Source organism: Streptomyces sp. NPDC032126 (assembly GCF_055580085.1).
In genome coordinates this window covers 112,095-168,437 of the sequence record NZ_JBVIMA010000005.1, presented here as the reverse complement: position 1 = coordinate 168,437, position 56,343 = coordinate 112,095, and the positions used below count along the sequence as shown (strand labels likewise).

The 56,343-nt window shown below is 73.2% G+C and carries 50 protein-coding genes and 1 pseudogene (2 of these 51 running past the window's edge); 27 read left to right on the top strand and 24 right to left on the bottom strand.

Annotated features, from left to right (window positions below; genetic code table 11):
• On the top strand, positions 1–176 hold the final stretch of the coding sequence (locus ACZ5NW_RS20260) for a carbohydrate ABC transporter permease (protein WP_468745237.1). The gene continues 703 nt to the left of window position 1, outside the view; only the last 176 of its 879 coding nucleotides appear in the window; the start codon falls outside the window, past its left edge; the stop codon is at positions 174–176.
• Positions 177–182: 6 nt separating this feature from the next.
• Complete coding sequence (locus ACZ5NW_RS20255) at positions 183–2,012, top strand: hypothetical protein (protein WP_468745236.1); 1,830 nt, start codon at positions 183–185, stop codon at positions 2,010–2,012.
• Positions 2,013–2,055: 43 nt separating this feature from the next.
• On the opposite strand, the gene ACZ5NW_RS20250 is transcribed toward ACZ5NW_RS20255, so the two are convergent.
• Positions 2,056–2,688: a nucleoside/nucleotide kinase family protein gene (locus tag ACZ5NW_RS20250; RefSeq protein WP_468745235.1), complete on the bottom strand. Its 633-nt coding sequence runs from the start codon at positions 2,686–2,688 to the stop codon at positions 2,056–2,058.
• 62 nt (positions 2,689–2,750) lie between these two features.
• On the opposite strand from ACZ5NW_RS20250, the gene ACZ5NW_RS20245 reads away from it, so the two are divergent.
• The 4 genes from ACZ5NW_RS20245 to prcB all read left to right on the top strand — a co-directional run bounded on the left by ACZ5NW_RS20245 (position 2,751) and on the right by prcB (position 5,953).
• Positions 2,751–3,146 (top strand): YybH family protein, encoded by a 396-nt coding sequence (locus tag ACZ5NW_RS20245; RefSeq protein ID WP_468745234.1) that lies wholly within the window; start codon positions 2,751–2,753, stop codon positions 3,144–3,146.
• 3 nt (positions 3,147–3,149) lie between these two features.
• Positions 3,150–3,890: a beta-phosphoglucomutase family hydrolase gene (locus ACZ5NW_RS20240; protein ID WP_468745233.1), complete on the top strand. Its 741-nt coding sequence runs from the start codon at positions 3,150–3,152 to the stop codon at positions 3,888–3,890.
• Between the two features lie 185 nt (positions 3,891–4,075).
• Positions 4,076–5,020 carry a lysylphosphatidylglycerol synthase domain-containing protein gene (locus ACZ5NW_RS20235; RefSeq protein ID WP_468745232.1) on the top strand — a complete coding sequence of 315 codons (945 nt, stop codon included), beginning with the start codon at positions 4,076–4,078 and terminating at the stop codon, positions 5,018–5,020.
• A 75-nt stretch (positions 5,021–5,095) separates the two neighbouring features.
• Positions 5,096–5,953 (top strand): proteasome subunit beta, encoded by an 858-nt coding sequence (gene prcB / locus ACZ5NW_RS20230; RefSeq protein ID WP_468745231.1) that lies wholly within the window; start codon positions 5,096–5,098, stop codon positions 5,951–5,953.
• 75 nt (positions 5,954–6,028) lie between these two features.
• Here the strand turns inward: prcB and ACZ5NW_RS20225 are convergent, their stop codons facing one another.
• Positions 6,029–6,988: a hypothetical protein gene (locus ACZ5NW_RS20225; RefSeq protein ID WP_468745230.1), complete on the bottom strand. Its 960-nt coding sequence runs from the start codon at positions 6,986–6,988 to the stop codon at positions 6,029–6,031.
• Between the two features lie 11 nt (positions 6,989–6,999).
• Entirely contained in the window at positions 7,000–8,472 is a 1,473-nt protein-coding gene (locus tag ACZ5NW_RS20220; RefSeq protein WP_468745229.1) for an APC family permease, read from the bottom strand.
• Between the two features lie 333 nt (positions 8,473–8,805).
• On the opposite strand from ACZ5NW_RS20220, the gene ACZ5NW_RS20215 reads away from it, so the two are divergent.
• Positions 8,806–9,267 (top strand): DUF5709 domain-containing protein, encoded by a 462-nt coding sequence (locus ACZ5NW_RS20215; RefSeq protein ID WP_468745228.1) that lies wholly within the window; start codon positions 8,806–8,808, stop codon positions 9,265–9,267.
• Positions 9,268–9,303: 36 nt separating this feature from the next.
• Here ACZ5NW_RS20215 and sthA read toward each other — a convergent pair whose 3' ends face one another.
• Positions 9,304–10,707 (bottom strand): Si-specific NAD(P)(+) transhydrogenase, encoded by a 1,404-nt coding sequence (gene sthA / locus ACZ5NW_RS20210; RefSeq protein WP_468745227.1) that lies wholly within the window; start codon positions 10,705–10,707, stop codon positions 9,304–9,306.
• A 135-nt stretch (positions 10,708–10,842) separates the two neighbouring features.
• Positions 10,843–11,031: a hypothetical protein gene (locus ACZ5NW_RS20205; protein WP_468745226.1), complete on the bottom strand. Its 189-nt coding sequence runs from the start codon at positions 11,029–11,031 to the stop codon at positions 10,843–10,845.
• 199 nt (positions 11,032–11,230) lie between these two features.
• On the opposite strand from ACZ5NW_RS20205, the gene ACZ5NW_RS20200 reads away from it, so the two are divergent.
• Entirely contained in the window at positions 11,231–13,501 is a 2,271-nt protein-coding gene (locus ACZ5NW_RS20200; RefSeq protein WP_468745225.1) for an MMPL family transporter, read from the top strand.
• On the opposite strand, the gene ACZ5NW_RS20195 is transcribed toward ACZ5NW_RS20200, so the two are convergent.
• On the bottom strand, positions 13,455–14,582 hold the full coding sequence (locus tag ACZ5NW_RS20195; RefSeq protein WP_468745224.1) for a PP2C family protein-serine/threonine phosphatase: 1,128 nt from the start codon (positions 14,580–14,582) through the stop codon (positions 13,455–13,457). The genes ACZ5NW_RS20200 and ACZ5NW_RS20195 overlap by 47 nt on opposite strands.
• A 194-nt stretch (positions 14,583–14,776) precedes the next feature.
• Between ACZ5NW_RS20195 and ACZ5NW_RS20190 the strand changes: the two genes are divergently transcribed.
• Both ACZ5NW_RS20190 and ACZ5NW_RS20185 read left to right on the top strand, forming a co-directional pair.
• Positions 14,777–15,445 (top strand): hypothetical protein, encoded by a 669-nt coding sequence (locus tag ACZ5NW_RS20190; protein ID WP_468745223.1) that lies wholly within the window; start codon positions 14,777–14,779, stop codon positions 15,443–15,445.
• Between the two features lie 45 nt (positions 15,446–15,490).
• A complete protein-coding gene (locus ACZ5NW_RS20185; protein ID WP_468745222.1) occupies positions 15,491–15,823 on the top strand; it encodes a hypothetical protein in 333 nt (110 codons plus the stop codon).
• A 57-nt stretch (positions 15,824–15,880) separates the two neighbouring features.
• Here the strand turns inward: ACZ5NW_RS20185 and ACZ5NW_RS20180 are convergent, their stop codons facing one another.
• The 4 genes from ACZ5NW_RS20180 to ACZ5NW_RS20165 all read right to left on the bottom strand — a co-directional run bounded on the left by ACZ5NW_RS20180 (position 15,881) and on the right by ACZ5NW_RS20165 (position 18,718).
• Entirely contained in the window at positions 15,881–16,765 is an 885-nt protein-coding gene (locus ACZ5NW_RS20180) for a Gfo/Idh/MocA family protein (RefSeq protein WP_468745221.1), read from the bottom strand.
• A gap of 223 nt (positions 16,766–16,988) precedes the next feature.
• Positions 16,989–17,987: an ATP-grasp ribosomal peptide maturase gene (gene tgmB, locus ACZ5NW_RS20175; RefSeq protein WP_468745220.1), complete on the bottom strand. Its 999-nt coding sequence runs from the start codon at positions 17,985–17,987 to the stop codon at positions 16,989–16,991.
• Between the two features lie 16 nt (positions 17,988–18,003).
• Positions 18,004–18,195 (bottom strand): putative ATP-grasp-modified RiPP, encoded by a 192-nt coding sequence (gene tgmA / locus ACZ5NW_RS20170; RefSeq protein ID WP_468745219.1) that lies wholly within the window; start codon positions 18,193–18,195, stop codon positions 18,004–18,006.
• 196 nt (positions 18,196–18,391) lie between these two features.
• A complete protein-coding gene (locus tag ACZ5NW_RS20165) occupies positions 18,392–18,718 on the bottom strand; it encodes a YkvA family protein (RefSeq protein ID WP_468745218.1) in 327 nt (108 codons plus the stop codon).
• Between the two features lie 260 nt (positions 18,719–18,978).
• Between ACZ5NW_RS20165 and ACZ5NW_RS20160 the strand changes: the two genes are divergently transcribed.
• Positions 18,979–19,983, top strand: coding sequence for a hypothetical protein (locus tag ACZ5NW_RS20160; protein ID WP_468745217.1), 1,005 nt, complete (start codon positions 18,979–18,981; stop codon positions 19,981–19,983).
• 116 nt (positions 19,984–20,099) lie between these two features.
• On the opposite strand, the gene ACZ5NW_RS20155 is transcribed toward ACZ5NW_RS20160, so the two are convergent.
• Entirely contained in the window at positions 20,100–21,257 is a 1,158-nt protein-coding gene (locus tag ACZ5NW_RS20155) for a hypothetical protein (protein ID WP_468745216.1), read from the bottom strand.
• Between the two features lie 301 nt (positions 21,258–21,558).
• Positions 21,559–22,026: a hypothetical protein gene (locus tag ACZ5NW_RS20150; protein ID WP_468745215.1), complete on the bottom strand. Its 468-nt coding sequence runs from the start codon at positions 22,024–22,026 to the stop codon at positions 21,559–21,561.
• Between the two features lie 301 nt (positions 22,027–22,327).
• On the opposite strand from ACZ5NW_RS20150, the gene ACZ5NW_RS20145 reads away from it, so the two are divergent.
• Positions 22,328–23,959 carry a serine/threonine-protein kinase gene (locus ACZ5NW_RS20145; RefSeq protein ID WP_468745214.1) on the top strand — a complete coding sequence of 544 codons (1,632 nt, stop codon included), beginning with the start codon at positions 22,328–22,330 and terminating at the stop codon, positions 23,957–23,959.
• 72 nt (positions 23,960–24,031) lie between these two features.
• Here ACZ5NW_RS20145 and ACZ5NW_RS20140 read toward each other — a convergent pair whose 3' ends face one another.
• The 5 genes from ACZ5NW_RS20140 to ACZ5NW_RS20120 all read right to left on the bottom strand — a co-directional run bounded on the left by ACZ5NW_RS20140 (position 24,032) and on the right by ACZ5NW_RS20120 (position 32,406).
• Positions 24,032–25,396, bottom strand: a complete 1,365-nt coding sequence (locus ACZ5NW_RS20140) for an FAD-dependent oxidoreductase (RefSeq protein ID WP_468745213.1) — start codon at positions 25,394–25,396, stop codon at positions 24,032–24,034.
• Positions 25,397–25,519: 123 nt separating this feature from the next.
• The gene (locus tag ACZ5NW_RS20135) at positions 25,520–28,312 is read right to left on the bottom strand and encodes a SpoIIE family protein phosphatase (protein WP_468745212.1); all 2,793 of its coding nucleotides are present in this window, start codon (positions 28,310–28,312) and stop codon (positions 25,520–25,522) included.
• A gap of 68 nt (positions 28,313–28,380) precedes the next feature.
• A complete protein-coding gene (locus ACZ5NW_RS20130) occupies positions 28,381–30,930 on the bottom strand; it encodes a SpoIIE family protein phosphatase (protein WP_468745211.1) in 2,550 nt (849 codons plus the stop codon).
• Between the two features lie 304 nt (positions 30,931–31,234).
• Positions 31,235–31,936: a lipoprotein gene (locus tag ACZ5NW_RS20125; RefSeq protein WP_468745210.1), complete on the bottom strand. Its 702-nt coding sequence runs from the start codon at positions 31,934–31,936 to the stop codon at positions 31,235–31,237.
• Positions 31,937–32,013: 77 nt separating this feature from the next.
• Positions 32,014–32,406: a cupin domain-containing protein gene (locus ACZ5NW_RS20120; RefSeq protein ID WP_468745209.1), complete on the bottom strand. Its 393-nt coding sequence runs from the start codon at positions 32,404–32,406 to the stop codon at positions 32,014–32,016.
• Positions 32,407–32,725: 319 nt separating this feature from the next.
• Here ACZ5NW_RS20120 and ACZ5NW_RS20115 point away from each other — a divergent pair, with 319 nt between their 5' ends.
• The gene (locus tag ACZ5NW_RS20115) at positions 32,726–33,898 is read left to right on the top strand and encodes a hypothetical protein (protein ID WP_468745208.1); all 1,173 of its coding nucleotides are present in this window, start codon (positions 32,726–32,728) and stop codon (positions 33,896–33,898) included.
• A 94-nt stretch (positions 33,899–33,992) separates the two neighbouring features.
• Here the strand turns inward: ACZ5NW_RS20115 and ACZ5NW_RS20110 are convergent, their stop codons facing one another.
• Positions 33,993–34,478, bottom strand: coding sequence for a hypothetical protein (locus ACZ5NW_RS20110; RefSeq protein WP_468745207.1), 486 nt, complete (start codon positions 34,476–34,478; stop codon positions 33,993–33,995).
• 273 nt (positions 34,479–34,751) lie between these two features.
• Between ACZ5NW_RS20110 and ACZ5NW_RS20105 the strand changes: the two genes are divergently transcribed.
• From ACZ5NW_RS20105 to ACZ5NW_RS20085, 5 genes are all read left to right on the top strand, one after another.
• A complete protein-coding gene (locus tag ACZ5NW_RS20105) occupies positions 34,752–36,827 on the top strand; it encodes a DUF1996 domain-containing protein (protein WP_468745206.1) in 2,076 nt (691 codons plus the stop codon).
• Between the two features lie 82 nt (positions 36,828–36,909).
• Positions 36,910–38,619: a hypothetical protein gene (locus ACZ5NW_RS20100; protein ID WP_468745205.1), complete on the top strand. Its 1,710-nt coding sequence runs from the start codon at positions 36,910–36,912 to the stop codon at positions 38,617–38,619.
• A gap of 66 nt (positions 38,620–38,685) precedes the next feature.
• Positions 38,686–40,056 (top strand): diacylglycerol/lipid kinase family protein, encoded by a 1,371-nt coding sequence (locus tag ACZ5NW_RS20095; protein WP_468745629.1) that lies wholly within the window; start codon positions 38,686–38,688, stop codon positions 40,054–40,056.
• Positions 40,057–40,223: 167 nt separating this feature from the next.
• Positions 40,224–40,832, top strand: coding sequence for a phosphatase PAP2 family protein (locus ACZ5NW_RS20090; protein ID WP_468745204.1), 609 nt, complete (start codon positions 40,224–40,226; stop codon positions 40,830–40,832).
• Positions 40,833–40,976: 144 nt separating this feature from the next.
• Complete coding sequence (locus tag ACZ5NW_RS20085; protein ID WP_468745203.1) at positions 40,977–41,150, top strand: hypothetical protein; 174 nt, start codon at positions 40,977–40,979, stop codon at positions 41,148–41,150.
• A 36-nt stretch (positions 41,151–41,186) separates the two neighbouring features.
• On the opposite strand, the gene ACZ5NW_RS20080 is transcribed toward ACZ5NW_RS20085, so the two are convergent.
• Entirely contained in the window at positions 41,187–42,014 is an 828-nt protein-coding gene (locus ACZ5NW_RS20080) for a C40 family peptidase (RefSeq protein WP_468745202.1), read from the bottom strand.
• A 1,131-nt stretch (positions 42,015–43,145) separates the two neighbouring features.
• Positions 43,146–43,487, bottom strand: coding sequence for a helix-turn-helix transcriptional regulator (locus tag ACZ5NW_RS20075; RefSeq protein WP_468745201.1), 342 nt, complete (start codon positions 43,485–43,487; stop codon positions 43,146–43,148).
• Between the two features lie 133 nt (positions 43,488–43,620).
• Here ACZ5NW_RS20075 and ACZ5NW_RS20070 point away from each other — a divergent pair, with 133 nt between their 5' ends.
• The 9 genes and pseudogenes from ACZ5NW_RS20070 (at position 43,621) to ACZ5NW_RS20030 (ending at position 54,217) form a co-directional block, all read left to right on the top strand.
• Positions 43,621–44,331 (top strand): anti-sigma factor antagonist, encoded by a 711-nt coding sequence (locus ACZ5NW_RS20070; RefSeq protein ID WP_468745200.1) that lies wholly within the window; start codon positions 43,621–43,623, stop codon positions 44,329–44,331.
• A 191-nt stretch (positions 44,332–44,522) separates the two neighbouring features.
• Positions 44,523–45,872, top strand: coding sequence for a transaminase (locus tag ACZ5NW_RS20065; RefSeq protein ID WP_468745199.1), 1,350 nt, complete (start codon positions 44,523–44,525; stop codon positions 45,870–45,872).
• A 46-nt stretch (positions 45,873–45,918) separates the two neighbouring features.
• Entirely contained in the window at positions 45,919–46,359 is a 441-nt protein-coding gene (locus ACZ5NW_RS20060) for an Lrp/AsnC family transcriptional regulator (RefSeq protein ID WP_468745198.1), read from the top strand.
• Between the two features lie 62 nt (positions 46,360–46,421).
• Positions 46,422–46,787, top strand: a complete 366-nt coding sequence (locus tag ACZ5NW_RS20055) for a hypothetical protein (protein ID WP_468745197.1) — start codon at positions 46,422–46,424, stop codon at positions 46,785–46,787.
• A gap of 238 nt (positions 46,788–47,025) precedes the next feature.
• Positions 47,026–47,487, top strand: a pseudogene (locus ACZ5NW_RS20050) (hypothetical protein); the annotation flags it as partial.
• The gene (locus ACZ5NW_RS20045; RefSeq protein WP_468745628.1) at positions 47,461–48,921 is read left to right on the top strand and encodes a serine/threonine-protein kinase; all 1,461 of its coding nucleotides are present in this window, start codon (positions 47,461–47,463) and stop codon (positions 48,919–48,921) included. The pseudogene ACZ5NW_RS20050 and the gene ACZ5NW_RS20045, both read left to right, overlap by 27 nt.
• Positions 48,918–50,300 (top strand): VWA domain-containing protein, encoded by a 1,383-nt coding sequence (locus ACZ5NW_RS20040; RefSeq protein WP_468745196.1) that lies wholly within the window; start codon positions 48,918–48,920, stop codon positions 50,298–50,300. Before ACZ5NW_RS20045 ends, ACZ5NW_RS20040 begins: the two co-directional genes overlap by 4 nt.
• Positions 50,301–50,321: 21 nt before the next feature.
• Positions 50,322–51,434, top strand: coding sequence for an ATP-binding protein (locus ACZ5NW_RS20035; protein WP_468745195.1), 1,113 nt, complete (start codon positions 50,322–50,324; stop codon positions 51,432–51,434).
• Positions 51,431–54,217, top strand: a complete 2,787-nt coding sequence (locus tag ACZ5NW_RS20030; protein WP_468745194.1) for a DUF5682 family protein — start codon at positions 51,431–51,433, stop codon at positions 54,215–54,217. The genes ACZ5NW_RS20035 and ACZ5NW_RS20030 overlap by 4 nt, the downstream gene beginning before the upstream one ends.
• Before the next feature lie 61 nt (positions 54,218–54,278).
• Here ACZ5NW_RS20030 and ACZ5NW_RS20025 read toward each other — a convergent pair whose 3' ends face one another.
• The 4 genes from ACZ5NW_RS20025 to ACZ5NW_RS20010 all read right to left on the bottom strand — a co-directional run.
• A complete protein-coding gene (locus tag ACZ5NW_RS20025; RefSeq protein ID WP_468745627.1) occupies positions 54,279–54,899 on the bottom strand; it encodes a GNAT family N-acetyltransferase in 621 nt (206 codons plus the stop codon).
• A gap of 57 nt (positions 54,900–54,956) precedes the next feature.
• Positions 54,957–55,520, bottom strand: coding sequence for a hypothetical protein (locus ACZ5NW_RS20020; RefSeq protein ID WP_468745193.1), 564 nt, complete (start codon positions 55,518–55,520; stop codon positions 54,957–54,959).
• Entirely contained in the window at positions 55,517–56,077 is a 561-nt protein-coding gene (locus ACZ5NW_RS20015; RefSeq protein ID WP_468745192.1) for a hypothetical protein, read from the bottom strand. The genes ACZ5NW_RS20020 and ACZ5NW_RS20015 overlap by 4 nt, the downstream gene beginning before the upstream one ends.
• A 113-nt stretch (positions 56,078–56,190) precedes the next feature.
• A protein-coding gene (locus ACZ5NW_RS20010; RefSeq protein WP_468745191.1) for a glyceraldehyde-3-phosphate dehydrogenase crosses the window boundary here: on the bottom strand, positions 56,191–56,343 show its final stretch. It continues 1,293 nt past the right edge of the window; the window shows 153 of its 1,446 coding nt (coding positions 1,294–1,446); its start codon lies off the right edge, out of view; it ends in the stop codon at positions 56,191–56,193.

Genomic DNA, 56,343 nt, shown 5'->3' with positions numbered 1-56,343 from the left:
ACGACCGCTTCACCGTGCCCCTCGGCCTCACCCTGTTCATGGACAAGACCAGCGGCTCCTCCTACGGCGCGATGTTCGCCATGTCGACACTCGCCCTCCTGCCGACGCTCATCTGCTTCCTCATCTTCCAGAAGAGGCTGGTCGAAGGCCTGGCGACCTCCGGCATGAAGGGCTGACCCCGCGTGCACCTCCTCCACCAGCGCGGCCCCCTGCACGACCTGCCCGACAGCCCCGAGGCGTACGACGCCGTCCTCGCCGACGTCACCGAGCAGGCCCTCGCCCGGCTCACCCCCGAGGGCAACCTCGAACACCCCGACGCCGACGACGACATCGGCGACACCTCCCTCGGCGTCACCTCCCTGCTGGCCCTGGCCTGGCAGCGCGGCAAGGACCCGCGCCTGCCGGAGGCGGTCCGCCGCAGCCTCGCCTTCCATCTGCGCGAGCGGGTCTACCGGGAGGACAACCCCGGCTACCCGAACCTGAGGAGGCGCGACTCCGGCCTGCCGTACGCCCGCTACGTCCTGGAGCCCGGCGCGCACCCCATCGGCGACTGGCCGAGCACGGTGTGGGCGCTGCTCCAGGCGGTGAACGTCCTCGACCTCGCCGACGGCCTGGTGGACGACGACCAGCGCGCCGAACTGCTGGACGTGGCCCGCGGCTACTGGGCCTGGCTCACCGAGGCCACCTTCTTCAACCCGCAGGAGGCGGGGAACCAGGCGATCGGGTGCGTGGTCGGCGGACTGATGCTGGCCCGCCATCTCCCGCCCGCCGAAGGGGAGCCGGTCCGAGCCCGAGCCCTGGCGCTGTACCGCGACGAGATCCGCGCGCACCGCGTCCGCGACCGGGGCGCCTCGCTGCCCCCGGAGCACGGCGGCGCCTACGACAACAACTACGGCCCGATCTCCCTCTCCTTCCTCGCCCAGGCCCACCGGGTCAGCGGCGAGGAGCTGTTCGCCGAGGACGGCGACGCGCTGGCCCGCTACATCGACGCCCGCCTCACGAACGGCGGCTTCGACAACGGCGGCCCGCGCTACAGCGAACAGCACTCCGGCTTCGAATCGGTCCTGGGCCTGCGCTACTTCGGCGCCCGGATCCGCTCCGACATCGGCCGCTACCGGGGCGACACCCGGTGGGGCCGGTACGCCGTCAAGCCCGACGGAGGGGTCGACGGTCACTTCGCGTGGATGCTCGTCTGGCAGATCCAGGACACCACCCGCTGGCACCGCACACCGTCGTCGCGGCCCGCGCGGCACCACCTCCGGGCGGGCACGGTCTCGGTGGCCTTCGACGACCGGATGACCCCGGCGGTCATCGAGGCGGACGGCACCTACTACCTCCCCGCCGCGGTCGACCGCCAGCACGGCTTCGGCCCGGTCGTGGACGGCTTCCTGCTGTGCCGGCCCATGGGCGAGGTGCGCGTCCGGGACCTCCGCGCCCAGGGCCTCACGGCCAAGCTCGTCACCAAGCCGGTCGTCGGCCGCGACCACGTCCTGCGGCACGTCCGGTCCCTGTACGTCACCGACGGCGCCCTTCTCTGGACGGTCGTCGCGGTGGAGCGGCTGCCCGGGACCCCGTATCTGCTGGCCGGCCTGCCGTACGCCGCCGACGACGGCGACCGGGTGCTCCGGGTGGCCCGGGGCACGGTGTCCTCGGCGGGCGACCTGCGCCTGACCCACCCCGAGACACAGGGCATCGAGCACTTCGACGCCCGCTCCGAACTCACCCAGGAACAGGCGGCGTTCGCCCTCGCGGCCGACCCGCGCGGCTACGGCAACCCGGACGAGGGCTGGCGGCACCTGGTGAGTTCCACAGCACTGGAGGCCGGCCCGCTGCCGGACGCGCCGCAGGACCTGCACGTGTTCGCGGTGCGCTACGGCTCCCCGGAACCGCCGCGGGTGAGCGTGGAGCGAGCCGAGGAGAACCTGACCGTCACGACGGAGGCGTTCACCGCGGTGATCGGCGCACTGGCGGGGGATGCGTGGGGTGAGCCGGAACTCATGCTGAGCGTCTGAGGGAGAGACGCCGGGAGGCGGGGAGCACCCGCCTCCGCCCACCCTACGACGTCCGCACCACCACGTCCGCTCGCCCCCGCGTCACCGTCACCAGCTCGGCGTTGCGCTGGTCCGAGCGCGTCACCCATTCCACCGCCTCCTCATGGGTCTTGCCGAACTCCTCGTGTCGGGCGATGAGTCGGCGTACCCGCTCGGTCTCGTCCATCTCGCAGAACCAGACCTCGTCCAGCGCGGGCCGCACCCGGGCCCACGCCCCCGTGTCCAGCAGCAGATAGTTCCCCTCGGTCACCACCAGCCGGGCCTGGGGCGGCACCGGGATCGCCCCCGCGATCGGCTGCTCCAGGACCCGCTCGAAGCCGGGCGCGTACACCACGTCCCCGGTGTCCTCGCGCAGCCGCCGCAGCAGCGCCGCGTATCCCGCCGCGTCGAAGGTGTCCGGCGCGCCCTTGCGGTCGCGCAGGCCCAGCCGGTCCAGTTCGACGTCGGCGAGGTGGAAGCCGTCCATCGGGACGTGGGCCGCCCACGGCTCACCGGTGCCGTTGAGCGCGCGGACCAGCCGCTCGGCCAGCGTCGTCTTGCCCGCGCCGGGGCTGCCGGCGATGCCGAGGAGGGCACGCCGCCCGTCGTGGACGAGGGAACGCGCACGCGGAACCAGATCGTCGAACAGGTGAGGCACAACGCAGAGTGTGTCACCCGAGTGTCACCCGCGCGTGTGTCACCCGGAGGAAGGAGGAGACCGTGCCCGACGACGAGACACAGATCCGTGCCCTGATCACCCGCTGGGCCGACGCCGTCCACCGGGGCGACCTGGACGGCGTGCTCGCCGGTCACGCCGAGGACCTGGTCATGTACAACGTGCCGCCACCGCACGAGGGACTGCGGGGCCTCGCCGCCTACCGCGCGCTGTGGCCGCCGTTCTTCGCCTGGCAGGCCCAGGGCGCGAGCTTCGACCTGGACACCCTCGACATCACCGCCGGCGCGTATGTCGCCTACGCGCACGCCCTGGTGCGCTGCGGCACGCCGCGGGAGCTGGCCGCACATCCCGCGATGCGGCTGCGGCTGACCTTCGGGCTGCGCAAGGAGCGCGGGCGCTGGCTGATCGCCCACGAGCACCACTCGTTCCCGCACGATTGACCCATGACGACCGACCTCGGTCTGCCCGACCGTATCCAGGCCTGCCTCTTCGACCTCGACGGGGTCGTCACCAGGACGGCGATCGTGCACGCGGCCGCCTGGAAGGAGACGTTCGACGCCTTCCTGCGCGCCCGCGACGGCGACGCCTTCCGCCCCTTCGACAGCGGCGACTACGACCGTTACGTCGACGGCCGCCCCCGCGCCGACGGCGTACGCGCCTTCCTCGCCTCCCGGGACGTCACCCTGCCCGAGGGCGAACCCGGCGACCCGCCGGACGCCGAGACCGTCCACGGCCTGGGCAACCGCAAGAACGCGCTCCTCCTGGCCCGCATCCGCACCCAGGGCGCGCGGCCGTACGAGGGCACCCTGCGCTACATCGAGGCCGTCCGCGACCACGGCCTGCGCACGGCGATCGTCTCGTCCAGCGCCAACACCCTCGACGTGCTGCGCTCGATCCACGCCGAGTCCCTCTTCGACGTCCGGATCGACGGCGTGACGGCCGCCGAGCGCGGGCTGCCCGGCAAGCCCCGCCCCGACACCTTCCTCGCCGCCGCCCGCGACCTCGGCGTCCAGCCGTCGCACGCCGCCGTCTTCGAGGACGCCCTGGCCGGGATGGACGCCGCCCGCTCGGGACACTTCGGGTACGTCGTCGGCGTGGACCGCACCGGGCAGGCGGACGCCCTGTACGCGCACGGCGCGGACATCGTCGTACGCGACCTCGCCGAGCTGGGCGGCCGGGCCTGACCCCGTAGGCGCGGGCGCGGCACTCCCGGGGGCCCCAGCGGGCCGGATCTCCCCGTCATGCTCCCGGGCGTACCTGATGGGGCAGTTCGTGGTGGATCAGGTTAGTTTGGCCGCGGTTTCCCACCCCCGCGCCGCTGCCGGCTTCCGGCAGGCGTGGGCCCGGCCGTCGAGAAGGGCAGCGCCGCATGACACCCGAGCCGTGCGTCGCCGCACCCGCTCGACGGCGCGTCCACTGGCCCACCCTGCTCTCCCTCGCCGTCCTGTGCGCTGCCCTCTGGCTGGCCAGACGGCACTGGCCGGTCCTGGAGAGCGGTGCCGGGCGGCTCGCCGTCGCCGACCAGGGCTGGCTGCTGCTGGCGGCCACCGGGACCCTCGCCACCTGGCTCTGCTCGGCGCTCGCCCAGCAGGGCGCCGTGACCCGCAGGCTGCCCGGGAGACGGCTCCTGGCCGCCCAGTTCGCCGCCTCCGCCGCCAACCACCTGCTGCCCGCCGGGCTCGGCGCCGGCGCGGTCACCCTGCGCTTCCTGATGCGCTGCGGCGTCCCGGCGGCCCGATCGGCGACCGCGCTCGCGGTGAAGGCGGTGGCCGCCGCCCTGGTGCGCGCCGCCCTGATCGCCGTACTGGCCCTGTCCTGCCCCGGAGTCCTGCGGCTTCCGCACATCTCGGCGACGGCCCTCGCGGGCGCTGCCAGCGCGGCGGCACTGCCCGCGCTGCTGCTGTGCACCCCGCTGCGGGCGCGCTGCCGGCGGGCGGTGGCCGCCGTGCTGGAGGACATCCGGGCCGTGCACGCGCGCCCCCGCCGGGCGGCGGCCCTGTGGGGCGGCTCACTGGCCTTCACGGCGCTGCACGCGCTCGTACTGGTCGCCGTGACCCGGGCCGTCGACCTGCCGCTGTCCCCGGCGCGGGTGGCTCTGCTGTATCTCGCGGCGAGCAGCGCCGCCGCCCTGCTGCCCACCCCGGGCGGCCTCGGCTCCCTGGACGCCGTGCTCGCGCTGGCCCTCACCGCCGCCGGGGCCCCGGGCGCGACCGCCGCCTCCGCCGTCATCGGCTACCGGCTGCTGACGGTGTGGCTCCCGCTGGTCCCGGGGCTGCTGGTGCTCGGGGTGCTGATCCGCCGCCGGGCGCTGTGAGCCGGGCCGGGGTTTCCCCGCCGTGGCACGCAGGTAGGTAGTGGGGGTACCGGTCCGACGGCGAGGGGGAGTGGCATGGCGGACGACAGTGCGTACGCGGGACGTCCGGCGGAGGAGTTCTTCACCCCGGGGACCTCGTCCTTCACCGAGTTCCTGGCGGCGCACCGGCCCGCCCTGCTGCCCACGCGCCGGCCCTTCCCGGACGGCGTGCGGGCCGCCCCCGACGCCTTCCCGCACGGCACGACCGTCCTCGCGCTCTCCTACCGAGACGGCGTGCTCATCGCCGGCGACCGGCGCGCCACCATGGGCAACCTCATCGCCCAGCGCGACCTGGAGAAGGTCCACCCGGCCGACGACCTCACCGCCGTCGCCTTCGCCGGCACCGTCGGTCTCGCCCTGGACATGGTGAAGCTGTTCCAGGTCGAACTGACCCACTTCGAGAAGGTCGAGGGCACCCCGATGACGCTCGGCGCGAAGGCGCGCCGGCTGGCGTCGATGATCCGGCAGAACCTCGGCCAGGCCATGCAGGGCCTCGCCGTCGTCCCCCTCCTCGCGGGCTACGACACAAGCGCGCCCGAAGGCGCCCGGGGCCGCATCTTCAGCTTCGACGTGGCCGGCGGCCTCTACGAGAAGACCCACTTCCACGCCGAGGGCTCCGGCTCCCCGTACGCGCGGGGCGCTCTGAAGAAGCTGTACCGCACCGGCATGACCCGCCGCGACGCGGCCCTGGCGGCGCTCCAGGCCCTCTACGACGCGGCCGACGACGACTCCGCGACCGGCGGCCCCGACGTCAACCGCCGCATCTTCCCGATCGTCTCGGTCATCACGGAGGACGGCTTCGAACGCCTTCCGGAACAGGAGACGGAGGAGCTGAGCCGGGAGATGGTCGCCCAGCGCCAGGCCCGGCCGAACGGCCCGGTCGCCACGCCCTGAACGGTCGAGCCGGTCCGGGCCCGCCGTCCGGTCCGCGGCCCCACCGTTCGTCAGGTCCGCGGCTCCACCCGTTCGTCAGGTCCGCAGCCCCCACTCCTTGCGCCACCGCAGGATCTGCTGGGCCGGATCGCCGGTGTACGACCACGGCGTGCGGGTCGCCCGGCGGCCCGCCATCCGCAGCAGGGGCGCCGCGATCTCCTCGATGCCCGCCGAACAGGCCGCGTGGGTCAGGTAGTTGAGATCACGCAGCTCGCCGGGGGCGACCGGGGTGTCGGGGCGGTGGGCGATCCAGCGCTCCCAGGTGCGGCGCAGGTCGTTGACGGCGCCGTCGTGCTTCCAGTGCTGGCTCACGCCCACCGGCGTGGGCCGTCCCTTCGCCGCGTCCAGGGCGTAGCGGTACTCCTCCACGCGCGCGTACTGGACGAGCACCGGCAGCGGGCAGCCCGCCGGCGCCACCCCGGCCGCGTCGCGGGCGAAGTCGTACATCAGCCCATGGGTCCCGTGCCAGCGCGCGGAGTAGTAGTGCAGGACCTGCAGATGCCCCTCCATGCTGTACGGGTCGCGCTGGTGCAACTCGTCCCACCAGCGCGCCAGTTCCTGCCGCCGTACCCCGGTCGGGTACAGCCGCGCCACCGAGATCAGCGAGATCCACGGCGTCGGGTCCTCCGGGTAGGCGTCGACGGCCGCCCGGCACGCCAGTACCGCGGTGTCCACGCGCTGCTGGTCGATCGGCGCCCCCCGGCCCGCGGCGATCGCCACCTGGAAGGCGCGGGTCGTCTCCGTGGCCGCGTGCAGCACCAGCGCGTCGGCGCTGTGCGGTTCGGCGGCCAGCCAGGTCTCCACGGTCGAACTGCCCGCGCACGCCTGCGCCAGCAGCCGCACCCGGTGCCCGCGCACCAGCCAGTCGGGGCCGGTGGCCCGCAGCAGCTCCCGCAGGCCCTGCCAGCGGCCGATGACGATGTCGTGCCGGGTCGAGGAGAGAGCCGTGTCCCCGCAGTCGGGGTCGAAGTCGAGGGCGAAGCGGTCGCGCGCCATCGGGGCCTCCCTCAGAAGTCGGTGGGAAGGCCCTCGTACGACGCGGTGTGCGGGGTGGCGGGAGTGTCCGGCACATACGCGGCCAGGACCGTGCGGGAGGCGTCCAGCCGGGCCGGCCGGTAGTAGTCGCTGCCCTGCCGCCAGTACCAGAGCATCGGCACCAGACCGGCGGCGAGCCCGCCGAGCCCGATGGCGACGGCCGCCGTGCTCAGGTCACTCAGCGACTCCGCGAAGATCCAGAACATGAACACCGAGCCGCCCAGCGGCCACACCCCGCCGAGCAGGAGGTTCGCCGGGGACTTCAGCAGCGTCCGGCGGTAGGCGACCACCGCCGCCAGACCCGCCAGGCCGTAGTAGACGGCGATCTGCAGGCCGATCGCGGAGATCGCGTCCGCCAGGATGTCGCCCACCGAGCCCAGCGCGTTGGCGGCCACGAACATCGCCAGGGCCACCGCGCCGACCACCGCGATCGCCACCCACGGCGTGTTCCACCGAGGGTGCACCCGGCCCAGCGCGGCCGGCATCGTACGGTCGCGGCCCATCGCGAACAGGGAGCGCGTCACCTGGATCAGGGTCGTCTCCAGTGTGGCGATCGTGGACAGCATCACCGCCACGATCAGCAGCTTTCCGCCCCAGCCCGGCCAGATCTCCTCGCCCAGCACCGCCAGCACGTCGGCGCCGTTGTTCTGGATCCGGTCCGTGGTCAGGATGACGTTCGCCGCGATGGTGAACACCTCGAAGAGCAGGAAGACCACGCCCACCCCGATCAGGCCCGCCAGTCCCGTCGTACGGCGGCTGTCGCGGGTCTCCTCGCTGAGGTTGCTGGTCACGTCCCAGCCCCAGTAGTAGAACGCGGCCACCAGCGCGCCCGACGCGAAGCCGGACACCCCGTCGAAGTGGCTGAAGCCCAGCCACGACGGATCGAAGGAGCGGGCGGTGTCGGTGTGGAAGAACGCCAGCAGCGCGAACACGGCGAGGATCACCAGCTCCACGCCCGACATGATCAGTTGCGCGCGCACGGTGAGCCGGGCGCCGCCCAGCACCACGGCCAGCATCACCACGAACCAGGCGGCGCCCACCAGGGTGGACAGCGCGGTGTTGTCCGCCAGGCCGTCGTCGAAGAGGGCGAGCGTCATCGAACCGGCCGGCAGCGAACCCGCCACCATGAAGATCGTCGCCGAGATCACCAGCGCCCAGCCGCTGAGGAAGCCCAGAAAGGGGTGGAGCGTGCGCCCCACCCACGAGTAGCTCGCGCCCGCGTTGACATCGATCCGGCTGAGACGGCTGAACGCCAGCGCGATGCCCAGCATCGGTATCGCGCAGTACAGCAGTGCCGCCGGACTCGCCAGGCCCACCGCGCCGACCAGCACCGCCGTCGTCGCGGCGAGCGAGTACGCGGGGGCGCTGCCGGCGACCGCCATGACCACGGTGTCGAACGTGCCGAGGGCGTTCGCCTGCAACCCTCGGCCGCTGTTGTTGCTCATGCCTGTGCCGCTTTCCGTCGTGCACGCCTCGCGGACACCGAGGTGCCGTGCGGCGCTGGGGGGTGGGGGGTGGAGCGCCGCCGCGCACCGGGAGAGGGATGGCCTCGGGGTGTCGGCGGGGGGAGGCGTGGCGACCTCCCGTCGCACCGCTGTGTCGGCGGGCGGTCACACCGAGTGTGCGTGTGATGATAGCCCCAGCCATTGACCTTTCAAGATTGACGGACGGGTAATCTCCGTTTGTGCGCGTGCGTTTGGCATGTGCCGTGATTGGGGCGCCGCAGGCGGGAAACGCGGACCGGGACACCGCATGCCCGGCGAGCGAAGGAGCCACCCATGGGCACCGAGCCCGAGGCGATGGGCGACGACGTCTACCAGCCCACCGGAAGCAACGAGGAGCAGCAGGACGCGGCTCCCCTCGACCCTCAGGACGCGGTCGACGAACGCACCTATGACGAAACTCTCGACGAGGGGTACTCGCCGCCCGAGAAGCCCCTCGGCGTCACGGGACACGGCACCACGGCCGCCGAACAGCACGAGGGCGAGCCCCTCGACCAGCGCCTCGCCCGGGAGATACCCGACGTCTCCCCTCCCGACGGGGACGGCATCGGCGACCTCCCCGGCGGCACGGGCGAGCTCGTCGACCCCGAGGCCGGCGAGGAGCGGGCCGGCCGTCTGGTCGCCCCCGACGAGGGCGCCCGCACCGACGCCACCAAGGAGGAGGTCGCCGAGGACAAGGGCATCGACGGCGGCGCGGCGAGCGCCGAGGAGGCGGCGGTCCACGTCACCGAGGAGTGAACCGCCGTCCGCCGATCCGGCAGCGGGCCGCGCCGGTCAGTCCCCGATCCGGTCCAGCTGCCGCAGTCGGTTCGTCGCGTCGAGCGCCGCCACTTTGTACGACTCCGCGAGCGTGGGGTAGTTGAAGACCGCGTCGACGAGATAGTCGACCGTGCCGCCGCAGCCCATCACCGCCTGGCCGATGTGGATCAGTTCGGTCGCCCCGCTGCCGAAGCAGTGCACCCCGAGCAGCGTGCGGTCCTCCGGTGACACCAGCAGTTTCAGCATGCCGTGCGCGTCGCCGATGATCTGGCCCCGCGCCAGCTCCCGGTAGCGGGCGACGCCGACCTCGAACGGCACGCTGTCCTCGGTGAGCTGGTCCTCCGTGCGGCCCACGAAGCTGATCTCAGGGATGGTGTAGATGCCGATGGGCTGCAACGGCCGCATCTGCCCCACCGGTTCACCGCACGCGTGGTACGCGGCCGCCCGGCCCTGCTCCATCGACGTGGCCGCCAGCGCCGGGAAGCCGATGACGTCACCGACGGCGTAGATGTGCGGCACCCGCGTGCGGTAGTGCTCGTCGACCGCGATCCGCCCGCGAGGGTCAGCCGTCAACCCGGCCCGCTCCAGGTCGAGTTCATCGGTCAGCCCCTGCCGGCCCGCCGAGTACATCACCGTGTCCGCCGGGATCTTCTTGCCGCTCGCCAGCACGGTCAGCGTGCCGCGCGGATGGCGCTCGACGGCGGCGACGGTCTCCCCAAAGCGGAAGGTCACCGCCAGGTCCCGCAAGTGATACCGGAGCGACTCGATGACCTCGACATCGCACATGTCGAGCATCCCGGCGCGCTTCTCCACCACGGTCACCTTGCTGCCGAGCGCCGCGAACATGCTCGCGTACTCCATGCCGATGACACCCGCGCCGACGATCACCATGGACCGCGGCACCCGCTCCAGGGTCAGTACGTTGTCGGAGTCGAGGATGGTCCGGCCGTCGAACTCCACGCTGTCCGGCCGCGCGGGCCGGGTCCCGGTGGCGATGACGATGTGCTCGGCGCTGAGCAGCCGCTCCTGGCCGCCGGCCTCGCGCAGGGCGATCGTGCGGTCGTCGACGAACCGTCCGGTGCCGGAGAACAGCGCGACGTGGTTGCGGGACAACTGGTTGCGGATGACGTCCACTTCACGCCCGACCACATGCCGGGTGCGCGTGGTCAGATCGGCGACGGTGATGTCCTCCTTCAGCCGGTAGCTCTGGCCGTAGAGATCGCGCTGGGTGAGACCGGTGAGGTAGAGCACCGCCTCGCGCAGGGTCTTGGAGGGAATGGTGCCGGTGTGGAGGGAGACCCCGCCGACCATGTCGGGGCGGTCGACGACGGCGACGCGGCGGCCCAGTTTGGCCGCGGCGATGGCGGCCTTCTGGCCGCCGGGACCTGATCCGAGGACGAGCATGTCGAAGTCGGGCACCCTCCGCAGTCTGACAGCCCGCCCACCCGTCCGAAAGGGTGAACCGTCAACGGCCGGTGCGATGGTCCGGTTCGCGCGTCGTGCGGCCCGGCCCGGTCACGTGGACGTCAGGCCGGGAGCCGGGAGGAGAGGCGATCAGGGGAGCAGCTTCTCAACGGCGTTCGGGTCCTCGTCCAGCTTCCGCCGGGCCCATTCGATATTGCGCGGGGTGAGGTCCCTGCCCGTGGCCAGGACCACGTCCTCCGGTGTCACGTCCGTGCTGGGGCACGAGTGGAGCAGGTTGTCCGGAGTGACCCGATCCTGGGAGGGCTGTGATGTCGGCATGATGTCGCTCCTCGGTCCGAAGGAATGCTCCGGTTCGGTGTCCGCATCGGGTCCAGTATCACCATATTCGGCGCGAGAGGACACTATGCATCCGCAAGCCGCCTGAATCGCCCCTCCTTCCGGCCCGAGATGCCGACGCGGTACCAGGGGCGTCCAATGGAGAGGTCGGACATCCCGCCCGGCGGAGAGGTCGGCGCCCATGGTAGGCACCCGGATCCGCGCGGGGAGGCGCGGACAGTCAGCCAAGGGGGGCCTGCGAGGGCTCGGGGAGTGGTGCGCCCGGCACTTCGTGATCGTCATCGTCGCCTGGCTCGTGGCCATGGTCGCCCTGCAGGTGCTCAACCGGACCCACGGCGGCACGTACGAGGACAACTTCTCCCTGCCGGGCGTGCAGTCCCAGAAGGGCCTGGACGTACTGAAGAAGCACGATCCGCAGGCCGGAGGCTACAGCGCCCAGATCGTCCTGCACGACGACGACAAGGCCCTGAGCGCCCTCTCCTCGCCCATGTCGACGACCGTGGGCGACCTCCAGAAGCTCCCCCATGTGCTCGCCGTGCAGAACCCCCTCACCGCGACCTCCTCGAAGATCGGCCCCGTTTCCGGCGACGGCCGGACCGCATACATCACCGTCCGCTTCGACGAACAGCCCTCCACCCTCGGCGACAGCTACCTGAACGGCGTCGACAAGGCCGTCGCGCCGCTGCGCTCGGCCGGCGCCGACGTCGAGTACGGCGGATCCCTCGGCGAACTCGCCCGACCCGCCGCCGACGACCGGGTCAGCGAACTGATCGGCTTCGGGGTCGCCATCGTCGTGCTGCTCATCGGCTTCGGCAGCGTCATCGCCGCCGGACTGCCCCTGCTGACCGCGCTGGTCAGCGTGGTCACCGGACTCGCCTGTCTCGGACTGCTCGCCCTCGCCTTCACCTTCGCGACGGTCTCACCGACCCTCGCCACCATGATCGGCCTCGGCGTCGGCATCGACTACGCCCTGTTCCTGACCACCCGTCACCGGCAGAACCTGATGAACGGCGCCGATCCGGTCCAGGCCGCCGGACACGCCAACGCCACCAGCGGACGGGCCGTCCTCGTCTCGGGCACGACCGTGATCATCGCCCTGGCCGGCCTGTCCGCGTCCGGGGTGAGCTTCATCGGCAGACTCGGGGTGGCCGCCGCCGTCACCGTGGTCTCCGCCGTCGTCGGCGCCCTCACCCTGGTGCCCGCCCTGCTGGGCCTGATCGGCAGACGCATCGACCGCTACCGGGTGCGCAAGCCGGTCGCCGAGACCGACGCCGAACCCGGTGCCACACCCCACGGCACCTGGCACCGCTACGCCAAGCGCGTCGAGCACCGCCCCTGGCGGTATCTGTCGGCCGGTGTGGTGACCATCGCCGTCCTCGCGATCCCGGTCTTCTCCATCCAGCTCGGTCACATCGGCGACGGCGCCGACCCCACGTCCTTCACCGACCGGCGGGCCTACGACCTGATGACCGACGCCTTCGGACCCGGCTCCAACGGCCCCCTCACCGTCGTCATCGACCAGACGTCCGTCCCCTCCGACCAGCGCTCCGCGCTCACCTCCACGGCCCAGAAGACCCTGAACGCCGTCCCGGACGCCGCCGCCGTCACCCCGCTCACGCCCACCCAGGACGGCGACGTCCTGATCGCCACCGTCTACTCCACCCAGTCCCCGCAGAGCGCCACCACAACCGACCTGACGAACCGACTCGTCGACGACACCCTGCCCGCCGCGGTCTCCGGCACCGCCGCCAAGGGCTATGTCACCGGCACCACCGCCGCCCAGGTGGACTTCCGGGACATCGTCGCGAGCCGGCTGCCGCTGATCATCGGCGTGGTCGTCGGCCTCGCCTTCCTGATCATCCTCGCCGTCTTCCGCGGCCTCCTCGTCGCCGTCAAGGCCGCCGTACTGAACGTCCTGTCCATCACGGCCTCGTACGGCGTCGTCGTCGCCGTCTTCCAGTGGGGCTGGGGCGGGCCCGCGCTGGGCGTGCACGGCAAGGTGCCCATCGAGAGCTATGTGCCGATGATGATGTTCGCGATCATCTTCGGCCTGAGCATGGACTACGAGATCTTCCTGCTGTCCCGCGTCCACGAGGCATGGCTGCGCACCGGCGACGCCAAGGAGTCCGTGGCACACGCCCTGGAGATCACCGCCCGGGTCATCACCTGCGCCGCCCTGATCATGGTGAGCGTCTTCGCGGCGTTCATCGTCAGCGACAACATCGTGGTGAAGATGCTGGGGCTCGGCCTCGCGGTCAGCGTCCTCATCGACGCCACCGTCGTACGGCTGCTCATGGTGCCCGCGGTGATGACCCTGCTGGGACGCCACGCCTGGTGGACGCCGCACTGGCTCGACCGGATCCTGCCGCACATCGACACCGAGGGCGACCAGGACGGCGCGGCCGTCAGCGAGGCCCCGGAGAAGGTACCGGGGCGAGGACGAGCATCGTGACGTCGTCGCGGACGGCGGGGGAGTGCCGTACGAGATCCGCCCAGACGCGCTGGGCCGTCGTCGCGGGATCGTCGTCGACGAGCGCGGGCAGCCGGTCCGTGAGCGGGTAGAAGATGCCGCCCGCGTCCCTGGCCTCCGAGACGCCGTCGGAGGCGAGGAAGAGCCGGTCGCCGGGCTTCAGGGACAGGGTGCGGCCGGCGTGCGCGGACGAGCCCGGCAGCCCGAGGCCCAGCGGAGGGCACGGGGAGACGTCCACGTCCACCGCCGTGCCGTCGCGCAGCAGCACGGGCGGCGGATGACCGCACGCCACGATCCGCACGGTCTCCGCGTCGGGCGCGAACTCCAGCAGCACGGCCGTCGCGAACAGTTCGGCGTTCCGATCCCGCGCCGAGTCCACCTCCAGACGCCGGTCCAGACGGTCGGCCACCGACTCCAGGTCGGGCTGGTCCAGCACCGCCTCGCGAAACGCCCCCAGCAGCGCCGCGACCGTCGCCACCGCCCGCAGCCCGTGCCCCTGCACATCGCCCAGCACGACCCGCACCCCGTGCCCGCTCTCCCGCACGTCGAAGAAGTCGCCCCCGACGAGCGTCCCGCGCTCCGCCGCCCGATACAGCCCGGCGCAGCGCACCGGACCGACCCGCGCGGGCACCGGCGGCGCGAGCGCGCGCTGGACCGCCTCGGCGATCGCCCGCTCGGTGTCCAGCTGGATGTCGCGCCGGGACCGCACGAACGACACGAACACACTCAGCACGGCGACGAACAGAACGGTCAGCAGGTCGGTCTGGCCCGGCCGGTTCAGGTGGAAGACCGGCACATTGAGCACCGCCACCGCGACGCCGCCCAGCAGCGCCGTCGCCAGCGGGCCGTACGACAGCACGGCCAGGGGTGGGATCGCGCCCAGCAGGAATCCCAGGTCCATGGGGTCCGGATCGACCAGCGCGACCACGCCGACGCCGGCGATCAGAGCCAGCGGCAGCACCCGCACCCACGGCGGTGGGGGCGCGCCGCGCAGCCAGCCCCGCCGGTCCGGTTCGCCGACCGGGCGCGCCGCCCACGCCCGCACTCCTCGCACATGTCCCACGCTCCACCACGCGCACGGGGCGCGCACGCGGAAGCCTCCGAGTCCCTCCGAACCGTCGCGGAAAACCCGGTGGGCACCCCGTGCCGGTGGCGCCTGGCGTGATCCCCGCACGCCGAAGATCAATGCCCCGACTGATCCGTTCCGATCCGTTCGCCCCGGGAGCGCAAGCACACCATCGCATCCCGGAGGAATCCATGACCGATCTGGTCATCCGCGCGCTCGACGAGCGCGACGTCGAACTCTTCGACACCCTGCCCGACCCCCTGCGCGCCGCCGAGACCCACCGGCTGGTCCGCTACCGGCCCGACTGGAAGCGCGTCGCCCTGCGCGACGGCCGGGTCGTGGCCCGCGCCGCCTGGTGGGGCGGCCCCGAGGACACCGAGCCGCTGACCGCGGAATGGTTCGACTTCGCCGACGGCGAGGAGGCGGCCGGAGCCGAACTGCTGCGCACCGCCCCCTGGCGGGTCGGCCTGGAGATCAACCTGCCGGCCGGCCGGCGCGACGACCCGGTCCAGCGCGCCGCCGCCGAAGCCCGCTACGCCGCCGAGGCGGCCGGCTTCACCCTGTTCATCGAACGCCTCGTCTACCGCTGGACCCCGGAGTGCGGGCTGCCGGCCCGCCCCGGCCGACTGGAATTCGGACCCGAACCGGACGACGAGGTCTTCTTCGACGCCCTGCGCCGCATCCACTCCGCCACCCTCGACGGCCACGCGCTCAAGGCCATCGCCCAGGGCGGACTCGGTCAGGCCGTGGCGGGTCGCCCGCACTTCCTCGCGGAGCGCGGCAACGCCCCCATGGCCGCGCACTTCGCCACGGCGGGCTGTCCCGTCGTACGGGAGAGGACGCACTTCGACGCCCCGTGACAAGCTGTCCACGGGACTGAGCGGGAGCGAGTGACGGAGGCGGGGATGGGGTTCCACGGCGAGACCTGGACCGTGCGCTGCGGGGAACTGCCGGCCGGGGAGATCACGATCGACGACGCCGATTTCCCCTGGCTGGCGGGGCACTTCACCCCCGGCCCGGCCTACGAGACGGTGGAGCCCCTCTTCGCCCGCGAACTCGCCCTGCTGGACGGCGACCTGGACGACGCCGAGGCGGTGGAGGCGTGGGAGGCGGCCTACGACGAGATCAGCCGCCGCGTCTCCCTGTTCTCCCCCGACGGCCCGGTCGCCGAGTTCCTGCTGCACATCGACGGGGACCGGGCCTGGTTCCGGTGGAGCGACGAGCCGTTCGAGGACTGACGGGACTGACAGGGCTGACGGTCCATCAATAGCCCGGCGGCGAAGCCTCCTTCGCGCTCAACCGGCCAGCAGCGCCTCCGCCTCGGCGAGCGTGCGCGTGACGCGCAGCGCGAAGGCGGCGTCGCAGTCGTGCGGCCGGCCGTCGCAGACGGCGGCGAGCAGCGCGTCCACCGCCCGGCCGTACGCGGCGCCCGCGTCCCGGGCGCCCGTCGGCAGCACGGACACCCCGGCCTCCCCGCGCAGCTCCAGGGCCGCACCGGCCCCCGCGGCCGGGGCCGTGAGACTCAGGGTCACCGTGCTGGAGGCCCCCGCGGCATGCTCCAGGACCAGGTGGACGGTGTCGCGCGGGCCCCGCGCCGCCGCCGCGACCCGGCGTACGTCCCCCAGGACCGGCAGCAGGACGGACAGGGCGTGCGGTCCCACGTCCCACAGCGCGCCCTTCTCGCGACGCCAGGGTGTGGCGAAGGGGTGGCCGTCGCTGTCCGACGCGAAGACCGACCCGAGCCACTGCGCGTGCGCGGTGAACCAGCCGCCCGCATCGGCCTGTTCGCCGAGCCACGCCTCGGGCTCGGGCAGGAAACGCGTCGTGAAGAAGACGACCGAGGACACCTGGGCCCCCCGAACCGCCCGTACGACGGCCTCCGCGCCCGGCACGGTCGTGGCGAGCGGCTTGTCCAGCAGGAGGTGCCGGCCCGCCTCGGCCGCCCGCACGGCGAGCGGGGCCTGCACGTCGGGTGGCAGGGCCACGGCGACGGCGTCCACCTCGGCGAGCAGCGCGTCCACGTCGTCGTAGGGCTTGGTGCCGTGGCGGCCGGCGAGTTCCCTGGCGGCCTCCGCGCGCCGCCCCCACACACCGACCAGCTCGCAGCCGTCGTGGGCGGCCAGAACCGGGGCGTGGACCATCCCGGCCCAGGGGCCGGTGCCGAGCAAACCGATACGCATCCGCTGCCTCTCCTCACTGCCGCACGCCGGAACGGACGGACCGCCGACCGGTCATGAGCGAGGGTGGCACAGGGGGGCGTGCGGGTGGGCGGGCGGGTGGATTTCAAGCCCGACGCACAGGCGGCCGGGTGTGGGCTGCCTGAAGACCTGCGTCCCCAGGCCCGCCCCGAGGAGCCCGGCCGGTCAGCGCCCTGAACGCGCTCATCCGCCGGGCTCCCGTCGGTCAGCGCACGGCCCCCGCCCCGTGCGGACCCCCACAGCGCGCACGGTCACCCGGGGCCGCCGGCACCGGGGTGGCCAGCCACTCCGCTATCGTGCGGGCGATCGGCTGGCCCGTCTCGACCTCCACGAAGCCGAACTGGCCCGACTGGTTGCACTCCAGGAACCACCACGTGCCGTCCGCGTCCTCCGCGAAGTCGAAGGCGCCGTAGGCCAGTTCCGCCTCCCGGAGATAGGCGAGGACTCCGGCGGCGGTCCGTGGCGGGACCTCCGTCTCGGTCCAGGGCGTGGCCGCCGAGGAGAAGCGGACGTCGACCTCGTCCGGGTCGGCGTCCGGCGCGGTCGCCTTGCGCGCGGCCAGCATCCGCTCGCCCACCACGGTCAGCCGGATGTCCGCCCGCTTGGCCACCCGCCGCTGCAGCAGCGTCGGCCCGAATGCCACCGCCGTGAAGTCGGTGTCCGGGGCGACCCTGCTGGTCGGCACGGCCCGCGGCGGCTCCTGCGGATGCGCCCCCGACACCGGCTTGACCACCAGATCGGGGAAACGCTCCGCGAACTCCCGTGCGGCCTGGGGGAACGTGGTGATCAGCGTGGCCGGCACGGGCAGCCCGCAGCGCTGCGCCAGCCGCAGCTGCCAGGGCTTGTGCCGGGCCCGGACGGCGGCGTCGGGGTGGTTCATCCACCGTGCCTCGGTGCCCCGCAGCATCCCGTACAGCGCCTGCGCGGACTCCTCGCTGAGCCAGTCGGACGGCTCCGCCCCCCGGGACGCCGGAACCCCCGGCCGGCGCACCCATATCGACCGCAGGCCGTCCAGACCGATCAGCCGGCCCGCGGACCACAGGTGGCCGCGGAAGGAACCGTGCACATACTCCCCGGACAGGGACACCCCGCCGGTCAGATCGGCGGGGTCGAGCCGGACCACGGGAACCCCGGACGCGTGGAGGTGGACGACCACCATGTCCGCCGTCACGTCCTGTTCACTGGTCAGGATCAGCACCGTCATCGTTCCGAGTCCGCGTTCAGTCGTCGAAGTGGGTCTTCGAACCCGCGGTCGACGTCGTCGTCCCCAGTTCTCTGAGCAGGGCCTTGTCCGAGGCGGCGATCCGCCCGTCGAGGAGTACGTTCAACTGCAGTCCGGAGTCGTAGGCATACGGAGTGGATACCTCCAACTCCGCCGCTGGGCGTGCGTAGTTGAGCGCGAACGGTTGCATGTCTCTCCCTCTTCGGTGCTGCGCCGACCAAGCCGTCGAGTGCCGCGTCGTCGCCGGGCCCGTCGATCTTTCTGGGCTTCCTCTTACTTATACGAATCGAACGAGTGGTTGGTTTCCTTACACTCAGTGATCGCGGCGCGGAGCAGCGCCCCCCGCACCTGAGACGGCCAAAGGGGGCGCGGTGGTTGACCGGGCGTCAGGCGGTGCCGCCGCCCGGCCGACCGGGGGACGCGGTGTCGCGGTCCGGCTCGCCCTCCCGCCCGGCGAGCGGGGCGCGCAGAGAGCGCAAGGCGAACAGCAGCACCGCGACGTCGTCGAGATATACGGGGTCGGGCAGCAGATCGGTCGGCAACACCAGATAGACGACCGCGCCCCAGAACACCCAGCGCGGCCCGGTCGGCAGTCCCGCCCGGCGCAGATCGCGCCGGGCGCGCACCAGTCGTACGGCCAGTCCCACGGCGACGGCGAGGACGGCGGCCGCGAGGAGCGAGGTGACGACGATCACAGTGGTGGTCGTGTCCACAGGGCCTCCCCGGAGTACGGAACGGATGCCGCCGGACGCGGCTCCCCCTGACGGATTACCCGCCGAACGCCGCCCTATGGCCGCGCACACGGCGCCGCACAGCCGTGCGGTACGGGAGAGAGCCAGGGTGCGCGGGAGGTCTCATCCCTGTGGCTCACCCGAGTGGCGTGAGTCCGTCCGGGTGCCCCCTAATGAGCAGGGTAGCCGCGCGCCGCAGGTCGGGGGCCATGAGCGGCCGCACCCATTCCATGGAGCACAGCATGACCACCCGCTCACCGTCAGTCCCTTCCGATCCCACCGCTTCACCCCCGAGCGAGGTGCCCCGCTCCTCCTCCGCACCCCCGGACGGACCAGCCGCCGCACCCCCACCCGAGGCCGTGGACGGACTCGTCCGCGCCGCCGTCGCCGACCGGCCCCTGGAGGAGGTCGCACAGCTCATCACCCTGCTGGAACGATCGCCCGCCTACGCGCGGGCCGCCGGCCATGCCCTGCGCTCCGCCGGAGTGGACCGCTCCGTGGAGGAGGTCGCCCGGCTGGTCACGCTGCTGACCCGGCCGCCCCGGGCTGCCGAGGGCGCCGACGAGGTGATCCGCGCCGCGGCCGAACGCCGCCCGCTGGAGGAGGTCGGCCGCCTCATGGGGCTGCTGCACCGCGCCGCCCTCGAACCCCACTGCGAGCAGGAGGCGCTGCGCACCGCCGCCACCCGCCGGCCTGTCGAGGAACTCGTCGAGCTCATAGGACAGTTGAACGAGCAGCCGACCGGCGGCGACCCGACGGCCGCACCGCCACAGCCCGGCACACCCGACAGCCCCGACAGCCCCGACAGTAGATACAGTCCGGTCGAGGCGGCGCCCGTCCCCGCACGGACCGCCGGACCGCCCGCCTGGCCCGCCCGGCTCGCCGCCGTCCTCCTCGTGGCCTGCGGTGCCGCCCACGCGCCGCTGCACACCGACGGCGCGCCCACCCGGGCGTACGGCCTGGTCCTCGGCGCCGCCGTGCTGTGCGCGCTGCTGGGCTTGGCGCTGCTGCTGCGGCCCGCCGTCGCGGTACTCGCGCCGGCGGTCCTGGTCCCGGCCGCGCTGGCCGCCGGGGCGCTCCTCGACGGCCGGTTCGGCACGCCGGATCTGTCCGGGGTCCTGCAGAGCGCCGTCGCGCCGCCCTGGCTCGCCGGGACGGTGGCCGTGTGCGCGGCGCTGGCCGCCCTGACGGCCCTGCTGCTCGCCCTCCAGCCGACCGACCGGGCCCCGCTCACCGAGAAGGGCTGACACGGGACCGGTGGCCCCTTCGACCCGCCCGCGCGGACGGATCGAAGGGGCCACCCGCCGTCCCCGGACACATGAGGGCCGGATCCGCGCCCCCGGCAGGCTCCGAAAGAGAGGCCCTAGCGGTCCTGGTCCTCGGCTTCGGGCCGGGGGGACCGGCCGGTGCCCTTGAGGCGTTCCAGGGTGCGCGTCAGCTGCTGGAAGGGGGACACGGCGGTGCGCGCGGACGGCTGCGGCTCCTCGGCCGGCGGCGGCACCGCCGGGCCGGCGTTCTCCCGCAGGACGGCCAGCGCCTCGTGGGCCCGCTCGGCTGCCTCGCGGTACAGGTCGCGGGACGTCGTCATGGCCTCCAGCGCCTCCGCGTACATCGCCACCAGCTGCTTCTCCCGGGCGAGTTCCTCCTCCAGGGTCAGCAGGTGCCACTGGTCGCGGAGCGCGCCGAGGACCTCTTCGGCGCCGTCCGGCAGCGGCCTCGGCACCGCCGCGTACCCGATCACGGCGTCCACCAGCTCCAGCGGCTCGGAGCCGTCCAGGAAAACGGTGCGTACGGCGAAGTCCCGGGCGTCGGCGTCCGGGGCGGCCGTCGGACCGGGCAGCACCAGGGCGCCGCCGCGCGGTACCTCCGTACCGGACTCGCGCAGAGCCCAGTTGACCGCGCGCAGCTGGTGCGGTGCGGCGCGGTGCTCGACGACGCGGTCGCGCAGGCCGGGCGGCAGGAAGCGGACGAGCGGTTCGCGGCCGCGCTCGTCGGTCGTCATGGCCTCGTGCACGACCAGATGGATGTTCCAGTCGTCGCGCAGCGCCGCCCGCAGGACGCGCTTGAGGTCCTTGTCGTCGCCGGGCAGGGGGTTGGCGGCGCGGAAACGCAGCCCGGGTACGGGCGTGTGGTCCCAGCCGTCGTCCGACACCGGCTCCTCGGGCCAGAACCGGGTGGCGGGGGATGGCCACCGCCGGCTCCAGGTGCCCTCGGCCTCCGCGACCAGCGTCCACGTGTGGCCCCGCTCCTGCCCCTGCCTGCGGCCGGGGCCCGCGTCGGCGACCTCCAGGCGGGCGCGCACGGTCACATCCTCGGGGGCGATCCAGCGGGCCTCGAACACCCGCCGGTCCGGGGCGCGTTCGGCCTCGGGCAGCTCCAGGAAGTCCAGGACGCCACCCTCCTCCTTCAGACGCCGCAGGTGTCGCAGCACGTCCTGCTCCGGCGAGGAACCGGTGTGGCGGCCCCGGGCCAGCCACACCGTGGAGGGGATGGAGGGGCGATCGGTGGAAGAGGTCGGCATGAGTCCATCTGGGGGACGGGGACGGCGTGCACCTCCCAGTATCGCCCGCCGTCCGGCGTACGCGATCACGCGGGGGTGTGCCGACGGGCGCCGCGATCCGTATGTCTTCCGTCCCGCGCCCGGGGCGCGCGCGGCGCACTCGGGGCGCGTTCCGCGCACACCAGCCGGCGACGGCACACAGGTGTCCCACGGGGCGCGCACCGCCCAGAATCGTCGAACGGACAGGGCCCGCCCACCATCCGCGTCGGGGCGGGCCCTGCCCGCCCGCCCGTCCCGATGCGCACGGCGAGCGACGGCCGTCTCACGCCCGTCGGCCGTCTCCCGGACGGCCGCGGCGGCGTCGGAAGCCTCCGCCCCGTCCTTCCACCTCCCGCTGCCCCGCGCCCGGCGCGCTGAAGCCGCCCGGAACGGTACGGGCCTCGGCGGAAGGCGTCGCCCGGTCGTCGGCCGGGCGTTCGGCGGCGGGTGTGTCGGGCGCCTGGCGGGCGCGCGGGGTGGCGTGCGCGACGACACGGCCGTGGGTCATCAGCGGGGCGCAGGCCGAGCAGACCTCGGTGAGCGTCCACACCTGGCCCACCGCGGGGTCGTGGCGCAGCACCAGCACCACGCTCCCGGCGCACGACACCCGGGTGCCCTCGTGCGCGGAACACTTGTGCTGGCGGCAGCCGCACGCGGCGTCGGGCCGTACGGTGGCGGCCCGCGCGTGGGCGGCCGCATGGGCTTCGGCGAAACGGCGCAGGGACGCGACGTCCCGGGAACGGGCGGGCATGGGGCAGCCCGAGGAGCAGCTGACGGAGGCGGTCCGGTCGCGGTGGCCCGTCACCCGGATCGTCCACGACCGACCCGGGCGGCGAGTTGAAGGAGCGTCAGGGTACGCGAGTGCCAAGGCCATGTGTCCTTTTGTCGTCGAGAGGGCGGCGCGCGGGTGCGCTGAGGGAGAACTACCCGGTGAGGCCCCGGTTCACAGCATGCCGAAGGGTTCTCCTCGCAGCGCGCACGCGGCCCGCGTGTCCGTCTCGGTACCCGGCCCGGGCACACGTTCGTACCCGTCGCCCTCTAGCATCCCCTCCATGAACGCAGGGGGACCCGGCGCACGGGTGATCGACGACCGCTTCGAACTGCTGGAGCGCCTGGGCGGCGGGGGCATGGGCTGGGTGTGGCGGGCCCGTGACCTGGCCTTGCACCGCGAGGTGGCCGTCAAGGAGGTCCGGCCGTCCGACCCGGGACTCGCCGAGTACGACCCCGAGGGCGCACGGGTGTTGCGCGAGCGCGTTCTGCGCGAGGCCCGCGCCCTCGCGCGCGTCGACCACCCCAATGTGGTCGCCATCCACCACATCGTCGACGGCGGCGAGGGCACCTTCCCCTGGCTGGTCATGGAACTCGTCACCGGCGGCTCGCTCCAGGACCGCCTGGAGCGCGGCGCGATGACTCCGCGCGAGGCGGCCCGGCTGGGCCGGGAGGTGCTGGCGGCCCTGCGCGCGGCGCACGCGGTCGGCATCGAGCACCGGGACGTCAAACCGGCCAACGTCCTGCTGCGCCCGGACGGCAGACCCGTCCTCACCGACTTCGGCATCGCCGCCGTCCGCGAGCACACCAGCCTCACCGCGACCGGCACGGTCATCGGCTCCCCGGACTACATGGCCCCGGAGCGCGTCAGCGGCAAGGACGGCGGGCCCTCGGCCGACCTCTGGTCGCTGGCGATGATGCTCTACGTCGCGGTGGAGGGCCATCACCCCCTGCGCCGCTCCTCCACCCTCGCCACGCTCGCCGCCGTGCTCAGCGAGGACGTGCCCCCGCCCCGTCAGGCCGGCCCGCTCACCCCCGTACTGACGGCCCTGCTCGTGAAGGATCCGCAGGCCCGGCCGGACGCGGAGGCGGTCGACCGCATGCTCGCCGAGGTCGAGGCCGGCCTTCCCGCCACGACGGGCGCACCGGCCGTTCCGCCCGCCCCGGCGACCTCCTACCACCTGCCGCCGCCCGCCGCGCCCTCCGGCACGGCGGGTGTCCCGGTGCGGGACACGACGGCCGCGCAGCGGGTCCGGCGCACCCGGGTGCCGGCCGTCTCGGCCGCCGTCGCCGGTGTGGTCCTGGCCGGCGTTCTGGTGTGGGCCCTGCTGCCGGACTCCGGTGACGACTCCGGCGGTGCCGGCGGTACGACCGGCGCCGGGCACGCCACCGGCAGCGCCTCGGTCAGCGCGACCGCGGGTCACGGCGGCGGGGCCACTCCGGCGGCCGACGGCCCGGAGGACTCCGTCGACCTGCTGACCGCCGAGGGCCTGCGCACCACCGTGGAGAAGCTGAAGGCCGCGACGGGCGGTTCGCAGGTCACCGACCTGACGGTCTACGGGGATTACGCCATCGCCGAGGTCCCGGTGAAGGGCCGCCCCAAGCTCTACGACCGGTACCGGTACGACGGCGGGGACGTGGCGGTGAAGGACGGCCCGGGCGGTACGGTCATGAGCGGCGAGACCCCTGTCGATCTGGGGCTGTTCAACTGGAACGCGGTGCCCGCCCTGTTCGCCAAGGCCGACCGCACGCTCAACGTGCCGTCCCCCACCAGCCGTTACCTGGTGATCAACCCCGCCTCCACGATCTTCGACACCGAACCCAACATGGCGGTGTACCTGTCCGACGACTACGGCGCGGGCTATCTGTCGGCCACCCCCGAGGGCAAGGTGATCAACACCTACCCGCACGACTGACGGCGGCGCGCTGCTCGTACGGGCGAGCGAAGGGGCCCGGAGGCGTGTGCCTCCGGGCCCCTCGGCGTCAGGTCACGCGCCGCTCTCGCGCAGCATGTCCTCGCGCTCCACGATCTTCACGCGCTCACGGCCCTGCGGCTCGCCCAGGGCGCGCTCGGCGGCGTCCAGCTTGTACCAGCCCTCCCAGGTGGTGAAGCGGATCTCGCGCTCGCCGAGGAAGGCGTCCACGGCCTCCGGTTCGGGCGAGGCGGGCGTGTGCAGTCGGCCGCCCGCGTAGTCGTCCAGGAGGTTGGCGATCGTCTCGTTGGCGTCGCCCTTGGTGTGGCCGATCAGGCCGACCGGGCCGCGCCGGATCCAGCCGGTGACGTACACCGACCGCAGGTGGGCGCCGGTCTCCTCGATGACCCGGCCGCCCTCGTCGGGGACGGTGCCGGAGTCGATGTCCCAGGGGAGCTTCGGCAGCTTGTCGGAGAGGTAACCGACCGCGCGGTAGACGGCGTCGACGTTCCAGTCCGTGAACCGGCCGGTGCCCTTGACGTTGCCGGTGCCGTCCAGTTCGGTGCGCTCGGTGCGCAGGCCGACGACCCGGCCGTCCTCGCCGAGGATCTCCACCGGCGACTCGAAGAAGTGCAGGAACAGCTTGTGCGGGCGGTCGCCGACATCGCGGATCGCCCAGTTCTCCAGCGTCTTGGCGACCATGTCGACCTGCTTGTTGGAGCGGCGCTGCTCGATCGAGCCGTCGTCGTAGTCGATGTCCTCGGGGTTGACGATGACCTCGATGGTGGGGGAGTGGTCCAGCTCGCGCAGCTCCATCGGGCTGAACTTCGCCTGCGCCGGGCCACGGCGGCCGAACACGTGGATCTCCACGGCCTTGTTCGCCTTGAGGCCGTCGTAGACGTTCGGCGGGATCTCGGTCGGCAGCAGCTCGTCGGCGGTCTTGGCGAGGATGCGGGAGATGTCCAGCGCCACGTTGCCCACGCCGAGCACGGCGACCTTCTCGGCCTCCAGCGGCCAGGTGCGGGGCACGTCCGGGTGGCCGTCGTACCAGGAGGCGAAGTCGGCGGCGCCGTAGGACCCGTCGAGCTCGACGCCGGGGATCCGCAGCTCGCGGTCGGCCATGGCGCCGGTGGAGAAGACCACCGCGTCGTAGAACGCGCGCAGGTCGTCCAGGTGGACGTCCGTGCCGTAGTTCACGTTGCCGAAGAGGCGGACCTGCGGCTTGTCCAGCACCTGGTGCAGGGCGGTGACGATGCCCTTGATGCGGGGGTGGTCGGGTGCCACGCCGTAGCGGATCAGTCCGAACGGGGCCGGCATGCGCTCGAAGAGGTCGATGGAGACACCGGGGTCGGCGGCCACATCGGACTTGAGCAGCGCGTCGGCGGCGTAGATCCCGGCGGGGCCGGCTCCGACGATGGCTACCCGCAGGGGGCGGGGCATGATCAGTTCCCTTCGAGCGGCGATTGATCGACTCGACGGGAAGCCTAAGCTAAGGCATGCCTAACCCGGTACGCGGGTCCGGTCTATGGGCTCATAAGGCTCTTTTATGAGTACCCCAAGACATCATGATAGCGGCTGCTCGGCCCAGATGATCTTCCCGGTGGGGGTGTAGCGGGTGCCCCAGCGCTCCGCGATCTGCGCGACCAGGAACAACCCCCGGCCGCCCTCGTCCGTCATCGCCGCGTACCGCAGATGCGGCGAGGTGCTGCTGCCGTCGGAGACCTCGCAGATCAGCGTGCGATCCCGCAGCAGCCGGACCCGCACGGGGCCGTTGCCGTAGCGGATCGCGTTGGTGACCAGCTCGCTCAGGATCAGCTCCGTGGTGAAGGACAGCTCCTCCAGCTCCCAGCGGGCCAGCTGCCGGGAGACCGCCGCCCGCACCTCGCCGACCGCCGCCGGGTCCACCCGTACGTCCCACTCCGCGATCGCGTCCGGACCGAGCGCCCGGGTACGCGCCACGATCAGGGCGATGTCGTCGCTCTGGCGCTCCGGCAGCATCGATTCCAGCACCACCCGGCAGGTGTGCTCGGGCGAACCGTCGGACCGCTCCAGGGCGCCGCGCAGCAGCTCCAGACCCTCGTCGATGTCCCGATCCCGGTCCTCGACCAGCCCGTCGGTGTAGAGCACCAGCCTGCTGTCCTCAGCCAGCTCCAGCTCGGCCGTCTCGAAGGGCAGCCCGCCCAGCCCCAGCGGCAGCCCGGCCGGCACCTCCGGGTACTCCACACGCCCGTCGGGGTGGACCAGCGCGGGCGGCGGATGACCGGCGCGCGCCATCGTGCAGCGCCGGGCCGCGGGGTCGTAGATGGCGTACAGACACGTCGCGCCGGACACGGGACCGCTCGCCCCGTCGCCCGTCTCGTCCTGGTCGATGCGCGCCACCAACTCGTCCAGCAGCCCGAGCAGTTCCTCCGGCGCCAGGTCCAGGGCGGAGAAGTTGTGGACGGCGGTGCGCAGCCGGCCCATCGTGGCCGCCGCGTGCAGCCCGTGCCCGACGACATCGCCCACCACCAGTGCCACCCGGGAGCCCGACAGCGGCAGCACGTCGAACCAGTCGCCGCCGACACCCGCCTGCGCCGGCAGGTACCGGTAGGCGATGTCGAGGGCGTTCTGGTCGGGCAGGCTGCGCGGCAGCAGACTGCGCTGGAGGGTGACGGCCAGGCCGTGCTCGCGGGTGAAGCGGCGCGCGTTGTCGATCGAGACCGCGGCCCGCGCCACCAGCTCCTCCGCCAGCGCCAGCTCCTCGGCGTCGAACGGCGCGGGCCGCTCCGACCGGTAGAAACTCACCACCCCCAGCAGCAGGGTGCCCGCCCGCACCGGCACCGTGATCAGCGAGTGGATGCCGAACTCCACGACCTGCTCGGTGCGTTCCAGGTCCTGCGCGCGCCAGCCCGGCGACTCGGCGAGCCGCGCCTCCAGCAGCGGCCGGCCCTCGACGAGGCTGCGGGACTGCGGGGCGGAGTCGACGAACCGTATCTGCTCACCCACCGCGTAGAGCGGCGCGCCCTTGCGGATCGCGCCGAGCGCCGTCCGGCGCAGCACGCTGCCCCGCTCCGGCTCATCGCCGGCGAGCACCGCGTCGTACAGATCCACGGTGACGAAGTCCGCGAACCGGGGCACCGCCAGTTCTGTCAGCTCCTCTGCGGTCCGGGTGACGTCCAGGCTCGTGCCGATCCCCACCCCGGCCGCGTACAGCAGGTCCAGCCGCTCCCGGGCCGCCTCCGCCCGGCCCGACAGGGCGCGCAGCTCCGTGGAGTCACGCAGCGTGGCCACACTGCCGGGCGGCCCGCCGGCCAGGTCGGTGGGCCGCTGGTTGATCGCCAGCAGCCGGTCCCCGACCAGATGCACCTCGTCCGACGCCACCCGGCCCGAGGCCAGCAGCCCGGCCGTGTCCTGATCCAGGCCCAGGTCCAGCACATGGCGCCGCTCGGCGTCCTCGGGGAGGTCGAGCAGACGGCGCGCCTCGTCGTTGGCGAGCAGCAGCAGGCCGTCGCCGCCGACGATGATCACGCCCTCGCGCACGGTGTGCAGCACCGCGTCGTGATGCTCGTACATCCTGGTCATCTCAAGGGGCCCCAGCCCGTGCGTCTGACGCTCCAGACGCCGGCTGACCAGCGCCGTGCCCGACGTGGCCAGGGCGAGGGCGGCCGCCGCCGCGGCGAGGACGAGCGGCAGCTGCCGGTCGGCGGTACCGCCCACATGCCGGGTGGTGATCCCGGACGACACCAGGCCCACGACATGGCCCCGGGCATCCTTGACCGGCACCACGGCCTGCACCAGCCGCCCGATCGTGCCGTCGACCTCCTCCACCACCTTGCCCCCGGCCAGGGCGGGCGCGATGTTGCCGACGAACTTCTTGCCGATCCGGTCCGGCTTGGGGTGTGTGTAGCGGATGCCCTCGGTGTTCGTCACGACGATGAAGTCGACCCCCGTGGCCTTGCGGGCGGCCTCCGCCCGGGGCTGCAGCAGCGCCGTCGGATGATCGGAGTTGATGGCCGCGACGATGCCCGGCGAGTTCGCGAACGTCTCGGCCACGGCGAGGGAGCGGTTGCGGGCCTCCGTCGTGCTGTCGCGCCGCGCCTGCAGCACCAGCGCCACCACCGCCGCCACGACGAGCAGCAGCACGATGACGACCTGGAGCACGAACACCTGTGCCGCGAGGCTGCGCCCGCCCAGCGTCCGGCGCCGCCCCCCGTCCTGTCCCGGCCGGCCCGCCGGGTGCGGGGCGGCGGAGGAGGTGCGTCGCCGGATCACCTCGCGCTCGCCTCGGGGTCGGGCACACTCGGGAGTACGCCCTGCGCGCGGTCCGCGGGGGCGACGGGCGGGCCGGGTGTCCGATCGCCCCAGAAGTCGGGCCATGAGCCCATGTCTACACTGCCCGGCCCCGCGAGGCGAGGGGCGTCACAGAGGGTCACGGCAACCACCCCTCACACGGGCTCCGCGCCGCTGTTGTCGCCGTGCGTGGCGGCGCCGCGCCGGGTCGCCAGCAACAGCGCGATGTCGTCGGGCCGGTCGGCGGCCTGACGGGCCGTCGCGGTGAGCCGGTCCGCGACCGCCCCCAGCGCCCTGGCGGCCAGGTCCCCGGAGCGGTCCAGGGCCAGCCGCAGCGCGCCGATCCCGTCGTCGATGTCGCCGCCGGGCCGCTCGACCAGCCCGTCCGTGTACAGCGCCAGGATCGCCCCGGGTTCCAGCCGCAGCTCCGTCACCGGGTAGTGGGCGCGCGGGTCCACCCCGAGCACCACTCCGCCCGGCAGGTCCACGACCCGGGTCCGGCCGTCCGGGGCGCGCAGCAGCGGCGGCGGATGTCCGGCGCGCGCCACCCGGGCCAGCCCGGTCGCCGGATCCAGACGGACATAGCAGCAGCTGGCGAACTGGCCGGGATCGAGATCGATGAGCAGGCGGTTCGTGCCGCCCATGACCTCCTCCGGCGGCCGGTCACCGAGCGCGAACGCCCTGACCGCGCTGCGCAGTTGCCCCATCGTCGCCGCCGCCTGCACCCCGTGCCCCTGCACGTCCCCGATGACCAGCGCGAGCCCGTCCCCGGACTCCACGACGTCGTACCAGTCACCGCCGACGTCCATGCCCTCGGTGCCCGGCAGATAGCGGCCCGCGGTCTCCACCCCAGGGTGCGTGGACAGCCGGTGGGGCAGCAGCGCCTGCTGGAGGCCCCGGGCGACCGCCGCCTCCGTCTCGTAGCGCTGTGCCTTCTCCATGGCGTGCGCGATCAGGCCGGCGAGCGCGGTGAGGACGGTGCGCTCCTCCGAGCTGAAGCTGCGCTCGCGGTCGAAGCCAAGGATGCACGAGCCGACCGGGCGGCCGGAGGCGATCAGCGGCAGGAAGGCGCGGGCGCCCTCGGTCGCGTCCAGGGCGATGCCGGGATAGGCGTCCGCGAGCTGCCGCATCGAGTCGAAGAACAGCGGACGGCCGGTCGTGAGCGTCTCCACGCCCGGCAGCTGCTCATCGAGCCCCACGCCCTCGAACGGAGCCAGGAAGCCCTTGGGGAAGCCGGTCTCCCACGCCAGGTACAGGTGCCGTTCCTGGAGCAGGTAGATGGCCAGCCGGCGGCCGCCGAACGCCGGGAGCAGCTCCTGCACGACGACCGCCGAGACCTGACGCGCGGTCACCGCCCGGGTCAGCGCCATCGCCAGCACGATGGGCCGGTGCACGAGGGCGGCGGCCTCGGACGCGGGCCCCTCCGCAGGCGCCGGCTCGGTCCCGGGTGACCGGTCCGGCATACGGTTCGCGGGTGCGGCGGTGCAGGTGAGGAGGTCGGGCCCCGGATACACGGACACGCTCAGCCAGTCGCCCTCGTACGTGCCCGGCGCGGACCGCCGTACCCGGAAGTGCACCGGCTGCGGCGCCAGCAGGGCGGCCCGCAGATGATCCTCGAAGGCCGGCTGGTCCAGCCACGGTACGGCGTCCCACAACGGCCGCCCGAGCAGCCGGGACCGGGGCAGCCCGAACAGCTCGGCGGCCCTCGGATTGGCGTACACGACCAGGCCGAGCCGATCGACGCAGAACACACCCTGCGGCAGCAGATCGGCGGCGTCCCCGACGGGGACCGGGTCCGGGTCGACCAGGATGCCGACGATCGGTCGCTCCGGCCCTGCCGCGCCGCTGCGGGAGGCGGGGGAACGTACGCGCTCGGAGGGTGTGACGGGCGTGATGCCGAGGGGTGCGCAGAGTTCCAGGAGGCGTGGGCTGCCGTCCGTCGTACGGACGCGCAGCGGCAGGGGCGGTGGGTGGCCCCGGGCCGCTTCGCGCAGGAGGTCGGGCAGGCGGCGGGTGTCCACGGGCGCGACGGCGGCGCTCAGCGTGTCCAGCGGGGCCGGGAAGGTGTCCGGCGGCAGGCCGAGGAGGGCGTGGGCCGGTCGGTCGGCGGAAACCGTGTCGCTGGCCGGATCCCATACGAAGTGGCCGATGCGCGTCGGGGGCGCCGCGGTGGCCGGCGGACGCACGGGCAGCGGCTCGTCGTCCCAGGTGACCGGCGTGCCGACGGCCTCCAGACCGGCCAGGGCCGCACCGAGTTCCTCGGCGAGCAGACTGAGCCGGTCGCGCTCCGCCACCAGCTGCGCGGCGTCGGCGGCCGCCGGACGCAGTACGGCCAGCACGCCGTACGCCCGGTCGCCGGCCACCACGGGTACGGCGATCGTTCCGAACTGGTACGGCAGCCCCGCCGCGAACTGCGGATACCGGCGCATCGTCTCCGTCGCGTTGGCCAGCACCACCGGGACACCCAGCCGGTGGACGTCGGCCACCGGGAACGGCCGGTCCACGTGCAGCCGCCACCAGGGACGGAACAGCGGGCCCGGCAGCCCCGCGAGGACGGCCAGCCTGAGCAGCCCGGGCCTGCGGGAGCACAGGTACACGCCCCCGGCGAGGCCGCCCGCCGCGCTCAGCGCGTCGGTCGCGACCCCGCTCAGCAGCGCGGCCGGCCCTCCGGGCGGCTCCCGCTCGTCCCCGGCGCTCCCAGTCATCGGTCCTACCTCGTCCGTGGCGCATGGGTGGCACAGCAAGAATGCGCCCCGGACGACATGCTTTGCATCCCGGGCACCGGCTCACCCGCCCGCCGGCATGCATTTTCACGTGCGTGCGGGGGAGCCGGGCCGGGGGGTGTTCGACGGGCCGAGAGGGCGTCCGTCGCGTGTCTCACGCCTCCCCGCGCGGGCGGGCATCTCCTACGGCTTGGCCCCCGGCACCGCACCGGTCCGCCGCCGCGTCCCCGCGCCCGACCCGCACACCGCGTGGACCCGCGCCGACGATGGCTCCGAGCGCCGGGACTCAGCCGGTGATGCGCAGGGTGCGCTTCGCGAGTTCGTAGGCCGGGAGCATTTTCCGGTGCTCGTCGTCGTCCAGGCCGCCGAGGTACAGGACGACCGGACCGTCGGGTGCGGTGACCGCGAGCGCGTGCCGGGTCGTGGTCTCGTCGAGGGCGTCGATCCTCGTGCGGTACTCCGCCTCCACTCCGGACAGGTCGCCGGTCCTGAACGCGCGGTACCGGACGTCGCTCGCGTCGCCCTCGGCCCGCACGAACGCCTCCAGCACATGACGCGCGTCGGCGTCGCCCGGCTCACCGGTCCACACCCGAAGGAAGCCGATGTCGCCCGCGGGCTTGGCGTCGATCTCGCAGACCAGGCTGACGGGGCCCTGACGCAGGACCATGTCGGCGAGCTCGTCCGCCGGGGCGGTGGAGCCGGCGGACGACCCGAGATCGACGGCCTCGGCCTTCCAGCTCTTGGCGACGTCGAAGGTGACGGGCAAAGCGCAGGCCGATCCTGGGGCCCCGATGGTGCCGCCCCGCGCGGCAACGGCACCCGGGACGCCGGTGGAGGCCGCCGCGGATCCCGTCGCGGAGGTCGTCGTGCCTCCGCCGCCCGAACAGCCGGTCAGCACCCCTGCGGCCGCCGCCACCAGGGCCACCCGCGCCCACCCCCGCCACACGTTCCCCACCCCGAAGCGCACCGCACTGTCTCCTCTCGACACCGGCGGGCACTGTAACCGACGGTTCGATACGGAGCCCTGGTCCCCGGAGAGGGCGCAAGCGGGGGCTGGGCCGACCGTCAGCCGGGGGCTGCCGCCGGTGTGGCCAGCGGGCTGCCCTGCGGCACGAAGAAGACGGCGTGCAGGACGAGCGGTACGACGCCCCGGTTCTCCGCCCGGTGGACGCCCCGCGGCCCCACCGGCTCCACGATGCACTCCCCGGCCGGTGTCACGCACTCGGAGCCGTCGGCCAGGGTCCGCGTGAGAGTGCCGGAGGTGACGACGGCGACGACCCGCCCCTCGTGGTAGTGCCAGGGCAAGGACTCGCCCGGCGGGATGTCGTACCGCGCCACGACCGTCCGGGTGCCCTCCGGGACGGAGAGGGCGAGGTGGTCGGCGAGGAGGCCGTCGGCCAGCAGCGTCGGCGCGGGGCCGGCCGCGGCGGGGGCGTCCGCGTGCACCGACCCGGTCATGCGGCGGCCCCTCGGGGTAAGCCGATCGGGGTCCGTATGAGCTCGGCATGAAGATCCACGGCGGTGACCCTAGCCCAGTCGCTACGCGCGTTGATCCTCCGGCCGTCGCCGTAGGAAGCGTTTTCGCCATCTGCCTCGGCACGCGACATCGGTCACAGACAGGCATCCCGGACTGAACCCGACGGGCGTCTTTGGCGTCTGCCGGAGTGCCCGCGATCGATGTCGCCCTTCCCGGGATGAGAATCGATCTTTACGACATGCTGTGTGGTGAGTGATTGGGGGGCCTTTGCGTCCAGAGATGGAGCGGCGGGAGGGGAGCGTGCGGGCGCGGTCCGCGCTGTTCCGGGCCGTCGCATGGGTGGGCCGCACACTCCGCGGCGAGCTGCGGGGCATCATCGTCGACCCCGTGCGTGAACTGTGGCGCCGCGGCCCGTCCGCGTTCCTGCTGGCGGTCGTCGCCTGCGGCGGCGTGATCTTCTTCCATGCGATCGCCCAGAACCCGACCGGCGCGACCGTCGTCCGGATCCTCGGCGGAGTGCGCGGCGACCTGCCGCTGTGGCTGGCCCTGCTGCGCACTCCCGTCTCCCTCTACGTCCCCGCGCTCGACCTGCCCGTATGGGCCGGCATCACCCAGCTCTTCCTCGCCTTCGCCCTGGCCGAGCTGGCCCTCGGCCGGCGCAGGACACTCGCCGTCGCCTACGTCACCACGCTCGCCGGGACGCTCACCGCGCGCGTGATGATGGCCGTGGGACCCGGCTGGGGAGGATTCGGCCTGCCGCCCGAGACCGGGCAGGTGCTCGACACGGGCCCGTCGGCCGCCGTGGTGGGCCTGTTCACCTACATCTCGGTCATCCGGCGCGCCCCCATCGTGTTCACGCTCACCGGCGGCTCGATGGTGCTGGAGTCGATCGCCAAGCCCAATCTGGCCGGCCGTGAGCATCTGATCGCCGTCGGCGCCGCGATAGTCCTCGGACTGCTCCACGGACGGGGGGAGGGCTGGCGCCGCCGACTGCGGGAGCTGTGGCCCTGGGACGGCCGCCGGGCGACGGCACAGCGCCTCGCCGGTCCCGCGACTCCGGTGACCGTGCCCCAGCCGACGGCCGCGAACACCGCCCACGGCTTCGCCGCACCCCCCACCCCCACCGGCCGCGACACAGCCCGGGACACGACCCCGGCCGGCCTCGGCGGGGTGGTGCCTGCGCCTGTGGCTGCCGGTCGAAGCGGCGTGGCCGACTACGCCGCGGCCGCTCGCGGTGGTGGCCCGGATGTCGCCTCTGCCGGGCGCGGCAGCGCCCCGGATGTCGCCCCTGCCGGTCATGTCACCGTCCCGGCCCCGGTGCCGTCCTCCGCCGGTCGTGGCGCGGTGCCCGGGCCCGTGTCCCTCCGTCGGCCGGTGGGCGCCGCGTCGGTGCCCGCAGGGCGTGCGGTGTGTCCCGGATCCGCCGTCATGAGCCGTGCGGGTGGTGCACCGGAACGCGGGCGGACGCCCTGAGCCGCGGACGGCCGGCGGGCGGCGCGGCATCAGGGGCCCGTCGGTCGTCTCCGGCCGTACGGCGTTCAGAGGCCGCGCCGCAGGGGCGGGCCGGTCAGGCGGACGGTGCCTGTTCCGCGCCGCTCGGCCACAGCACCTCGACGTCCACGCCGTGGCTGCGGGCGTAGGCCACCAGATGGGCGGTGGCGTCCTGGCCGTTGGACGGTGAGCCGTCCCACACCGCGAGCAGGCCGCTGCACGAGCGCACCAGGTTCTCATCGGCGGTGACACAGGCCCCCCGGTCGCCGGGGTCGTACTCCAGCAGCCGCACCTGCCGGGAGAGCAGCAGCAGTTCCCCGGCGGCCCTGCGTTCCGGCTCGGCGAGCTGCGCGGGCACGCCGTTGCGGGACGGCAGCACGGTCACCAGCGCCAGCCCCGCCTCCCGCGCGGCGCGTCCGAACGCCACGGGCAGGCCCCGCCCCACCCGGACCAGCCCCGCCCGCCCGGCCTGCGCGAAGGCCGCCAGCCGGGACCGCAGTTCCTCTTCCAGTAGCGCGAGGGTTCCCTCGCTGAGATGGGGATGCCCCACGACAGCGATCACTCCGGCCGTCCCTTCTCCTTGACTCTTCACTCTTCCCGACCCGCCGGTTACCCGGCGCACGCCATGATCATCGCCGTGCGGGACGGCGTCCAGAGGTCGGTCGGCCCGGGCGGGGGCCGTTGGGCCCTTGACCGGGGGTGCCCGAACCGCCGTACCGGCCGCATGAGAAATTTCTGTGAATCCGCGAGGCGGTTGAACACCGCGGCGCCCCGTTCCGTATAGGGCCGGGGGGATTTGTAGTCCGACGCCGCCCACGACGCGTAGGAGCACTCCTTGGCACACAACAGGCGCAGGCGCCCGACCGGTGGACGACGCGCGACCTTCGCGGCTGTCGCCCTGATCCTGGGCGGCGGAGGACTGGTGGCGGCCAATGTGTACGCCTCCGCGAGCGAGAGCGGCCCCGACGGCCCGTGGACCACCGGCGCCGTCACCATCGACTGCCCCGACGTGGGCGCCGGGTTGACGGACGTCCCGGACGGGGCGAAGGCCGAGGTCGACAAGGAACTCGCCCTCCTGGACCAGCAGATAGCGGCCGCGTACCAGCAACTGCAGCAATCCGCCGACGCCGTGCGGCAGGACAGTTCGTTCGCGGACAACGCGGTGATGAACCCGCTGAAGGAGAAGCGGGAAGCCGCCATCGACCGCATCGCGGAGGCCGTCGACCGGGTGGGCGACCGCCCCGAGGGCCTGGACGACCTCGCCGCCTGCACCCTGCGCACCGCCGAGGAGCGGAACGGGCAGAACGGCGACGGCGGTCAGGGCGACGGCCAGAACGGTGGCGACCAGAACGGCGGCGGCCAGGGATCCGGCGACGGAGGCCAGGGCAACGGCGGCCAGGCCGGCAACGGACCGGTGGCCGCCGACTACGCCGACATCACCACTGCCCCGCCCGCCGCGGCCACGCCGGCGCCGGACGCGAACGCCTCCCGCGGCAGCTTCGTGACCAGCTGCGGAGTCAACGCCCAGGGCCTGTTCAACTCCGACAACGTCATCGTCGCCCCGGGCGTCAGCAACGGCGCCCACCACTTCCACGACTACGTCGGCAACCAGTCCAACAACGCCTTCGCCTCCGACGACGACCTGGCCGACGCCGACACCAGCTGTGCGGACCAGGGCGACAAGTCCTCGTACTACTGGCCCGTTCTGCGGCTGCAGAACGGCACGCGCGAGCGGGACGCCGACGCGCCCGGCGGCGGCACGGAGGGCAACGCGGGCCAGATCGTCACTCCCAAGGCGGTCACCCTGACCTTCGTCGGCAGCCCGCGCGGCCAGGTGACGGCCATGCCCCGGCTGCTGCGCATCATCACCGGCGACGCCAAGGCCTTCGTCAACGGCCCCACCAACGCCAACGCGTCCTGGAGCTGCACGGGCTTCGAGGACCGTCAGCTCAAGGAGAAGTACCCGCTCTGCCCCCAGGGCAGCGACGTCGTGCGCACCTTCCGCTTCCAGAGCTGCTGGGACGGCCGCAACATCGACAGCGCCAACCACCGCACGCACGTGGCCTTCGCCGGCGACGACGGCACCTGCCCGCAGGGCTTCCGGGCCATCCCGCAGCTCGTCCAGCGGATCGTCTACGACGTCGACGCGCCGAGCCTCGACGACGGCGGCCGTACGACGCCGCTGTTCGCGGTGGACTCCTTCCCGGAGCAGCTCCACAAGCCGGTCACGGACCACGGCGACTTCATCAACGTCTTCGACGAGCGGCTGATGGGGCAGATGGTCGACTGCATCAACCAGGGCCGGCGGTGCGGGGCCGGGACGGGCGACGGGTCCGGCGGCTCCGGCGGCGGCAAGGGTGACGACACGGGTGCCGGCAACAGCGACAACGGCGCCGGTTCCGGGAGCGACCAGGGGTCGGACAACGGGTCCGGTGCGGACAACGGCTCCCAGGGGTCCGGCGGTTCCGGCGGTTCCGGCGGTTCCGGCCAGGACAACGGCGCCGACAACGGTGGTCAGCAGGGGCAGCAGCAGCCCGCGCCGAGCACCGAAGCGCCCCAGGGCGACGGTCTGGTCGACACCGGCGCGGGCACCCAGGCCCAGCCCCGGGTCTACGCCCAGTCCACCACCCGCTCGACCTCGTCCCCCGTACCCACGTCCGACGGCCAGGGCACGAGTGGTGACGACCGCGCGAAGGGTGACGGCAGCACGCCTGGTGGCGCCGCTCAGGCCGCCGCACCCGGTGTCGTCACACCGGTCGCCTCCGCCCAGGGCGAGGGCACCCAAACGCAGGCGGTGAAGGGCGACCTGGCCGAGACGGGCACCTCGATGTGGCCCGCGGCGGCCGGCGGCCTCCTGGTGATCGCCGGTGTCGTCCTGCTGCTGCGCCGCACGGGACGTCGTACCTTCTGAGTCCGTGCCGCGCCCGGCTCGTTCGGGTGCTCCCGGCGGCGGGAGCTCCCCCGGGCGGGCCGGGGCGCGGTATGAGGGAGGTATGGAGCGCACGCAGTACGACGAGCCGGCCGAGTACGGGCGGTACTACGACCTCGGCGGCCACGGCAGGACCGTCACCACCTCGTCCCCCGAGGCCCAACTCTGGTTCGACCGCGGCCTGGTGTGGACATACGCCTTCCATCACGAGGAGGCCGTCGCCTGTTTCGAGGCGGCGGCCCGCGCCGACCCCGACTGCGCCATGGCCCACTGGGGCATCGCCTACGCGCTCGGCCCCAACTACAACAAACCGTGGGAGTTCTTCGACGGCGAGGACCTGGTCCACACGGTCGAACGCACCCATGCCGCCGTCGAGCGCGCCCACGAGAGGTCCGTCCGCGCCACGCCGGTCGAGCGGGCCCTGATCGGCGCGCTGCGCGCCCGCTACCCGCAGGCCCGGGCCGTCGAGGACTGCTCGGTGTGGAACCACGCCTACGCCGACGCCATGCGCGCCGTGCACGAACTGGCCCCCGACGACCTCGACGTGGCCACCCTGTACGCCGACGCCCTCATGAATCTCACGCCTTGGCAGCTGTGGGACCTCGGGACCGGCGGGCCCGCGAAGGGTGCCCGCACGCTGGAGGCCCAGCGGGTGTTCGAGCGGGCGCTGGCCGCCGACGGAGCGGACCGGCACCCCGGTCTCCTGCATCTGTACATCCACCTGATGGAGATGTCCCCGACGCCCGAGGCCGCCCTGCCGGCCGCGGACCGGCTGCGCGGCCTCGTCCCCGACGCGGGCCACCTGCAGCACATGCCGTCGCATCTGGAGGTCCTCTGCGGCGACTACCGCCGCGTGGTGTCGGACAACACGGCCGCGATCGCCGCCGACGAGAAGACACGCGCGCGTACCGGGGCGATGAACTTCTACACCCTGTACCGGTCGCACAACCACCACTTCAAGATCTACGGGGCGATGTTCCTCGGCCAGTACGCCACCGCGCTGGAGGCCGCGCGGCAGTTGGAGGAGTCCATCCCCGAGGCCCTGCTGCGCGTGCAGAGCCCGCCCATGGCCGACTGGCTGGAGGGCTTCCTCGCCATGCGGGTCCATGTGCTGATCCGCTTCGGCCGCTGGGCGGACATCCTGCGGCTGCCCCTGCCCGCCGATCCGGACCTGTACCGCGTGACCACCGCGATGGCGCACTACGCGCGCGGGGTCGCCCTGTCCGCCACCGGCCGCGTCACCGAGGCCGAGGCCGAACGGGAACTGTTCCGTGCGGCCGTCGACCGCGTCCCCGAGTCGCGCATGCTGTTCAACAACACCTGCCGGGACATCCTCGCCGTCGCCTCCGCGATGCTCGACGGCGAACTGGAGTACCGCACGGGCCGCTTCGACCGGGCCTTCGCCGCACTCGAACGGTCCATCGCCCTCGACGACGGCCTTCCCTACGACGAACCCTGGGGGTGGATGCAGCCCACCCGGCACGCGTACGGCGCCCTGCTGCTCGAACAGGGACGCGTCGCCGAGGCCGAGGCGGTCTACCGCGCCGACCTGGGCCTGGACGACACGCTGCCGCGCGCCTCCCAGCACCCCGGGAACGTCTGGTCGCTGCACGGCCTGCACGAGTGCCTGGTGCTGCTGGGCAAGGACGGCGAGGCACGGATCGTGGCCCAGCAGCTCAGGCTCGCCCGCGCCCTTGCGGACGTGCCGATCGAGGCATCCTGTTACTGCAGGCTCACGACCGGGACGCCCGCCTGCTGCGAGGCCGGGCACTGATCGGCGGCCCGGGACGTTCTCCGGACACGGCGGCACGAAGATCGCACACAGGATGGCGGGGTGACGGTGAAGGACACGGCCGAGGACAAGGCGACCGCGCGGGACGCCGATGTGCGCCGCGCCCGCCGCTGGGCACGCCTCGCGCTGCTGCTCGTCGTCTGCGTCGCCGCGCTCGTGGGCTCGGTCGCGGCGGCCGGCGGATGGCTGGTGCTGCTGGGCGGCTTCGCCGGACTCGCCCTGGCCGGCGCGGGGCTGTGGTGGGCCCTGTCCCACCGCGGCGGAGCCCGCCTGCTCGGCACGGTACTCGCCGTCGGCGCCCCGGTCGGCGTAGTCGTCGTGTACGCCCTGTCGGGGCTGTGGCCGATCGCGGCGGGCGCGGTCGCCCTGTGGGGTGCCGCGCTGGCCAGCGCCCGAGCCGCCCTGCACCGGCTGCGCAGACCGCGCGGCATGCGCAGTCGTCGCACCCCGCCGCCGCGCAGGCCGGTCCTGATCATGAATCCGCGTTCCGGCGGCGGCAAGGTCGAACGGCACGACCTGGTCGCGCGGGCCGAGGCACTCGGCGCCCGGGTGGTCCTCCTCGATCCGGACGGCGGCACCGACGTGGTCGCCGAGGCCCGACGGGCCGTCGCCGACGGCGCGGACCTGCTCGGGGTCGCGGGCGGCGACGGCACGCAGGCGCTGGTCGCCGGGGTCGCCGCCGACGCCGGGCTGCCGTTCCTCGTCCTGGCCGCCGGCACCCGCAACCACTTCGCCATGGACCTGGGCCTGGACCGCACCGACCCCGCCCGCGGCCTCGACGCGCTCACCGACGGCGTCGAACTCCGCGTCGACCTGGGCGAGGTGAGCGGACGGCCGTTCGTCAACACGGTCTCCTTCGGGGCGTACGCGGAGATCGTGCAGTCCCCCGACTACCGCGACGCCAAGGCCGCCACCGCGCTCGACCACCTGCCCGACCTGCTGCTGGGTGACGGGGGCGCCGTCCTCGACGTCCGCGCCGACGCCACCCGTCTGCACGCGCCCCAGGCCGTCCTGGTCAGCAACAACCCCTACGCCCGCGCCGACCCGCTCGGCGGCGGCCGAAGACACCGGCTGGACTCGGGCAGGCTCGGCGTGATCGGCCTCCGGGTGGACGGTGCCGCCCAGGCGGCCGAGATCGCCCTGCGCGGCGAACGGGCCGGGAGCGTGACCTCCGTGACCGCCCGGCGCGTGGAGGTCACGGCCGACATCCGGGTGGTGCCGGTCGCCGTCGACGGCGAGGCGCTCACCCTGCCCACACCGGTGGTGTGCACGCTGCGCTCCGGCAGGCTCCGGGTGCGGGTGCCACGCCGCCGCCCCGGCGCGACGTACGCCCCACCGGCCGTCGACTGGCGCCGTATCGTCGGTCTGGCCTTCGCCCGGCCCGGCGGTGACACCGGCGAGGAGGCGCGAGATGCTTGATCATTGACTTACGGAACGCGAGGACGGGAGCCGACGGTGGGTGAGCGGCCCTCGTCCCGGAAAGCGACGCGCCGGCGGCCCCGTCCGTCGGCCTTTGCCCACGACAGCAAGCGCGGCCGTCGACGTCCGACCGGCGGCCCCCGGCCCAGACCAGCAAGGAGCGGGCGATGCCTGACCACCGGATCGCGAACCGTACGCCCGGAGCGCCTCTGATGCATGACCTCGCGGCGCTCGACCAGGCGCTCTACGAGGCCGTGACCGTGACCCGGACGCCGACCCTGGACTCGGCGCTGCGCCGGCTCTCCAGAGCCGCGGACCACTCCAAGCTGTCCTTCGCGGCCGCCGGCCTGCTCGCCCTGGTTCCGGGGCGCCCGAGGCGGGCCGCCGCCCTGGGCGTCGCCGCGATCGGGATTGCCTCGGCGACCGCCAATCTGGCCGGCAAGAAGCTCGTCCGGCGCCCTCGTCCCCACCGGGCCGAGGACTCACCGTTCCCCGGTCGGCACGTGCCCATGCCGGCCTCCGCGTCCTTCCCCTCCGGCCACACCGCCTCGGCGGTCGCCTTCGCGGCGGCGGTCGGCCCCGTCTTCCCGGCGGCCACGGTTCCGCTGGGACTGCTCGCCGCCGCGGTGGGGTACTCCCGGATCCACACCGGGGTCCACTATCCGGGGGATGTGATCGCGGGCGCCCTCCTCGGCACGGGCGCGGCGGCCGTGGTCCTCGGGGTCGCGGGTGTCACCGGCGTCACACCTCCAAGGACGCTGTTCCACACGCGCTGAGGCGCGCCCGCGAGCGGCGGGGAACGGGTGACGGAATCGGGTTTTCCACTACCCTCAGTAACATGATCAACTTCTTTTCCGGGGCGGGGCATGCCTGCGTGCCGCGCCCACCGACCCTGTCATCGCCCCGCTCGGAGGACCCCCATGCCCTCGCACGAGGACTCGCTGCACCAAGCCCACGCCGACTACGAGCAGCACATGCGCACCTGCCGCCAGTGCGCCGTCGACACGGTGCCGTGCGCGGTCGCCAAGCACCTCCTGCGCCTGTACAACAACGCCCGAAGGGGCCGGATGCGCGCGAACTCCGCCACCGGCTGAGGGCTCGGCCGGGCGGGGGTCGCGCGGGGGCGGGACTCAAGCGGGTCGGATCGCGCCGCGGATCGCGTCCTGGCCGGCGTGGTGGATCGACTCCTCGCGGACGAAGGCGCCCGGACCCGGTGCGTGGATCATCATGCCGTTGCCCGTGTACAGACCGGTGTGGCTCAGGCCGTCGAAGAAGAAGACCAGGTCGCCGGGTTGAAGGTCCGCCAGGTCGATCGCCGTGCCGATCTGCGCCTGCTCGGCGGTCGTCCGGGGCAGCGGCACACCGGCGGCCTTCCAGGCGGCCTGGGTCAGGCCGGAACAGTCGTAGGAGCCGGGCCCCTTGGCGCCCCAGACGCAGGGCTTGCCGATCTGCTCGCGGGCGAAGGCGAGCACCCTCTCGGCCTTGAGGGCGTAGGCGGGCGCGGTGGGCGGAAGGACCGGCGCGGGAGCCTGGACGGTGTCGCCGCCCGCGAAGGGGACGGCGGCCGAGGGCTGCGCCCCGATGGCGTAGGCGGGCGGCTGCTGCGCGGGCCGGACTTGCGCGCCACCGCCCCCGTACACCGGCAACTCGCCCGTGTCCCAGGATGGTTCGGCGGCCGGCACCGGGGCCGTCGCGGGGGCGGCGGGCTGCGCGGTCGCCCGCGCCATCACCTCACGGGCGGCGTTGAGCTTGCGCCCGATCTCCTCCTTGGCGCTCTTGAGCGCCCCTTGACGCCGAGCGGACGCGAGCCCCGCGGTCGGCCCGGCCGTGGGGGCGGGAGCGGAGGGGGCCGCGGGGCGGATGCCGGGGTCCATGGCGGGGACGGGGGCGGCAGTGGCCGTGGGCCGGATCGCGGGGGTGGGTGCGGGTGCGGCGGCCGGGGCGAAGAGAGGGTCCACTGCGGGTGCGGCTGTGGGCGCGGCGGCCGGGGCGAAGAGGGGGGCCGTCCTAGGTGCGGGTGCCGCGGCGGAGGCGAACAGGGGGTCCATCGTGGGGGCCGCGTCGAGGGGTGAGGCCGTGGGGAAGCCGGGGTCCACTGCGGGTGCGGGCGCCGTAGCCGGGGCGAAGAGGGGGTCCATCGTGGGCCCCGCGTCCAGGGGTGACGCCGTGGGGATGCCGGGGTCCACTGCGGGTGCGGCTGCGGGCGCCGCCGGGCTGAAGAAGGGGTCCAGCGTGGGCGACGCCGTTCCCCTGCGGAACACGGGGTCGCCCGCGAGGGCGGACACCGAGTCGGACGTGAAAGCGGACAAGGGGTCGGCCGTGCGAGCGGACAGCGGATCCGCCGCGGGGGCGGACGAGGAAGCGGACACGGAACCGGTCGTAAGGGGCGACACGGGGTCCGGTCTCGGAGGAAGCTCCGGTACGGCCGGCAGCGTCGGGAGTACGGCCGTCTCCTGGGTCGGCATGACGGCCGTTTCCTGAGCCGGGGGAAGCGCGGCCACGGCCCTCGCCGTCAGCTCGGGAACCCGCCGCTCGGCCCCCTCCAACTCCCGTGCCCAGGACGTCTCGGCGGGCCGCGCCGCCGGCTTCGGCGGACGGGGAGCCACGGCCGGGCGCTCGGGCATGCGATCGCGTGGCAGGGCGGCCGGTACGGTCGGCCCGAGCTTGCCGCGCGCCGCGTCGAACCACTGCCGGGCCACCGCTTCGAGCCCGGGGTCACCGGACCCCCGCCCACCGCCGCCACCCGCCCCGCGCCGCGTCGGTGACGACATCGCGCGGGTCGCGTTGAAGGTCCCGGTGTCGCTCTCGGCGCGGTCGTAAAGGGCGTTGACCCGCCGCTGGATCTCCGCCTTGCTCGGCCGGTCGGCGTCCTGGCTTCGATCCGTCGCCATGAGCGGCGTACTCCTTCCGTGCGCCGCCTGACGTGAAAGGTTCAGCACCTGTGTGCCGTCAGGCGGTTGAGAGGGCCGTCGGTCGCACTGCCCGGCGTCAACCTAACCAACTTGTGTGACTGATGTGAAGATTGAAGCCTCGAATGTCCGATACGTATTCGTGACCTTCGTCTCTTGTCACGCCAAGTACCCGTGTGGTCACGGTCGTTGGGGTTGGATGTCGGCCTCCCGGGCCCGCGACGCCTCGTCCCGTACGAGCAGTGACAGGAGTGCGGCCACGGTCAGCCCCGACTCGGCGGGGTGGCGCAGCACTTTGCTCGGCTCGATCGTGTAGGTGTTGCCGCGCCCCTCGCGGGTGTGCGAGAGGTAACCGGCTTCCTCCAGGTCGGCGATGATCTTCTGGACCGCGCGCTCGGTGAGCCGGCAGCGGGCCGCGATGTCACGGATCCGTGCGCTGCGGTTGTCGGCGATCGCCGCCAGGACGCGCGCGTGATTGGTCAGGAACGTCCATCCGTTGTGCGGCTCAGGCACTCCTTCCATGGCCTCAGCATACGACTGGACATTCACGAAGCCCAAAGAAGGAACTTAATTTCGTGTATCTGTTGACGTATGACGGGTCCCGGGGAACCCTGTAAGGACGGGAAACGGGCAGAGGCCGGGAGAGGTGGTCGTCGTGGAGCCCGCTTACGAGGTCGGGCCCGGGGCTGCGGACGCCGTAGTGCCCCTGGAGGCGGGCGGTGTCCCCTCCGCACGTCGGAAGCCGGGACTGCGGATCGATCACCGGTCCGTCGGTGAGCGCGTGGTCGTGGCGGTCCATGGCGAACTGGACCTCGAGTCCGCCCAGCCGCTCCAACGCGCCCTGCGCGCCGCCCTCACCACCGCGGTCGAGGGTGTCGACCTCGACCTCGGGGGAGTCGCCTTCTGTGACTGCTCCGGCCTGAACGTCCTGCTCGCCCTGCGTCGCCGGGCCATGAAGGAGGGCAAGACCATCGTCATCGTCGACTCGTCCCCCGGCATGGACCGCCTCCTCGACCTCAGCGGCACCCGGGCGCTGTTCGCCGCCCACGCGGACGGCACGGGCGGGCCGGACGGCGACACCGAGGCGCTGCGGGAGCTGCGCGTCGAGGTCGTCCAGTTGCGGCGCGCCATGCAGACGCGCCCCGACATCGACCTGGCCCGCGGCATCCTCATGGCCTCCTTCGCTCTCAGCGCGGACGAGGCCTGGCAGGTTCTGGTCACGGCCTCCCAGCACGCCAACACCAAGCTGCATCACCTGGCTCGCGGTCTGGTCGCGGCCGCGGAGGGCGAGGAGCCGTCGGAGGAGGCCCGGACGCACCTGGTGGCCGCGATCGCCAAGGTCCGCGGGGAGTCGGAGGCGAGCTGACGGTCGCCGGGGGCGGGCCGGCGGGGCGTCGGATGCCGGAGGCGAGCTGGTGGTGCTTCGCGTGTCGCGAGGAGGGATCGGGCGCTCGATTCGAGCGTTCTGGCAATCGATTCAAGCGCATACCCTTGAATCACCTATGGAATCAATCGTAGATTGCGCCCATTCGCTCATCCCTCCGATCGAGGTGTGCCATGGACCGTGCCCGACTGCGTCACCTGCTGGCCCGCGAGATCGCCGAGGCCGACGCCGGAAATCCCCGCTCCAAAGCCGCCTTCGCCCGTGCCGAGCACCTCTTCGGCAGGGTGCCGATGACCTGGATGAACAAGACCGCCGGAGCCTTCCCCCGCTACCTGGCCTCGGCCCGCGGCGCCCGGGTCACCGACATCGACGGGCACACGTACATCGACTTCTGCCTGGGCGACACCGGCGCCATGGCCGGCCACTCGCCGGAGGTCGTGGCCGCCGCCGTCCAGCACCGCTTCGCCGACCTGGGCGGTGCCACGGCCATGCTGCCCACGGAGGACGCCGAGTGGGTCGGCGCGGAGCTGACCCGCCGCTTCGGCCTGACCCGCTGGAGCTTCTCCCTCACCGCCACCGACGCCAACCGTTGGGCGATCCGCCTCGCCCGCGCCGTCACGGCCCGGCCCAAGATCCTCGTGAACAGCTACTGCTACCACGGCAGCGTCGACGAGTCGCTCATCGTGACCGGCCCCGACGGCACCGGCACCGCCCGCCCCGGCAACGTGGGCGCGCCCTGCGACGTCACCCTCACCAGCCGCGTCGCCGAGTTCAACGACCTGGAGCAACTGGAGCGCGAACTCGCCCACGGCGATGTGGCCGCCGTCCTGATGGAGCCCGCCCTCACCAACATCGGCATCGTCCTGCCCGAGCCCGGCTATCTCGCCGGAGTGCGCGAACTGACCCGCCGCCACGGCGCGCTGCTGATCAACGACGAGACCCACACCTTCTCCGCCGGCCCCGGCGGCTGCACCGCCGCCTGGGACCTGGAACCCGACGTCCTCACCATCGGCAAGGCGATCGGCGGCGGCATCCCGGCCGGCGCCTACGGCCTCTCCGCCGACCTCGCCGACCGCCTTCTCGACCGCGACGACCTGGACCTCGTCGACATGGGCGGCGTCGGAGGCACCCTCGCGGGCAACGCCCTGTCCGTCGCCGCGATGCGCGCCACCCTCGAACACGTCCTGACCGACGAGGCGTTCACCACGATGGCGAAGCTGGCCGAACGCTTCGAGGCCGGCGTCCGCGCGGCCATCGACGTGCACGCCCTGCCCTGGTCCGTGAGCCGGCTCGGCGCCCGCACCGAGTACCGCTTCGCCGACCCCGCGCCCCGCACCGGCACAGAGGCGGCGGCCGCGGGCGACACCGAACTGGAGGACTTCCTCCATCTGTACCTCGCCAACCGGGGCATCCTGCTCACCCCCTTCCACAACATGGCGCTGATGTGTCCCGACACCACCGAACGGGACGTGGACACCCACACCGACGTCTTCGCCGCGGCCCTGGCCGAACTGGCCGGCTGACCAGCACGGATAAGGTGAGCCGGCCGGCGCACGAAGGGACTGACACGTGGACGAGATCGACCGGGCCATCCTGCGCGAGCTGCAGACCGACGGACGTATCGCGTACGCCGACCTGGGCCCGAAGGTCGGCCTGTCCGCCTCGGCGGCCCGGCAGCGCCTTCAGCGGCTGCTGGACTCGCGGGCCGTCCAGGTCGTCGGCGTGACCGATCCGATGGCGATGGGCGGCCAGGCCATGGCGCTGCTCGGCATCGGCGTCGACGGTGACCCCCGCCCCGTCGCCGACGCGCTGGCCGAGCATCCCGAGGTCGTGTACTCGGTCCTCACCTCCGGCGGATTCGACCTGTTCGCCGAGGTCGTCGCCCCCAGCACCAAAGACCTCCTGGACTTCGTCAACGACGTGGTGCGGACCGTGGACGGGGTGAGCGCCGTGCAGTCCTTCCCGTACTTCGCCATCCACACCCACCGGTTCCTCTGGGACGTCGGATGACCGCGTGACGGCGGTGCCGCGGACGACCTGAAGAACTACGCCGGGTCTGGCAGGATCGACGTATGACGATCGGCAACCGCCGCCACGGCTCCTGGCGCTCGCTGTGGTCGAAGGGGTCGGCCCTGTCCATCGGCTCGGTGGACTCCTTCCTCTCCATCGGCTCCGTGGGCAGCGTCCTGTCCATCGCCTCGGTCGGCAGTGTGCTCTCCGTGGGGTCCGTGGGCTCCGCCGGATCCCTCGCCTCGGCCGGCTCGTGGCTGAGCGTCGGCTCGGCCCTGTCCGCCCAGTCGTCCGGCGCCACCCTGTCCTGGCGCACCCACCACCGGCGCCGTGCGGCCACGGCCGTGACACTGACGGCTGTCACCGTCACCGGGCTCGCCCTGATCTGCGTACGGTCCGCCGCGCGCCGGCGGCCGGACGCCGCGTAGGCCGCAGCACCCGCGGACCCCCTTCCTCGGCGGTATCGCGTTCATGCCCCCATTCTGACCCGCGCCACTGACAACGCCCCGCCCCCGGGCGCCCCTTGCGCGCCCCGCGGCGTCCCGAGGGCGTTGTCAGTGGTCGCCACTATGTTTCATCGCGTCCCGCCGATCCGGCGGTGATCTCCCCTTGTGCTGCAAAGGAGCTGGCGCGTTGTCGGATTGGGAGAAGTCGAGTACCGCGCGGGTGATCCCGCCCGCACGGCCTCGCAAACTCGCCAAGGTCCCCTTCGTCGAACTGGCCGACGGACGTCTGCAGGGTGTGGTCTCCAGCGGCTCGGACATCGAGCGGGTCTACGTCTCGTCGGTCGCGGCCGGCACGTACGCGTACGCGTGCAGCACCAACAACAACCGCCCCTGCGGCGGCGCGCGCGGGTCGTTCTGCAACCATCTGCGCGCCCTGGTCACCGAGGCGGTCCTCCAGTACGGCGGCCGGCGCGTCGCCCGCTATCTGCGCGTGGACACCGCCGACGCCGAACCCGACGCGCTCACCCTCACCGCCGCGATGACCGGCGCCCGCCCGCCGCAGGCCGACAGCAAGGCGGCCGCCGCCGTCTTCAGCCGCTTCCTGCGCCACCTGGCCTATCTCGAACTGGCCCCGACCACCGCGCCGTTGCCCGAGATGCAGTGGTTCCCGCCGACCCGCGCGGCGACGGCGGGGGAGCCGCCGCGCGCGGCCGGCGCGGACACGGGCGAGGGCACCGGTCCGCTCGCCGAGCCCGTCCCCGGGGTCGACGAGGCCCTCGCCGCCGTGGACGCACTCGACCGCGCGCTCGCAGCGGGCCTGCTGCGCCCGCAGCCGGCCCAGGCCGCCGACCTCGCGGAACTCGCCCACGCGGTCGCCGGTTCGCCGCTGGCGAGCCGCGTCGCCGAGGCGGCCGACAAGGCCGCCTCCGGCACCGCGGGCGAGGACCACTTCGTCGCCCTGGCCGCCGCCCGCAGCGCCCTGCTCGGCTCCGTCCACGACGCCCTGACCGTCCGGATCGAGGAGACCACCGGCCGCACCCGCGCCGAGGACCCCCCGGCCGGGCCGGGCGAACCGCACGCGGCGAACGTGCTCGCCGCCGCCCGCACCTGGCTGTGCGACCTCGCCCGCAGCGGCTGGCAGGGCATCGACCACGAACTGATCGCCGGGGCCGCGCCGATCGTCTCGGCGATGCTCCCCGACCCCGCGCTGCGCCGCCCGGCCGCCCTCCTCGACGGCTTCGCCGCCGAACTCGCCGCCTCCTGCCCCGGCGCCACCCTCGACCGCGTCCCGGCCCGCCGCTGGGGCGACCTGTGGGCCCGCGCCCTGCTGCTCACCCTGCCCGGCGCCACCCGTCCGGCCGGACCCGGCACCGCCACCGGCCGGCTGCTTCCCCTCGGCGTCGACCTGCACGAACACGCCACCGCCGTCCAGGCCCAGGTGCACGCCGTGTTCGAACCGGAGGACGGCGGCACACCCCGCCTGGTGCGCGCGAGCGTCTCCGCGCCCAAGCCCGACACCGTCGTGGGAGCCGGCGTATGGCAGCTGCTGCGGCCGCACCTGGCGCTGCTCGCGGCCGTCGGCGAGGGCCGCGCGATGGAGCTGACCGGCATGCCCCTCACCGCCGACGGCGACCTCCTGTGGGACGACGAGCACGCCCGCCCCGGCGAGCCCGCCGACGCCTTCGCCACCGCCCGGGTCGCCCTGTCCACCGCGAGCGCCCCGCCCACCGCACCCCTGGACCGGCACCCGGCCGGCATCGCCGCCCCGGTGTTCCTGGAGGGCTACGGCGTCGAACAGGACGGCGACACGGTGACGTTCAGCCTCGCCGGGCAGCCGCTGCCCGTCGACACCGACCGCGTCCCGGCCGCTGGACCGCTCACCCCCGACGCCGTCGCCGCGTCGAGCGCCTGCATCGGACTGCTGCGCTGGGACGGCGGAACCTTCACCCTCCAGCCCCTCGCCGTCGAGACGACGGTGCGCAGGAAGACCGTCGCCGTGCACGCGGGCGCATGGGCCGGCGGCACCACCGACAAGACGGGCGTCAAGGCCGAGAAGGCCGCCACCGACGCCGTGACCGTGCTGCGCGAGCGCGCCGGAAGGCTGCTGCGGAAATGACCGACCACCTCCCCGCCGTCGACGCCGACGCCAACCGCCGTCAGGCCCTGTACTGGCGCCTGCTGGCCCGCCTCTTCGACCCCGAGGAGCAGGCCACGCTCGAATCCGCGAGCCTCGCCGTCGTCGAGGACATCGGCCTGCCGCCCGCCCTGCTGGACCCGGGCGCCTCCATCGACTCGATCGTCCAGCGCCATCCCGAACTGGCCGAGGAGTTCGACGCGCTGATGGTCCCCGAGGACACGGCCGACAGCGGCGACGGCACCCGCGAGCGGGCCGCCGAGGTGCGCCGCGCGGCCCTCGTCTCGAAGGTCCTGCTGAACGTCTTCGCCACCGGCTCCGGCACCGTCACCGCCGGACAGCTCGCCCGCTGGCAGTCCGACGCCGGCTGGCTGGAGCGGGCCCTCGGCTGCTCGCCCGGCGACCTGCGCGGCGGCCGCGGCCCCAGCCGCAGCGGCGGCACCGGGTTCGACGCGAGCGGCCTGATCCCGTCGCTGGGCCCCGAGCTCGGCGCCATCGAGGGCGAGATGGTCCGGCGCATGCACCTGCGCGAGGTTCTCGCCGACCCGAAGCTGGCCGCCCGGCTGACCCCCAGCATGTCGCTGATCGAGCAGCTTCTGCGGGACAAGAGCAATCTGTCCGGCGTCGCCCTCGCCAACGCCAAGTCGCTCATCCGCCGCTATGTCGACGAGGTCTCCGAGGTCCTGCGCACCCAGGTCGAGAAGGCGTCGGTCGGCACGATCGACCGCTCGGTCCCGCCCAAGCGCGTCTTCCGCAACCTCGACCTCGACCGCACCATCTGGAAGAACCTCACCAACTACAGCCCCGAGGAAGAACGCCTCTACGTCGACCGCCTCTACTACCGCCAGACCGCGCGCAGGACCACGCCCCAGCGGCTCATCGTGGTCGTGGACCAGTCGGGCTCCATGGTCGACTCGATGGTCAACTGCACCATCCTGGCGTCCATCTTCGCGGGACTGCCCAAGGTCGACGTCCACCTGATCGCCTACGACACCCGGGTCATCGACCTCACCCCCTGGGTGAACGACCCCTTCGAGGCGCTGCTGCGCACCAACCTCGGCGGCGGCAACGACGGACCCGTCGCCATGGCCCTGGCCCGCCCGAAGATCGCCGAACCCCGCAACACCGTCATGGTGTGGATCTCGGACTTCTACGAGTTCGACCGCTCCCAGCCGCTGTTCGAGGCCATCGAGGCCGTCCACCGCTCCGGCGTGAAATTCATCCCGGTCGGCTCGGTGACCAGTTCCGGCCGCCAGGAGGTCAACCCCTGGTTCCGGGAACGCTTCAAGGCCCTCGGCACCCCGGTGATCTCCGGCCATATCCGCAAGCTCGTCCACGAACTCAAGAACTTCCTCGCCTGACCCGCCCAGAAAGGCCCTCACATGTCCGACCTGCTGCGCGCCCCCGCCGAGATCAAGTACGCGGAGGAGCTGGACTGGCTGGAGTCGATCGACGACAACCCCAAGCCGTTCTCCTGGCGGCTGTCGCCGAAGATGGTCCGCCTGTTCGTCCTCGGCTCCGAGCGCGCCGACGGCCTCGACCGGGACATCGCCCAGAAGTGGTTCGGCGACCGCAGTTTCGTCGAGCGCGCCATCGTCACCCTCGCCTCCGACCGCGGCCTGCTCCTCATCGGTGACCCCGGCACCGGCAAGAGCTGGCTCGCCGAGCTGCTGTCCGCCGCGATCTGCCGCAACTCCACGCTCGTCGTGCAGGGCACCGCCGGCACCACCGAGGACCACATCAAGTACTCGTGGAACGTGTCCATGGTCATCGCCAAGGGCCAGTCCCGCGAGTCGATGATCCCCTCACCGATCATGACCGCCATGGAGACCGGCGCGATCGGCCGCTTCGAGGAACTCACCCGCTCCACCAGCGACGTCCAGGACGCCCTGATCTCGATCCTCTCGGAGAAGTACATCTCCGTCCCCGAACTCGACAGCGACAACATCGTGTTCGCCAAGCCGGGATTCTCCGTCATCGCCACCGCCAACAGCCGTGACCGGGGCGTCAACGACCTCTCGTCCGCGCTCAAGCGCCGCTTCAACTTCGTCCGTATCCCGGTGGTGACGAACAAGAAAAGCGAGGCGGAGATCGTCCGCTTCCGCACCGAGGAACTCCTGCGCCGTCACCAGATCGAACTGGACGTGCCACCCACCCTGCTGGACGTGCTGCTGCAGAGCTTCGCCGACCTGCGGGCCTCCGCCGCCGCGGCCGGCAGCGACGACGAGAAGCTGGAGTCCGCGCTGTCCACCGCCGAGCAGATCGGCGTCCTGGAGGACGCCATCCTGCACAGCAACTTCTTCGGCAAGCGCGCCCTCACCGCGCACACCCTCGCCTCCTCCTTCGTCGGCTCGCTCGCCCGGCGCGAACCGGAGGACCTGGCCATCCTCAACAAGTACCTGCACGGCGTCGTCGAGCCGCGCAGCAAGGAAGAGGGCGGCTCCTGGCCGGAGTTCCTCGAAGGCGGCCGCGACGCGATCGCGACCCTGTCATGAGCGGGACGCCGACGTTCGGCGCACTGCGCGCCCAACTCCAGGAAGCCGCCACCGCGTTCGCCGACGGACCCGATGCCCTGGAGGGCATCCTGCGCGGCATCGTCGACGACGTCGACCGGGCCGTCGGCGAGCCCCTGGAGATCTTCCCGGTCTGCCACCACTCACCGGCCTCGGCGATCGCCATGGCCCGCCGCCTGCGCGAGAAACAGCCCAAGGTGGTCTATCTGGAGCTGTGCGAGGACATGGCCCCGCTGCTGACCGAGCTGCGCAACTGCCGCCTCCCGGTGGCCGTGCAGGCCTTCGCCAGCGAGGTCGAGGGCTTCCCCGCCGACTGGTCCCCGCTCTCCGTGGTCGCCCCGATCACCGAGGCGTCCGCCGAGTACCAGGCCATCGCCTACGCCCTCGACACGCCCGGCGTCGCCTTGGTGCTCGTCGACCGCTCCTCCGACCACGTCTTCCAATGGGACACCCGCGCGGAGCGGCCCGCCGACCCCGACGCCCCGAGCGGCGAGGAGGAGGCCGCGCTGCACGGCGACGCGGTCGGCGTGGAGATCGGCGACCTGCGCCCCCGCTTCGCCGAACTGGAGGAACACCTCCTGCGCCACGGCAAGGTCCGGCACTGGTCGGAGTGGTGGCACCAGTACGTCGAAGTGCCGCTCGGCGACAGCGACCACGACACCTACCGCCAGGTCATGCTGCTCATCGGCAGCCTGTTCCGGCGCCTGGCGCCCGGCGACGCGCACCGCGTGCGGGTGGACGAGGACCGCGAGCGCTACATGTGGACCAGGATGCGCGAGCATCTCGCCGCCACCGGCACCGACCCCGCCGACTGCCTGTATGTGTGCGGCGCCTTCCACGCGGCCAGCCGCGTCGAGGAGTTCGGCGTGCACGGCGCCGACACATTCACCATCAGTGCGCCGAGCGGCACCCGGTGGCGCCACGGCCTCATTCCGTCCAGCCACGCGGCCATCGAGGCACAGTTCGGCCTGGCGCCCGGTTCGGTGTCCATCGCGGCCACCGAATGGGCCAAGAACGTCAAGCGCACGGGCGTACGCCCCTTCCGGCTGGAAGGCCAGGCGGGCACGAAGAAGACGACGCGCAAGAAGGCCGTGCCGGCCCAGGCGCCCGCCCCGGCGACCGAGCCCGCGGACCGGCTCTTCGGATTCCTTCAGCGGCCCCCGGTCGTCGACCGCCTCGACGAGGCCGAACTGCTCGGCTGGTCGGTGGAGGTCGTCCGGGCCGCCCGGCGCAACGGCTATCTGGCCTCCACCGCGGACGCCATCGCCGTGTTCGAGACGTCGATCCTGCTCGCCGGGATGCGCGACCGGGCCAAGCCGACGCCGTACGACTTCCAGGACGCCGCCGTCACCTGCATCGAGAAGGACGGCGTACCGGGCCGACGGGACGTCCGCCGCATCGTCGAGATCATGATGGGCGGCGACCGCGTCGGCCAGGTCGGCTACGACGCGCTGCCGCCGCTCGCCCGCGACGTCCACGACCGGCTCGCACCGCTGAACCTGAGGCTCCAGCAACGCGGCGTCCAGCGGGCCCTGCTGGACATCGCCGCCCACCCGGAGCTGGCGGCCTGCTCCGACGTCCTGTGGATGCTGCGCCGCCTCCTGCCCCACGGCGCCGCCCGCCCCATCATGGGCGAGCGGCGGCTCGGCGAACGCCCCATCCAGGAGTCCTGGGACCTCGCCCTCGGCACCCATCAGCGCGCCCTCATCGAACTCGGCTACGAGGGCGTCACCCTGGAACAGGTCCTGGAACAGCGCCTGCGCCGCACCGCGTACGACCCCCAGGCGACCGCGGCCACCGTCCTCGCCGCCGTCGAGGACGCCACCCTCTATCTGCGCAGCCGCCGCCTCGCCGACGAACTGGGCACCCACGCCCTGGACGTCCTCGCCCGCGAACGCACCGTCGACGGCGCCCCGGAGGTGCTGCGCCGGGTCCGGCGGCTGCTGGCGTACTACCGCACCAGCGAACCGGTCCTGCCGGGGTGGATCGAGTCGTTCGTGAAGACCGGATACGCCCACTACTGCACCCTGCTGCCGACGGCGTTCACCGACGACGACGCGACCGTCCGCCAGGTCGCCGCCATGCTGGGCTTCCTGTTCGGGATGGAGAGCCTCGCGCTGTCCCTCGGCTGCGACCGCACCCAACTGGAGCTGGCCGTCACCCAGTCACACCCCGAGGACCCGTCGAAGACGGCCCTGCTGTGGGCCGCCCGCACCCATCTGGGCACCCTCTCCCGGGCCGAACTCAGTACGCGGTGCGCCGAGTTGCTCGGCAATCCGCTGGTGGTGCCCGCCTACCCGCGCTACCTCAGCGGCTTCCTGCACGCCCTGGAACCGGTGCCCGCGCTGGCGGACTTCGTGGTGGAGGCGGTGTCCAACGCGTTCGCCCGCCTGCCCGACAGGGTCCTGCTGCCCTGGCTGCCGACCCTGATCACCACGCTGCGCGCCGAGGGGGCCGAGCTCGCGCCCCTGCTCATCCGGGAGGCCGGCCGCGTCTTCCCGGGCCGGCTGCCGGCCCTGGACGCCTGGACCCCGCCGTGGCTGGACCGGGCCCGGCAGGAGTCCGCACCCGCGACGATCAGCGCCTCGGCGCCCCACGGCGTCGCCCTGCTCGCCGCCTACCCGGACAGCTGCGACGCCGTCGCCGCCCTGCTGGGCTGCGACGACCCGTGGCAGACCGCGCCCGCCCCGGCGGGGGGCACCCCGCTCCTGGCCCGCCATCCGGCCACGGCGACGGCCCTGGACGCGCTGCTGGCCACGGCCTGACCTGCCCACGGCACAGAACGGTCCTGTTCCCCGAAGTCGGGGAGCAGGACCGTCGCGTGGGTCACCGGCTCGTCGAGCGGCCCAGGTACCACACCACCCCCGGATCCGGTACGTCGATCTCCTGGAAGCCCAGCCGGTCGTAGAAGGCCCTGGCCGCGGTGTTCGCCCGCGCCATGCACAGATGCACGGACGGCACCCCGCTCGCGCGCAGGGCGTCGAGGAAGGCGTACATCAGCGCCCGCCCGTAGCCCCGGCCCTGCCACGGCGGCAGCAGGTCGATGTGCAAGTGGGCGGGGAGGGCGGACAGTTCGGGCAGCAGCATGCGTTCGGGATCGTGCAGCAGCCCGATCATCTGCTCCGTCGGCGTGCCCGGATCCCCAGCGGGTTCGGGATACCGGTCGGCGACGGCGGGCAGCCAGTGGTCGCGGAACCACTCCACGAACCGTGGCGTGTCGGCCGTCCCGAGGATGTAGCCCACCGCCCGCCCGGTGCCGTCGTCCAGCACCCGCGCCAGCTCGGGCTCGTGGTCGACGTACGGGTAGGCGAAGAGCGTCGGCATCAACTCCCGGTCGGGATACACCGACGAGGAGTCCTGACCGTGATGGGCCGTTCTGACACAGATCTCGGCGACGGCCGGACGATCGGATGCTCGATACGGCCGTACGAAGGGGGCTGGGTCCATGACGGGGATGATCTCAGCCATGGGAGCGCTCCCACAAGCTCCCGCGAGTACTGTCTCTCAGGGATTCAACGGCGGTGCCGGAAGCCGGAAGTGGTCCGCGATGATCCGCAGGGTCAGGGCGCCGTCCGCGTTGAAGTCGGGGTCCGCGTCATAGGCCGGCGTGTCGCGGCCGACGATGCCCGCCTCCAGGAGCTCGCGGGTCAGCAGATCGGCCGCTCCGCCGCCGCGCCGGGACTCACGCCTCCGCCCGACGTTGAAGTAGATCGACTCGAACCCGCCCCGGCTGTACTGGAACTGGAAGGGGTGCTCGGCGCAGTGCGGTATCAGGTAGTTCTGCCCGTGCGGACAGGCGCAGGCCGGGGTGGAGGCCAGGAACACGGTCTCCAAGCGGTCCGGATCGGGCACCCGGTCCCGGTAGCGGAAGCCGGTGAGTTGGGCCGCGAACTCCGCCGCCGTCGGCCGCTCGGGAGCGGCGTACGCGGGGTGGGTGACCCACGTCCACTCGTCGGACGTCCCGGACGTGAGCGCGGGCCGGTCGACTTCGTCGAGGATCCGGGTGAGCGTGGGCAGATCCATGCCCCGGCAGAAGGTGACGAACGTATCGGGCGGGAGCAGGCTCATCGGGCCGTCATCTCCGAAGTCAGGGGCGGGCTCGGAAGGTTGAAGTAGCCGGCGATGGTCCGCACGAGCCGGCGCTCGTCGTCGTCGTGGTGGGAGAAGCAGTCGTGCCCCTCCTCGCGCCAGGCGCACTCGGCGTCGGGGCCGATGGCCTTGGCGGCCAGCAGTTCGGGGGAGAGGTAGTCGGGGTTGTCGCCCATCCGCTGCCCGACGTTCTCGAAGCTGAAGTGGAGCGTCACCCGCCCGTCCCGGTAGTACGAGAAGGTGGGCGCGTGTGCCTTGGCGCTGCACGGCTCGGTCACGAACACGACCACCTCCGCGCCGTCGGGGCACAGTCGCCGGTAGTCGATGTCGTAGTCGTAGTCCTCGCCCCCCTCGTCCTCTTCCTCCCAGCCGGCCATGTCGTGCACCGCCCATGCCCATCCCTCCGCCTCGCCGTGGTCGAGCGGCTCCCGCCGCAGGTCCCGTAGGCCCTGGATGAGTGCGTCGAGGGGCAGGCCACGGCCGAAGACGAGGTTCACCTCGTGCCCGGAGTAGGGGTTTTGCGTCCACTGGATCATGCCGGTCACCTTAGGGCGGGCCACTGACACCGCTGCGCGTGGTGGTTGCCCGGCAAACGCCGTCGCCCCCGGCGAGATCGACTCAACGGGGGCGACGGAACGTTCCTTCGGGATCAGGCCGCCGGGGACGGGAAGGTCGGGTACTCGACCCCCGAGACGTGCTGGACGACCCGGATGACCTGGCAGGAGTAGCCGAACTCGTTGTCGTACCAGAGGTAGAGGATCGCGTTGTCCCCGTCGACCTTGGTGGCGCCGGCGTCGACGAT

Bases quoted from the DNA above. Each gene is read 5' to 3' on its own strand.
- ACZ5NW_RS20155 (WP_468745216.1), bottom strand. From the start codon at position 21,257: ATGCCGACCTCTTCCACCGATCGCCCCTCCATCCCCTCCACGGTGTGG.
- tgmB (WP_468745220.1), bottom strand. From the start codon at position 17,987: ATGACGGTGCTGATCCTGACCAGTGAACAGGACGTGACGGCGGACATG.
- ACZ5NW_RS20020 (WP_468745193.1), bottom strand. From the start codon at position 55,520: ATGAGCCTGCTCCCGCCCGATACGTTCGTCACCTTCTGCCGGGGCATG.
- ACZ5NW_RS20035 (WP_468745195.1), top strand. From the start codon at position 50,322: ATGTCCGACCTGCTGCGCGCCCCCGCCGAGATCAAGTACGCGGAGGAG.
- ACZ5NW_RS20220 (WP_468745229.1), bottom strand. From the start codon at position 8,472: ATGAGCAACAACAGCGGCCGAGGGTTGCAGGCGAACGCCCTCGGCACG.
- prcB (WP_468745231.1), top strand. From the start codon at position 5,096: ATGGCGGACGACAGTGCGTACGCGGGACGTCCGGCGGAGGAGTTCTTC.
- ACZ5NW_RS20025 (WP_468745627.1), bottom strand. From the start codon at position 54,899: ATGGACCCAGCCCCCTTCGTACGGCCGTATCGAGCATCCGATCGTCCG.
- ACZ5NW_RS20240 (WP_468745233.1), top strand. From the start codon at position 3,150: ATGACGACCGACCTCGGTCTGCCCGACCGTATCCAGGCCTGCCTCTTC.
- ACZ5NW_RS20015 (WP_468745192.1), bottom strand. From the start codon at position 56,077: ATGATCCAGTGGACGCAAAACCCCTACTCCGGGCACGAGGTGAACCTC.
- ACZ5NW_RS20160 (WP_468745217.1), top strand. From the start codon at position 18,979: ATGACCACCCGCTCACCGTCAGTCCCTTCCGATCCCACCGCTTCACCC.
- ACZ5NW_RS20040 (WP_468745196.1), top strand. From the start codon at position 48,918: ATGACCGACCACCTCCCCGCCGTCGACGCCGACGCCAACCGCCGTCAG.
- ACZ5NW_RS20075 (WP_468745201.1), bottom strand. From the start codon at position 43,487: ATGGAAGGAGTGCCTGAGCCGCACAACGGATGGACGTTCCTGACCAAT.
- ACZ5NW_RS20200 (WP_468745225.1), top strand. From the start codon at position 11,231: ATGGTAGGCACCCGGATCCGCGCGGGGAGGCGCGGACAGTCAGCCAAG.
- ACZ5NW_RS20045 (WP_468745628.1), top strand. From the start codon at position 47,461: ATGCAGTGGTTCCCGCCGACCCGCGCGGCGACGGCGGGGGAGCCGCCG.
- ACZ5NW_RS20205 (WP_468745226.1), bottom strand. From the start codon at position 11,031: ATGCCGACATCACAGCCCTCCCAGGATCGGGTCACTCCGGACAACCTG.
- ACZ5NW_RS20235 (WP_468745232.1), top strand. From the start codon at position 4,076: ATGACACCCGAGCCGTGCGTCGCCGCACCCGCTCGACGGCGCGTCCAC.
- ACZ5NW_RS20030 (WP_468745194.1), top strand. From the start codon at position 51,431: ATGAGCGGGACGCCGACGTTCGGCGCACTGCGCGCCCAACTCCAGGAA.
- tgmA (WP_468745219.1), bottom strand. From the start codon at position 18,195: ATGCAACCGTTCGCGCTCAACTACGCACGCCCAGCGGCGGAGTTGGAG.
- ACZ5NW_RS20140 (WP_468745213.1), bottom strand. From the start codon at position 25,396: ATGCCCCGCCCCCTGCGGGTAGCCATCGTCGGAGCCGGCCCCGCCGGG.
- ACZ5NW_RS20090 (WP_468745204.1), top strand. From the start codon at position 40,224: ATGCCTGACCACCGGATCGCGAACCGTACGCCCGGAGCGCCTCTGATG.
- ACZ5NW_RS20130 (WP_468745211.1), bottom strand. From the start codon at position 30,930: ATGACTGGGAGCGCCGGGGACGAGCGGGAGCCGCCCGGAGGGCCGGCC.
- ACZ5NW_RS20190 (WP_468745223.1), top strand. From the start codon at position 14,777: ATGACCGATCTGGTCATCCGCGCGCTCGACGAGCGCGACGTCGAACTC.
- ACZ5NW_RS20215 (WP_468745228.1), top strand. From the start codon at position 8,806: ATGGGCACCGAGCCCGAGGCGATGGGCGACGACGTCTACCAGCCCACC.
- ACZ5NW_RS20135 (WP_468745212.1), bottom strand. From the start codon at position 28,312: ATGGCCCGACTTCTGGGGCGATCGGACACCCGGCCCGCCCGTCGCCCC.
- ACZ5NW_RS20085 (WP_468745203.1), top strand. From the start codon at position 40,977: ATGCCCTCGCACGAGGACTCGCTGCACCAAGCCCACGCCGACTACGAG.
- ACZ5NW_RS20180 (WP_468745221.1), bottom strand. From the start codon at position 16,765: ATGCGTATCGGTTTGCTCGGCACCGGCCCCTGGGCCGGGATGGTCCAC.
- ACZ5NW_RS20150 (WP_468745215.1), bottom strand. From the start codon at position 22,026: ATGCCCGCCCGTTCCCGGGACGTCGCGTCCCTGCGCCGTTTCGCCGAA.
- ACZ5NW_RS20100 (WP_468745205.1), top strand. From the start codon at position 36,910: ATGGAGCGCACGCAGTACGACGAGCCGGCCGAGTACGGGCGGTACTAC.
- ACZ5NW_RS20185 (WP_468745222.1), top strand. From the start codon at position 15,491: ATGGGGTTCCACGGCGAGACCTGGACCGTGCGCTGCGGGGAACTGCCG.
- ACZ5NW_RS20055 (WP_468745197.1), top strand. From the start codon at position 46,422: ATGACGATCGGCAACCGCCGCCACGGCTCCTGGCGCTCGCTGTGGTCG.
- ACZ5NW_RS20120 (WP_468745209.1), bottom strand. From the start codon at position 32,406: ATGACCGGGTCGGTGCACGCGGACGCCCCCGCCGCGGCCGGCCCCGCG.
- ACZ5NW_RS20225 (WP_468745230.1), bottom strand. From the start codon at position 6,988: ATGGCGCGCGACCGCTTCGCCCTCGACTTCGACCCCGACTGCGGGGAC.
- ACZ5NW_RS20065 (WP_468745199.1), top strand. From the start codon at position 44,523: ATGGACCGTGCCCGACTGCGTCACCTGCTGGCCCGCGAGATCGCCGAG.
- ACZ5NW_RS20145 (WP_468745214.1), top strand. From the start codon at position 22,328: ATGAACGCAGGGGGACCCGGCGCACGGGTGATCGACGACCGCTTCGAA.